46 protein-coding genes and 1 pseudogene are annotated in these 54,352 nt (G+C 45.9%); 27 read left to right on the forward strand and 20 right to left on the reverse strand.

Going from position 1 to position 54,352, the window contains the following annotated elements; genetic code table 11:
• Positions 1-203: 203 nt before the first annotated feature.
• Positions 204-425 carry a hypothetical protein gene (locus tag QUA54_RS01325; protein WP_172184928.1) on the reverse strand — a complete coding sequence of 74 codons (222 nt, stop codon included), beginning with the start codon at positions 423-425 and terminating at the stop codon, positions 204-206.
• On the reverse strand, positions 422-2,191 hold the full coding sequence (locus QUA54_RS01330; RefSeq protein ID WP_172184926.1) for a S8 family peptidase: 1,770 nt from the start codon (positions 2,189-2,191) through the stop codon (positions 422-424). The genes QUA54_RS01325 and QUA54_RS01330 overlap by 4 nt, the downstream gene beginning before the upstream one ends.
• Positions 2,192-2,445: 254 nt before the next feature.
• On the opposite strand from QUA54_RS01330, the gene QUA54_RS01335 reads away from it, so the two are divergent.
• The 5 genes from QUA54_RS01335 (at position 2,446) to QUA54_RS01355 (ending at position 6,132) form a co-directional block, all read left to right on the forward strand.
• Positions 2,446-2,862, forward strand: a complete 417-nt coding sequence (locus QUA54_RS01335) for a hypothetical protein (protein ID WP_333190452.1) — start codon at positions 2,446-2,448, stop codon at positions 2,860-2,862.
• Positions 2,863-3,290: 428 nt separating this feature from the next.
• Positions 3,291-4,997, forward strand: coding sequence for a pentapeptide repeat-containing protein (locus QUA54_RS01340; RefSeq protein ID WP_333412674.1), 1,707 nt, complete (start codon positions 3,291-3,293; stop codon positions 4,995-4,997).
• Positions 4,998-5,004: 7 nt separating this feature from the next.
• Positions 5,005-5,259: a hypothetical protein gene (locus QUA54_RS01345; protein WP_333412676.1), complete on the forward strand. Its 255-nt coding sequence runs from the start codon at positions 5,005-5,007 to the stop codon at positions 5,257-5,259.
• Positions 5,260-5,378: 119 nt separating this feature from the next.
• Complete coding sequence (locus QUA54_RS01350) at positions 5,379-5,591, forward strand: helix-turn-helix transcriptional regulator (RefSeq protein WP_333201518.1); 213 nt, start codon at positions 5,379-5,381, stop codon at positions 5,589-5,591.
• Complete coding sequence (locus tag QUA54_RS01355) at positions 5,581-6,132, forward strand: hypothetical protein (RefSeq protein ID WP_333412678.1); 552 nt, start codon at positions 5,581-5,583, stop codon at positions 6,130-6,132. The genes QUA54_RS01350 and QUA54_RS01355 overlap by 11 nt, the downstream gene beginning before the upstream one ends.
• Here QUA54_RS01355 and QUA54_RS01360 read toward each other — a convergent pair.
• The 6 genes from QUA54_RS01360 to QUA54_RS01385 all read right to left on the reverse strand — a co-directional run bounded on the left by QUA54_RS01360 (position 6,095) and on the right by QUA54_RS01385 (position 14,862).
• The gene (locus QUA54_RS01360) at positions 6,095-7,036 is read right to left on the reverse strand and encodes a DNA methyltransferase (protein WP_333201168.1); all 942 of its coding nucleotides are present in this window, start codon (positions 7,034-7,036) and stop codon (positions 6,095-6,097) included. The genes QUA54_RS01355 and QUA54_RS01360 overlap by 38 nt on opposite strands.
• A gap of 181 nt (positions 7,037-7,217) precedes the next feature.
• Positions 7,218-9,311 carry a HEAT repeat domain-containing protein gene (locus QUA54_RS01365; protein WP_333412680.1) on the reverse strand — a complete coding sequence of 698 codons (2,094 nt, stop codon included), beginning with the start codon at positions 9,309-9,311 and terminating at the stop codon, positions 7,218-7,220.
• A 216-nt stretch (positions 9,312-9,527) separates the two neighbouring features.
• Positions 9,528-9,887, reverse strand: a complete 360-nt coding sequence (nirD, locus tag QUA54_RS01370) for a nitrite reductase small subunit NirD (protein WP_172184911.1) — start codon at positions 9,885-9,887, stop codon at positions 9,528-9,530.
• A 198-nt stretch (positions 9,888-10,085) separates the two neighbouring features.
• Positions 10,086-12,650, reverse strand: coding sequence for a nitrite reductase large subunit NirB (gene nirB, locus QUA54_RS01375; RefSeq protein WP_333412682.1), 2,565 nt, complete (start codon positions 12,648-12,650; stop codon positions 10,086-10,088).
• 363 nt (positions 12,651-13,013) lie between these two features.
• On the reverse strand, positions 13,014-13,802 hold the full coding sequence (locus tag QUA54_RS01380) for an ABC-2 family transporter protein (RefSeq protein WP_333412684.1): 789 nt from the start codon (positions 13,800-13,802) through the stop codon (positions 13,014-13,016).
• Positions 13,803-13,881: 79 nt separating this feature from the next.
• A complete protein-coding gene (locus tag QUA54_RS01385) occupies positions 13,882-14,862 on the reverse strand; it encodes an ATP-binding cassette domain-containing protein (RefSeq protein WP_333190436.1) in 981 nt (326 codons plus the stop codon).
• 205 nt (positions 14,863-15,067) lie between these two features.
• Between QUA54_RS01385 and QUA54_RS01390 the strand changes: the two genes are divergently transcribed.
• Positions 15,068-15,877: a calcium-binding protein gene (locus QUA54_RS01390; protein WP_333412687.1), complete on the forward strand. Its 810-nt coding sequence runs from the start codon at positions 15,068-15,070 to the stop codon at positions 15,875-15,877.
• 95 nt (positions 15,878-15,972) lie between these two features.
• Here the strand turns inward: QUA54_RS01390 and QUA54_RS01395 are convergent, their stop codons facing one another.
• Positions 15,973-16,140: a hypothetical protein gene (locus QUA54_RS01395; RefSeq protein ID WP_333412688.1), complete on the reverse strand. Its 168-nt coding sequence runs from the start codon at positions 16,138-16,140 to the stop codon at positions 15,973-15,975.
• Positions 16,134-16,757 (reverse strand): annotated as a pseudogene (locus QUA54_RS01400) (SDR family NAD(P)-dependent oxidoreductase). Before QUA54_RS01400 ends, QUA54_RS01395 begins: the two are co-directional and overlap by 7 nt.
• 324 nt (positions 16,758-17,081) lie before the next feature.
• Between QUA54_RS01400 and QUA54_RS01405 the strand changes: the two are divergent.
• Positions 17,082-18,008 (forward strand): DMT family transporter, encoded by a 927-nt coding sequence (locus QUA54_RS01405; RefSeq protein WP_333412690.1) that lies wholly within the window; start codon positions 17,082-17,084, stop codon positions 18,006-18,008.
• Between the two features lie 177 nt (positions 18,009-18,185).
• On the forward strand, positions 18,186-19,046 hold the full coding sequence (locus tag QUA54_RS01410) for an Hpt domain-containing protein (RefSeq protein WP_172184899.1): 861 nt from the start codon (positions 18,186-18,188) through the stop codon (positions 19,044-19,046).
• Between the two features lie 124 nt (positions 19,047-19,170).
• Here the strand turns inward: QUA54_RS01410 and QUA54_RS01415 are convergent, their stop codons facing one another.
• Positions 19,171-19,560, reverse strand: a complete 390-nt coding sequence (locus QUA54_RS01415) for a hypothetical protein (protein WP_333412692.1) — start codon at positions 19,558-19,560, stop codon at positions 19,171-19,173.
• 491 nt (positions 19,561-20,051) lie between these two features.
• Here QUA54_RS01415 and QUA54_RS01420 point away from each other — a divergent pair, with 491 nt between their 5' ends.
• From QUA54_RS01420 to QUA54_RS01430, 3 genes are all read left to right on the forward strand, one after another.
• Positions 20,052-22,574 (forward strand): ATP-binding protein, encoded by a 2,523-nt coding sequence (locus tag QUA54_RS01420; protein ID WP_333412694.1) that lies wholly within the window; start codon positions 20,052-20,054, stop codon positions 22,572-22,574.
• Between the two features lie 143 nt (positions 22,575-22,717).
• Positions 22,718-24,181, forward strand: coding sequence for a CIA30 family protein (locus QUA54_RS01425; RefSeq protein ID WP_333412696.1), 1,464 nt, complete (start codon positions 22,718-22,720; stop codon positions 24,179-24,181).
• Between the two features lie 334 nt (positions 24,182-24,515).
• Positions 24,516-25,394, forward strand: coding sequence for a sugar ABC transporter permease (locus tag QUA54_RS01430; protein WP_333412698.1), 879 nt, complete (start codon positions 24,516-24,518; stop codon positions 25,392-25,394).
• Between the two features lie 158 nt (positions 25,395-25,552).
• On the opposite strand, the gene QUA54_RS01435 is transcribed toward QUA54_RS01430, so the two are convergent.
• The 3 genes from QUA54_RS01435 to QUA54_RS01445 form a co-directional block, all read right to left on the reverse strand.
• Entirely contained in the window at positions 25,553-26,254 is a 702-nt protein-coding gene (locus QUA54_RS01435; RefSeq protein WP_333412700.1) for a DUF4079 domain-containing protein, read from the reverse strand.
• A 32-nt stretch (positions 26,255-26,286) separates the two neighbouring features.
• Entirely contained in the window at positions 26,287-28,560 is a 2,274-nt protein-coding gene (locus QUA54_RS01440) for a glycosyltransferase (protein WP_333412702.1), read from the reverse strand.
• A 177-nt stretch (positions 28,561-28,737) separates the two neighbouring features.
• Positions 28,738-29,526 carry a YHS domain-containing (seleno)protein gene (locus tag QUA54_RS01445; RefSeq protein WP_333412704.1) on the reverse strand — a complete coding sequence of 263 codons (789 nt, stop codon included), beginning with the start codon at positions 29,524-29,526 and terminating at the stop codon, positions 28,738-28,740.
• A gap of 285 nt (positions 29,527-29,811) precedes the next feature.
• Here QUA54_RS01445 and QUA54_RS01450 point away from each other — a divergent pair, with 285 nt between their 5' ends.
• From QUA54_RS01450 to QUA54_RS01460, 3 genes are all read left to right on the forward strand, one after another.
• Entirely contained in the window at positions 29,812-30,423 is a 612-nt protein-coding gene (locus QUA54_RS01450; RefSeq protein ID WP_333412705.1) for a cupin, read from the forward strand.
• A gap of 158 nt (positions 30,424-30,581) precedes the next feature.
• Positions 30,582-32,036, forward strand: coding sequence for a HAMP domain-containing sensor histidine kinase (locus tag QUA54_RS01455; protein ID WP_333412707.1), 1,455 nt, complete (start codon positions 30,582-30,584; stop codon positions 32,034-32,036).
• Positions 32,033-32,713: a response regulator transcription factor gene (locus tag QUA54_RS01460; RefSeq protein ID WP_333412709.1), complete on the forward strand. Its 681-nt coding sequence runs from the start codon at positions 32,033-32,035 to the stop codon at positions 32,711-32,713. The genes QUA54_RS01455 and QUA54_RS01460 overlap by 4 nt, the downstream gene beginning before the upstream one ends.
• Before the next feature lie 93 nt (positions 32,714-32,806).
• Here QUA54_RS01460 and QUA54_RS01465 read toward each other — a convergent pair whose 3' ends face one another.
• Both QUA54_RS01465 and QUA54_RS01470 read right to left on the reverse strand, forming a co-directional pair.
• The gene (locus tag QUA54_RS01465; RefSeq protein WP_333412711.1) at positions 32,807-33,232 is read right to left on the reverse strand and encodes a DUF6335 family protein; all 426 of its coding nucleotides are present in this window, start codon (positions 33,230-33,232) and stop codon (positions 32,807-32,809) included.
• A gap of 238 nt (positions 33,233-33,470) precedes the next feature.
• The gene (locus QUA54_RS01470; protein WP_190734170.1) at positions 33,471-33,677 is read right to left on the reverse strand and encodes a hypothetical protein; all 207 of its coding nucleotides are present in this window, start codon (positions 33,675-33,677) and stop codon (positions 33,471-33,473) included.
• Between the two features lie 165 nt (positions 33,678-33,842).
• Between QUA54_RS01470 and QUA54_RS01475 the strand changes: the two genes are divergently transcribed.
• Positions 33,843-34,256 (forward strand): peptide chain release factor 1, encoded by a 414-nt coding sequence (locus QUA54_RS01475; protein WP_333190409.1) that lies wholly within the window; start codon positions 33,843-33,845, stop codon positions 34,254-34,256.
• A 247-nt stretch (positions 34,257-34,503) separates the two neighbouring features.
• Here the strand turns inward: QUA54_RS01475 and QUA54_RS01480 are convergent, their stop codons facing one another.
• The gene (locus QUA54_RS01480) at positions 34,504-36,015 is read right to left on the reverse strand and encodes an FAD-dependent oxidoreductase (RefSeq protein WP_333412713.1); all 1,512 of its coding nucleotides are present in this window, start codon (positions 36,013-36,015) and stop codon (positions 34,504-34,506) included.
• A gap of 101 nt (positions 36,016-36,116) precedes the next feature.
• Between QUA54_RS01480 and QUA54_RS01485 the strand changes: the two genes are divergently transcribed.
• The 4 genes from QUA54_RS01485 (at position 36,117) to QUA54_RS01500 (ending at position 40,352) form a co-directional block, all read left to right on the forward strand.
• Complete coding sequence (locus tag QUA54_RS01485; RefSeq protein ID WP_333412715.1) at positions 36,117-36,962, forward strand: ABC transporter permease; 846 nt, start codon at positions 36,117-36,119, stop codon at positions 36,960-36,962.
• Between the two features lie 110 nt (positions 36,963-37,072).
• On the forward strand, positions 37,073-37,930 hold the full coding sequence (locus QUA54_RS01490) for an ABC transporter permease (protein ID WP_333412717.1): 858 nt from the start codon (positions 37,073-37,075) through the stop codon (positions 37,928-37,930).
• Between the two features lie 51 nt (positions 37,931-37,981).
• The gene (locus QUA54_RS01495) at positions 37,982-39,043 is read left to right on the forward strand and encodes a spermidine/putrescine ABC transporter substrate-binding protein (protein WP_333412719.1); all 1,062 of its coding nucleotides are present in this window, start codon (positions 37,982-37,984) and stop codon (positions 39,041-39,043) included.
• A gap of 220 nt (positions 39,044-39,263) precedes the next feature.
• Entirely contained in the window at positions 39,264-40,352 is a 1,089-nt protein-coding gene (locus QUA54_RS01500) for an ABC transporter ATP-binding protein (RefSeq protein WP_333412806.1), read from the forward strand.
• 114 nt (positions 40,353-40,466) lie between these two features.
• Here QUA54_RS01500 and QUA54_RS01505 read toward each other — a convergent pair whose 3' ends face one another.
• Positions 40,467-44,078: a WD40 domain-containing protein gene (locus QUA54_RS01505; RefSeq protein ID WP_333412721.1), complete on the reverse strand. Its 3,612-nt coding sequence runs from the start codon at positions 44,076-44,078 to the stop codon at positions 40,467-40,469.
• Between the two features lie 126 nt (positions 44,079-44,204).
• Between QUA54_RS01505 and QUA54_RS01510 the strand changes: the two genes are divergently transcribed.
• Positions 44,205-44,534, forward strand: coding sequence for a hypothetical protein (locus QUA54_RS01510; RefSeq protein ID WP_333412723.1), 330 nt, complete (start codon positions 44,205-44,207; stop codon positions 44,532-44,534).
• A 119-nt stretch (positions 44,535-44,653) separates the two neighbouring features.
• Complete coding sequence (locus tag QUA54_RS01515) at positions 44,654-45,238, forward strand: calcium-binding protein (RefSeq protein WP_333201218.1); 585 nt, start codon at positions 44,654-44,656, stop codon at positions 45,236-45,238.
• 254 nt (positions 45,239-45,492) lie between these two features.
• Here QUA54_RS01515 and QUA54_RS01520 read toward each other — a convergent pair whose 3' ends face one another.
• The gene (locus QUA54_RS01520) at positions 45,493-47,676 is read right to left on the reverse strand and encodes a protein phosphatase 2C domain-containing protein (RefSeq protein ID WP_333412724.1); all 2,184 of its coding nucleotides are present in this window, start codon (positions 47,674-47,676) and stop codon (positions 45,493-45,495) included.
• A gap of 334 nt (positions 47,677-48,010) precedes the next feature.
• On the opposite strand from QUA54_RS01520, the gene QUA54_RS01525 reads away from it, so the two are divergent.
• Positions 48,011-48,442, forward strand: coding sequence for an NfeD family protein (locus tag QUA54_RS01525; RefSeq protein ID WP_172184866.1), 432 nt, complete (start codon positions 48,011-48,013; stop codon positions 48,440-48,442).
• A 113-nt stretch (positions 48,443-48,555) separates the two neighbouring features.
• Positions 48,556-49,515 carry an SPFH domain-containing protein gene (locus QUA54_RS01530; protein WP_333412725.1) on the forward strand — a complete coding sequence of 320 codons (960 nt, stop codon included), beginning with the start codon at positions 48,556-48,558 and terminating at the stop codon, positions 49,513-49,515.
• A 68-nt stretch (positions 49,516-49,583) separates the two neighbouring features.
• On the opposite strand, the gene QUA54_RS01535 is transcribed toward QUA54_RS01530, so the two are convergent.
• On the reverse strand, positions 49,584-49,976 hold the full coding sequence (locus QUA54_RS01535; RefSeq protein ID WP_172184862.1) for a Fur family transcriptional regulator: 393 nt from the start codon (positions 49,974-49,976) through the stop codon (positions 49,584-49,586).
• 143 nt (positions 49,977-50,119) lie between these two features.
• On the opposite strand from QUA54_RS01535, the gene purS reads away from it, so the two are divergent.
• From purS to QUA54_RS01555, 4 genes are all read left to right on the forward strand, one after another.
• Positions 50,120-50,404 (forward strand): phosphoribosylformylglycinamidine synthase subunit PurS, encoded by a 285-nt coding sequence (purS, locus tag QUA54_RS01540; RefSeq protein WP_333190389.1) that lies wholly within the window; start codon positions 50,120-50,122, stop codon positions 50,402-50,404.
• A 303-nt stretch (positions 50,405-50,707) separates the two neighbouring features.
• Complete coding sequence (gene purQ, locus QUA54_RS01545; RefSeq protein ID WP_333190388.1) at positions 50,708-51,409, forward strand: phosphoribosylformylglycinamidine synthase subunit PurQ; 702 nt, start codon at positions 50,708-50,710, stop codon at positions 51,407-51,409.
• 290 nt (positions 51,410-51,699) lie between these two features.
• Positions 51,700-53,739 (forward strand): ATP-binding protein, encoded by a 2,040-nt coding sequence (locus QUA54_RS01550; protein WP_333412728.1) that lies wholly within the window; start codon positions 51,700-51,702, stop codon positions 53,737-53,739.
• Positions 53,736-54,352, forward strand: a 617-nt coding sequence (locus QUA54_RS01555) for a WD40 repeat domain-containing protein (protein WP_445301517.1), incomplete at its 3' end; no start/stop codon positions are given. The genes QUA54_RS01550 and QUA54_RS01555, both read left to right, overlap by 4 nt.

Genomic DNA, 54,352 nt, shown 5'->3' on the forward strand with positions numbered 1-54,352 from the left:
TCGTATTGCAGCCAAAACCGCAAAATTTCAATAAATCAAGAATTATCCGCGTTAATCTACGTGCATCTGCGGTCAAAAATCAAATTTGTCCCGAACATCGTGCTAGCCACCGCAAAGTAAATAAAGATGCACCCTGATTAATAAACCCCAGCCAATTTTGGCCGGGGTTTTTTTTAGCTCAAAAGCTGCATTAACCAATTAGGCTAAATCGCCTCAAAAGATTGCACCTCAAGAACCGGGCCGATCATAGCAAAAGTCATCACATCCTTGCGGACTTCACCTTTAACACTGACTTTCAAACCAGCTTTTTTCAACTCAGAGGGAGCATCCTTAAGTTCGTAAGTTTCCCCATCTTCGCCAACCAAAGCCCAAGTACCGGGACCCAATCCTTTGCGTTCAATTACACCTTTGACAGTAATACTCATGCCGATCGCACCTCTGTTTTAATTGCTAAACGCGCCAGTCCGAAACACAGAAAAGCATTGACAATCAAAAATGTTTGTGATACCAAACCTGTGCCCAATCCCCAGACTGCGGGAGACACAAAAGCATTCACCGCTAAACTGCTGGCAAAACCGATCGAAATTGCGATCGCGATCCACTTCCACTGTTGATGTCCCAACAGCAAAGCAATCAAAATCCCAGGAATCAAAACGCTAGCAAAAATGGGATTCAGCATACTGCTGCCATTAATTGCGCCGCCGAGTTCGGGAATAGAACTGCCCATCACCCGCATCGGCCACTGCGGCAAGTCAAATACAAACAAGTTCCGCAGGAAAAAGAACCCAGAACTACCAGCCATCAAGCCGCCGGAAAAGCCCCAAGTCCACTGGAACGGAAAATAATTCCGCATAAAGAAAGCCAGCAGGTAAGAACCGAGCACCATTGCAATTTTAGGCAACAGGGCGACTGCACCGCCGTCAATCCAAAAGCGGGGGTTGAGATAGCCGTTATCGCGCAGCCAGCGGAAGAAATCGCGGAAGTTGATTTGTCCGCGCTGGGCTAGCTGAACTGCTGCGGCTGCGTCTAGGTGTCCTGAACCAAAATGGTTTAACGGATCTTCAGTGACAGTTCGCGAGGACTGCAAGAGTACGCTGCGAATTGCGTCTGGTTCTGTGATGCCGGAGGCCTTGACAAGGGCTGCAACGGCTGCAACGTGGGGAGAAGCCATGCTAGTGCCTTGGTAGCCTTCAAAGACTTCGGCGCCGGTTTCCGGGTCGATCGTACTTTGCAGGATCTTGCCCATTTCAGAACCGCCGGGGGCTGCAATGTCAACCCCTGCGCCGAAATTGGAGTAAGAGGCTTTTTCGTCGTCGGGGCCGAGGGCGGAAACGCCGATGACGTGGGGATAGCGGGCGGGATAGGAAGCGGAACTATCGCCGGAGTTGCCGGCGGCTGCGATGATGACAACGCCTTTAGAGTGGGCGTAGTCGATCGCCTCTTCCATTAACTGACTTTCGCCACCGCCGCCTAAACTCATGTTGATGACATCTGCGCCGTTGTCAGCAGCAAATTTAATTGCTTCGGCGATGTCGGAAACCGTGCCGCCACCGCTGCCGCTTAACACTTTCAGCGGCATTAAAGCTGCTTCGTAGGCGATGCCCGCAACGCCGTAATTGTTGTTAGTTGATTGGGCGACTGTACCGGCGACGTGAGTACCGTGGCCGTTGTCATCGTAGGCTTCGGCGCGATCGTTTACAAAGTCGTAGCCGGGTACAAATTTGGTTTCTTTTAAGTCAGCGACTGGAGTAATACCCGTGTCAATTATCGCTACTGTTGTGCCGCTGCCTTTAGTTTCGTTCCAGGCAGATTCTACATTGATGCTGCGGAGATTCCACTGCTTGGTATACATGGGGTCGTTGGGAATCTCGAAAGCGCTGTAGACGTAGTTCGGTTCAATGTATTCGGTATCTTTAGCCAAATTTGATTTTCTCAGGGCGTTTAGCAAAGTGCGATCGCCCTTAACTACATATACATTGTCGCCCGCTGAGAATTCGCTGTTGAGTTGCGGTGCGACTTGGTACTGTTGGGCGATCGCATTTACTTCTTTCGCAATCTCAGCAGCACCCAAATCTTCGCGGAAATCCAGCACAATCGAGTCGTAAGTGCCTTGAGTAGCAAGTCCTGGGAAATTAGAAATCGCCCAGCCGAGCCCGATTAAAAATAAGCACAGAAGGAAAAACTTTTTCATGGCCGATCGTCCGTTTAGGGAAGGCTTGTTCCCCACAATAACCCAATTTTCACTGCCAGCGCCAGTTTTCCTTGCTGCGACTTGTGGGGATCTCGCACGCGGGCGTTTGGTAGTTTTCGGCGGTGGCTGTTGCTAGATCAAAAATTGCTCTAATTTCTAGTTTAAATTGCAGAGCAAGTTTTAGGAGTTCAATTAATTGTATCATTAGAGAAGATGAGAAACAGAACCTGGACTATTTTCAACAAGGGTATTGCATGGAAAGAGGTTTAATGTGGCTGCCGCTGCTGGCAATGTTTATCGGGCTGGCTTGGGCTGGATGGAACGAGTATCAAAAGCTCGAAGCGTATCGCGTCTGGGCCGAACAATTCGCTAAAGCCAAGTACGATATTTATGCTGTACTCGGTCAAAAAGAAGACAGTTTAACTTGGGGAAAACCTACTCGCAGCGGGCCTGTGAATTTGCAAACTTTTTCTTTAAAAGACGTGCAGTCGCTGCGGTTGTTAGTCAACTCTCAGGCAGTTGATTTAGAGTCGCCGCCGAGTTCGGGAAGTCCAATCGCCCTCGAATTTTTGTTGAAAGATGCTGCTGCGGTGCAGGTTCCTTTTACAGAAATTCCTCTAGCGACTAAATGGGGAAAACACTTGCAGCAAGAATTGCAGCGCTTTAGGTAAAAGCAGTTTCCGGCGGGGCAGCGTATCAGATATGAACTCGGCTAGTTGAAGTTACAAAAGTCTGTAAAACTGGTAGTAGAAATAGAACTTACGCAACAAATCCTTTGAACTGCCATCTACAGGGGTAAAGTGCGCACGGATCACCCGGAGGACGTGAGTTCTGGCAGTAAGTAGTAGAAGTAGTGTCCTCGTGCCTAGCCCGCTAGTGTTCCGTGCGTACCTTACAGTTAAAGTTATTGACCGTAAGCATCCAGGATACAAGCCCCCGGATTCATCCGTGGAGAAAGAAAAAACCTGTATCCGATAAAGGAGCCCCCGAATTTATCTGTGGGGTCAATGCTTTAATCTAAAATTTAAAATCTAAAATCTAAAATCGATTGACCAGCGCGTCCTAAAACAGCTAAATTGCCAGCCCCCAAACCTGCGGAATGCAAACACAAGAATTTTTACAGCGCTATCAACAGGGAGAGCGCAACTTTGGTCACATAGACCTCAGCGGCGCTAGTTTAAGCGGTGTTAACCTGCGAGAAATAGACTTCACTGGTGCTAACTTGACCGGTGCTAATTTGAGCTGGTCTTTTTTGAGCAATGCCAAGTTGATAGGGGCTTGTTTGCGCCGCGCGGATCTCCGCAGTGCGGGGCTGGCTGGGGCGAATCTGAGCGGGGCAAATTTGAGCGGGGCAAATCTTGCTAAAGCGGATTTGCGCCTTGCTTGTTTGGAAGCAGCAGAGCTCAATTGGGCCACGTTGCCTGAAGCGGATTTGGGCGGTGCTAATCTTCAAGGAGTTAAATCAGACCAAATTAATTTGGCTGGGGCTAAACTTGACGGCGCGAAGTTGATGGCGGCGGAATTGATGGAGGCGAATCTCAACCACGCGAGTCTTGTTGGTGCTAATTTAACGGGTGCTAATTTGCGGGAAGCGCATTTGGTGGAAGCGAATTTGCGATCGGCAATTTTGAGGGGTGTAAATTTGATTGAAGCTGACCTCAACGGCGCTCAAATGCGATCGGCAAATCTGACGGGCGCTGACTTGCACCGAGCTGTGCTGGCGGGGGCGGATTTGACTGAGGCGGTGCTGGATAACGCTGATTTGAGTCGAGCTAATCTGGCAGGTTCTTATTTATTGAAAGCGAGTTTTAAGAAGGCGCTTTTGCTGCGAGCTAACCTGCAAGGAGTGTATTTGCTGCGGGCGGATTTGAGCGAAGCTAATTTGCGCAGTGCTGATTTGCGGAAAGCTGATTTGAGTGGCGCTTATTTGATGGATGCGATTTTGAGTGAGGCAGATTTAAGAGAAGCTTGTTTGATTGAGTGCCGTTTGATTCGGACTAATTTGGAGGGGGCGCAGCTTACGGGTTGCTGCATTCAAAATTGGCAAGTTCAAGATGTCGATCTGTCGAGAGTTGACTGCAACTATGTTTTTACTGAGTTTGATTATACTGCGAAAGTTGCGGCAAATCGCTTGCCAGTCAATCGCGATTTTGAGTCCGGGGAATTGGGGAGGCAGCATCAAGAGGACAGTTCTATTGTGAAGGTGTTTTTTGATGAATCTCCTAATTGGGAGGCTTTGGTTTTTACGCTGCGTCGGGTGGAGTTGGAAAGCCGCGAACTCAAATTGAACGTTCAATTTTTTGAGTCTGCTGGAGAACAAAATTTACTGCGGCTGAGCGCGAACCGTTTGGTGAACGGCAAGATTTTGGGCGATCGCATTTTGGAGCTTTATCCAGATATGTTGGAAAAGGTTTTAGCCAAGGGCGCTGAAATTTTGAGTTTGCTCGATTTGGCTGTTGCTAGTAACAGTGCGCAGCCGGAGCCGGGCCAAAAGGAAGTATTGCTCAGAAGACAGGAAATCTACCAGCGAATGGTGCGCCAAATTTCGTTTATTTTGATGTCTCAGACACCGGATAAATTCTCTGAAAGCGTGCAGAGGCTGTTGGATTATTTGAAGCAGCAAGGTATCCCGACAGAGCAGATTCAAAAGAAAGTCATCAGTCAGGCGATCGTGCAGCGGGCGAAGCAAGACCCGGTGTTTCGGGAACAGTTGCTCGCGTGGGAAAAAACGGCGTCCGATCGCGTTCGTTGTTCGATGATGGGGGAAGCGGTGCGGTATGCCATCACCCTTTTGATCGATTATTAACAGTTAATTGTTAACACTTGAAGCCGGCGACCTGCTAAAGCCGACACTTGCTCTTCTGCGTCGGAAACTGCAAGCGATCGTGCAGCGGGCGAAGCAAGACCCGGCTTTTCGGGAACAGTTGCTCACGTGGGAGAAAACGGCTTCGGATTGCGATCTTTGTTCGGTAATGGGGGAAGCGGTGCGGTTTGCGATCGGGCTTTTGTGGCGAATAGACATAGAAGTGAAAAGCCAGTCTAGGGAGGGCCGGATGCCTGCCTCGTAAGAATTGTTGGATTGGGCAGGTCGCAAATATAAAGGCTGCCTGTCACGAATGCTACTTATAGTCTGTCGCTACTTATAGTCTGTCGGATTATAGTTGTCATTGCTTAATCTTGCCTATCTATGGATATTACGGAGCACTTTGGTAAAAAAGTTAGACATTTCAGAAAGCTCAGAAATCTTTCCCAAGATCGGCTTGCAGAACTATCTGAATTACATCGCACCTATATTGGTTCAGTTGAACGAGGTGAAAGGAATATAACGCTGCTTAATGCAAGCAAAATAGCCAAGGCATTATCCGTCAGTCTAGCTGAACTGGTAACTGATGATGACTGAAAGAAGACTCGAGCAAATTTTAGCAGGATACCAAAAGTCATTTACCGAAAAAATTTATGCAGAAGAGAATGAAGAACACGATATTTTAATGGATGTGTTTGGTATTTCTCCAATAATAAAAAAAGAAAATAGGCAATATTGGGGACGTGAGTTAGGTATGTGTTGGCAAAGGTTAGTTACTGAAACGTGTAAAACATATTGCAGTAGCTTTAAGCCAGGATTGAAAGTTGAAAGCGATGAGCCGTGCGATCTGATTGTTGATGGGTACGCAATAGATACAAAATATCGTATTGGCTCAGGAGACTCGGGAACACTGAAGAAGTTAAAAAAGAATGGCCCACTACTTCGTACTTATAATTACGAACCCCTACTTTTAATACTTAGACAAGATAGTTTGCCCGCAGCTATTAGAGCGTGCCAAGAAGGGACTTGGAAAATTCACACAGGGGAGGATTCGTTTAAGTTTATACAAACAATAAGCGGGTTTGATTTAAAGTCATTTCTTATTGGAAAAGTGGGAGAATTCCCTGTATACCGCTGAAACTATCAAGGCGCTTGTTTATAATCTCTATGTAGTCAGGTACTATTTCAATACCAACATACCTAATGCCAAATTCTTGCGCCGCCAGCAATGTGGTTCCCGATCCTGCGAAAGGATCGATTAGAAGAGAATTTTCTAAACGCGGTACAAATATTTCGACAAGCTTTCTCATTAGAGCAATTGGTTTAACTGTGCAATGGACGTTAAACTCCTCGTTTTTCTCACGATGTATACCTTCTAAAATATTTGACTGAAAACCACCGAACTGATCTTTAGTATAAAATAGACCAGTACCATACTCCTGTAGAGTTTCCAAGTAATTATTGACCAGTGGTTTTTGAAGTACGCAGATTGCTTCCCATTCGTTCCTCAGGCAACTGTGCCAACCATCCCATTTTTCATAATTTTCATATCCTTTTTTCTCCAACTGTTGTTTGATATTGACACCTTTAGGGATACCACTCGATCTTTTATAAACAAGAATATCTCTCGCATAGAAACCAGCACTTTCAAGTGCTACTTGCACGTGAGCAACAGTTCGTGTACTGTTGAAAACTAAAACTGTCGCACCCGGTTTGCAGATACGAAAAAGCTGCTCACCCCAATCAAAGCACCACTTCTCATACTCCAGAATGTTGTTACGATTCCTTTGATACCATTTTTTGTTTCTGACTCCACCAGCTAAACCACTGCCATAAGGAATGTTTTTAACAAGGGTTTTATTTCCCTTGCCATTGACTCTTTCAATACGCCTTTGAATTTCTGAGTCATCCCATTTATGACCAATAAATTCATAATTGTAAGGTGGGTCAGTAATACATGCAGAAACATAATTTTCTGGCAATGCCTTCATCACTTCACGACAGTCGCCAATCAAAACTTCATTTGAGGGAGTTTTTTTCATTAGTCAGGCAGTTAATCAATATGATACTTATAGTATTCTTTTTGGAGCGGTCAACTAGAATGAAGCACTTCTGTCTGAAAAGACTCAGGCAGTTCTTCTAATTTTTATAAAATGACTGGCTGTGTCATGGTTTCTTCTCATCACAATTAATTTTCGGAAATGTCTAAAGGATTGTTTATGTTTACCAATCTTGGCTGCGCAGGTGGCGACCCGCTAAGGACCGCACTTGCTCGTCGGTGTCGGAGACTGCAAGCGATCGCAACAACGGTACAACTCCCGGATTTTCGGGATAATGTTCAATAATCGCTTCGAGTGCTGTAAACCTGGGATTGTAAGGAAAAGAACCGTTTTGATTGTCAACATCGCTCAAAGCTCGATCGCGCAAAAACTCAAACATTCCCGGCTCGTCTTTCCATCCCCGCATTAACTCTACCAGGGCGATCGCCCGCACCTGCGAATCTTCATCCTCTTGAGCTCTAATTTTCAGCCACTCGAAAGTTTGAGACTGATTTGTCGATCCCCGGGCTAACTTTTGCAAAGCGATTTGCCTGACAGCGGGACTCTCATCTCCCTGTGCTTTAGCCTCCAGCATCCTCCAAGTTTCAGCACCCGAAAGCCAGTTGCGAGCGACTTCCTGTACCGCAGCTTGCCGCATCAGCGCTTCCCCAGAATCAAGCTGAATTTTCAACCACGGCAAGGTTTCCGGCTCGTCTAGCCATCGCCGCGCTATTTCCCGCACCAGCACACTCAGCAAATGAGAATCTTGCTCCGACTCGACCAGGCTTTTGAGGAAAGGCAGCGTCTCGCCCCGGTGAGACCAGCGTCTTGCTATCTCTTCCACGGCAGTTTCTCGGACGTTCAGGTGTCTGTCTGACTCGGCGAGATTTTGCAACCAGGCAAAGACTTCGAGACTTGCTGACGGCAGTGCGGCGACAGCTTCCACTACTACTTGCCGCACAGTCCAATAATCGTCAGAGTCAGCAATTTTTTGCAGCAGGGGCAGGGTTTCTGGGTGGTCGGGCCAACCTGCGGCTATTTGTTGCAGGGCTATTTCGCGCAGTTCGCTGTCGCGATCGCTCAATGCTATATTTTTCAAAAAAGTTAGAGTTTCGGGGTTCAAGGGCCAGCCAGAGGCAATTGCTTGCACTGCTGACCGCCGGACGCTGGAACTCTCGTCGGACTCGGCGAGATTTTTGAGCAGCGGGTAAATGTCTGGTTCGCCGGGCCAGTGCGAGGCTAATTCTTCTAAGGCTGCTGTCCGCACTTCTTTGCTGCTGTCGGATTCGGCTAGGGTTTTCAGCAGCAGGCAAACGTCTGCCGCGGCGGGCCAGCCCGCTGCCAACTCCCGCACCGCTACTGTTCGCAGGATAGAACTTCCTGTCTGGGCAAGGTTTTGGAGCAGGGACGCCGTGCCTAAAACGCTGTGCCAACGTCTGGCTATTTCTTGCCACGCTGCGACTCGCACTCCCAAATTTTCGTCGTATTCGGCGGCGGTTCTCAGCAACATTAAGGTATCTGTGCGATCGGGCCAATTAGAGGCCAACTGTTCGAGTGCTGCGGTGCGGACTGCGGGACTTTGATCGAACTGAGCCAAGGTAGTCAGCAGCGGCAAGGTATCGCTGGTGTCTGCCCAACCACAAGCCATTTCTCGCACACAGGTCGATCGCACTGCCCAGCTTCGATCGGATTGGGCGAGGTTTTTGAGCATCAGGTAAATTTCTGGCTGGTCTGGCCAACCGCGGGCTATTGCTTTGACTGCTGTGGCCCGGACTTCGCCGCAGTCGCTGGAGTGAGCGAGTATTTTCAGCCAAGGCAGAGTTTGCGGGTCGTTTTTCCAAGTTTGGGCGATCGCGGCGATCGATCGATCGCGAATTTGATAAGTTTCCTGCCATTCTTGAGCGCTTTGATAAAGAATCAGGAAACCCGTGCCGTATTGCGATAACTTTTTTAAGGCCTTTAACAGTTTTTTTTCTGTTGTTTTTTTAACGCCATTTTTAACTTTTAACAGGCATTGCGCTGCTAAAAACAAATTAATAAATTTTTCTTCTTGACCGTTTTGAGCTGTCAAATATTCTATAATTTCGCTGGCTGTTTCTTTGTCGAGCTTGGCTGCAATTTCTCTCAGAACTTCGTGCAAAGATTCGTCCCGCCAGTGCTGGCAGAAAACTTGTGTGTTGAGTTCGCTCCAAGTCAGTAGACCGATTTTGAGTTGCGCGTGGATTAACTCTGCCACTGTCTGGGGATTATTTTCGGAAACAAGTTTTTTTAAGAACATACCGATATCCTGCCCATCGAGTTTGTTTGCATTAAAAATCCGAAACCAGATCCAGTATTAGTTTAGAGTTTCTTAAGCTTTCCTGGAGTAGGTCGCCGATCGACTCCATTTTATACCAAAACTACTTACTCGGTCGCATCCTAATGCAAAATCCGCCCCTACCCACAGGAATGTTAGGTATTGGCGGATGGCGATCGAAAAATTGAGCAGCGCAATCTAGCTAACAGCTACTTGGACGCGATCTGCTGCCACCCGAACCGTAAAAGTGGGAATTTTTACCGTTTCATCGTCCAAACACTGACCCGTAGCCAAGCTAAAATTCTGCTTGTAAATCGGAGAAGCAACTTTCAAAGTGCCGCTGCGATCGCCCACAAGTCCCCGCGACAACACAAAAGCTTTGCTAAACGGGTCGTAATTGCTAAGCGCATAAACTTCATCCCCGTTTCCCACTCGGAAAACTGCCACTTGTTCCCCTGCAACTAAAGCGCAAACTCCCGTATTCGGGGCGATCGCATCCAGAGAACACACATCTACCCAAGTAGTCACAGTATCCGAAACTTGTAATGATTGAACCATCTTCTTTTCCTATTAATTTACTTTAATCTCGTTCCTTGGCTAGGCCTCGGAACGTAGGGTTCGAGGTCTAGCCTCCGGGAATTCATTCCCAGGCACAGGCTGAAAGACCAAATCTTGCTCCCTCCCCTTAGCAAGGGGAGGGCTGGGGAGGGGTTATCTTGCCCCCTCCCCTGATTCAAGGGCAGGGCTGGGGAGGGGTTATTCCGAAACTCCAGCCAGAGCCTTTTCATATTCGTAAGCAGGCCGCGTTTGTCCCCGTTCCGCAACACGAACAATACTCGGATCTGGCAAATCGGAATTCACAAAATGCTGGAACCGCTGCACCTTTTGCGGGTCTTCAATCGTCGTTTTCCACTCGCATTGATAAGTATTCACTAAATGTTCCATCTGCCCTTCCAGCTCAGCACAAATGCCCAGAGAATCCTCAACAATCACCTGTTTTAAGTATTCAATTCCGCCCTCAAGCTTGTTGAACCAAGTAGCAGTGCGTTCCAATCTGTCTGCCGTGCGGATGTAGAAAACCAAGAATCTATCGATATACTTAATCAAAGTTTCCTTATCGATATCCGTCGCCAGCAAAACCGCGTGCTGCGGCTTAATTCCCCCGTTGCCGCACACGTACAAATTCCAACCATTCTCAGTAGCAATTATCCCAAAATCCTTGCTTTGAGCTTCCGCGCATTCGCGAGTGCAGCCAGAGACAGCAGATTTGAGCTTGTGGGGCGATCGCAAACCGCGATACCGCAATTCAACTTCGATCGCCAAACTCGTTGAATCCTGCACGCCAAAGCGGCACCAAGTGCTACCAACACAAGATTTTACAGTACGCAGAGCCTTACCGTAAGCGTGTCCCGACTCAAATCCCGCATCAATCAACCGACGCCAAATATGGGGCAATTGATCCACCCGAGCTCCAAACAAATCAATTCGTTGTCCGCCAGTAATTTTAGTATAAAGCCCAAACTCCTTAGCAACTTCTCCCAAAACAATCAACTTATCCGGCGTGATTTCTCCCCCCGGTATTCGGGGCACCACCGAATAAGTACCGTCTCGCTGAATGTTTGCCAAAAAGTAATCGTTCGTATCTTGCAAACCAACGTGAGGCTTCTCTAAAATATGGTCATTCCAAGTAGAAGCCAACATCGAACCAACAGCAGGCTTGCAAATTTCGCAACCCTTACCTTTGCCGTGTCTTTCAATCAATTCCTCAAAGGTTTTAATCTCTTGAGAACGCACCAAATGGTACAATTCTTGACGGGAATATTCAAAATGTTCGCAGAGATGATTTTTGACGGCGAACCCAGCTTTTTTCATCTCCGACTTGAAGATATCCGTCACCAAAGGCACGCAGCCGCCGCAGCCCGTACCAGCTTGAGTGCATTTTTTGACGCTGGCAACATCGGTTAAATTGCGATCGCGAATCGCTTCACAAATCTGCCCTTTACTGACATTATTGCAAGAACAAATTTGAGCCGAATCTGGCAAACTGTCCACACCCAAGCCCGTAGATGCTCCGCCCGATCGCGGTGGCATTAACAAATCTTCAGGATGTGGCGGCAGAGCAATTTCATTTTGCATGAATTGCAGCAAAGTGCCGTAAGCTGAGGCATCTCCTACGAGAATTCCGCCTAAAATCCGGCTGCCGTCTTGATTTAAAACTAATTTTTTGTAAATGCCTTGGAAAGTGTCAGCAACAACAATTTCTTTAGCATCTGCGGACTTAGCAAAAGCATCTCCAAAACTAGCAACATCCACTCCCAAAAGTTTGAGTTTAGTGGACATATCTGCACCTGTAAAATTGCTTGTGGGACGGGCATCTTGCCCGTCATCCGCTGCACGGCTCAAAATATCTGCCGCTACGCCAGCCATTGTATACCCAGGCGCAACTAAGCCGTAGATGCGATTTTGATAAAGCGCGCATTCTCCGATCGCATAAATGTCAGGATCGGAGGTTTGGCAGCTATCATTTATGACTATGCCACCGCGTTCTCCTACTTCTATACCGCAACTTCTGGCAATTTCGTCGCGGGGGCGAATGCCAGCCGAAAAGACAATCATATCTGTTGCTAATTCCGAACCGTCAGCAAATAGCATTTTAGTAACTCTGCCATCTTCGCTAACAATTTCTGTTGTAGATTTGCTAGTGTGAACCGAAACCCCCAACTCTTCTATTTTGCTGCGGAGAATCGCACCGCCAACCTCGTCAACTTGCACGGGCATCAGCCGTGATGCAAACTCAACAACGTGAGTTTTTAAGCCCATATTTTGGAGCGCGTTTGCACATTCTAGACCTAACAAACCGCCGCCAATTACTACACCAGTTTGGCAATTTTTAGCGTGCTTTGACATCGCCTCCAGGTCGTCAATTGTCCGGTAAACAAAAGTCCCTGTAGCGTCTTTGCCTTTAATGGGCGGTACAAATGGATAGGAACCGGTCGCGAGAACAATTTTGTCGTAGGGAACTTCTAAACCATTTGCTGAAGAGACTGTTTTCTGTTCCCGATTGATGGCTACTGCTTTGTCGCCGATGTGAAGCTTGATGTCATTTGTGTGATAAAATCCAGGTGCAACTAGAGATAAATCTCCCGCTGTTTTGCCAGAGAAAAATCCGCTGAGGTTTACGCGATCGTAAGCAACGCGCGGTTCTTCACAGAAAGTAATTAAATTCCAGTGTTTGGCAGCATCTGAGTTGACCATTAACTCTAGGAACTTGTGACCTACCATGCCATTGCCGATTACAATGAGGTTTTTTTTGGCTGTCATTAGAATCTCTTTTATCCCGTTTATCAGTCGTTGGGTTTATTAATATAAGACTTTATGGTAAAATTTTGTACTTAGAGATACAAAAAATGGATGTTTATGCAATTGTCGAATACTATCGATTGCATTTTTGCATGATCTCTGCGATCGGCTTAAGTAGGTGCGCCAGTCGATTTTAGATTTTAGATTTTAGATTTTAAATTTTAGATTTACTCCACAGTTAAGTAGGGTACGTCAGTCGATTTTAGATTTTAGATTTTAGATTTACTCCGCAGTTAAGTAGGGTGCATCAAGTAAGTGTTTTTGACAAAACGATTAACATCTTACTGTGACGCACATTACAGTTTTCTAATTTTTAATTATTATTTAAGCTCCCATGCCCGAATACTGCTTCAAACCCTGCCGCCAAAGCCAGCGATTCCACACAAAAAACACCGCACCCCAACCCAGCATCATCAACAAACCGCGGCCCACATCTACGGGTAATCCGATCAAGATGGAAGCGGGAAAATGAATCAAATAAGGAAACGGCGTCCACAAAACTACTTCGCGCACGGGTGCGGGAAACACTTCTAGCGGCGCGATAACTCCCGATAAAAACAGATACATCAACTGCCAAAATTGTTCGATCGCGCTTGCCCTTTCCAGCCAAAAAGCAAACAGCGCAAAGGTATACTGTATCAGGAACCGCAAGCAAAAAGCCAAGACGACAACCAACAAAAACAGCAAAAACCTGCCCAAACTCGGCAGCCAAAAAGCCTGCGGATAAAGTGCAAAAAACAGCAGCACCAATCCGAATACAAAGGGCAGCCTCGCAAACCTTTCGGAAACGTGAGATACAAAGTGGTGCCATACGGGATCGAGAGGCTGCAACAATCTATTAGATAGCCTGCCTTGCACTACTTCCTTTTCAAACTCCCAAATTACCCAAACTACATTTATTTGCCTGACAATGAAAGTGGCTAAAAAATAACGGGCAAAGTCGATCGCCTTCAGCCCAAATTGACCATTTTCGGCCGCCTGCATCCAGACACCCATCAAGATAAATGGCAAAGCTCCCGACAGCGCCCACAACAACAATTCTGCCCGGTATTCGAGCATATAAGCGTAGTAGGTAACTAGCAAAGTTTTAGAAATTTTGATGAATCGTTTCATGTCAATCTTAGTTTTTTAATGGGTCAACATTAAGGTGCGCAATGCGCACCCTAAAAATAGAACTTATGCGTGAATTATGCTACACTTTTCCCGTGCGAAAAACTCGACCTATTACCTCTTCAATTGGCGGATCGGTAACAGTCAAATCTATCACGTCCAAGTCCGCCAAAATCTTCGCCACGCTCACCGTCAGCTCTTCCCTTTTGACCAAAAAACGTACTGAGTTTCCCTCAATTGATTCTACCTCCCCGTAACCAAAAGCGCTATCTTTTGCCAGCGGATGGGCTAATTCTACCTGAACTTCTCGATAAGGTGCAAACCTGTCGAGCAATCCGTCCAAACTGCCATCATAAACTAATTGCCCTTCATGGATCAATAAAACGCGCTTGCACAAAGCAGTAATGTCAGCCATGTAGTGGCTCGTCAACAGCACCGTTGCTTGATAGCGATCGTTATATTCTCGCAGAAATTGCCTGACGCTAAACTGTGCGTTTATATCCAAACCTAAAGTCGGTTCATCTAAAAATAATACCTCCGGCTGGTGCAGCAGCGCCGCCATCAATTCAGCTTTCATGCGTTCGCCTAAAGAAAGCTTGCGCACCGCCTGATTTAACTTGCCTTCTAGCGACAGCATCTCTGTCAATTCTCCGACTCTCCGCCGATAATCTTTATCGGGGATGCCGTAGACAGCGGCATTGATTCGCAGAGAGTCAAGCACTGGTAAATCCCAAATTAACTGCTGTTTCTGTCCCATCACTAACGTGATTCTTTGCAGAAAATCTGCTTCGCGACGGAAAGGAGTACGATCGCACACTCTCACAGTACCAACAGACGGATAAATCAAACCAGTCAGCATTTTCAGCGTAGTAGTTTTGCCCGCACCGTTAGCGCCGAGAAACCCCACCACTTCCCCAGGTTCAATACTGAAAGAAACGCCCTCAACTGCTTTGACATTGCGGTAAGTGCGGTTAAAAAAGTGCCGCACTGTTCCTTTAAGTCCCGGTTCTTTAATCGCTACCGGATAAACTTTGCTCAAGTCTTCAACTAAGATAATTGGCATCGGCTCAAATTTTAACTTTTATTTTAATCTAGGATACTTCCATCAGGCTTGTGCCAAGATGAATCCATAGAGCTGTCTAGTAGGGTGCGCCAGCGATTGCTCGATCGCTCAGATAAAGTAACTGTGTTCTGGCACACCGTACTAAGCTGTAGAATATTGCAAAATATCCACGATCGCATCGCACAAACTTTACAACTATACAACTATGGTACTCACCCCAGATAATTCAGACATCTCTCGTTTGGTAGGAGACAATTCTTCTGAAAATATTACACTGGCACCAGGGCAACTTGCTAGTTTTCCTGGGGGAGTTTGGATGCTGGGCGGTAATGATACTGTCAGGGGATCGTCAGATGCAGAACGGATTTTCGGCAACGATGGTAAAGACAGTCTGTTAGGTGGTGTCGGCAGTGATTCTATTTACGGTGGCAAAGATGATGACGATGTGTTAGGAGAAACTGGCGAGGATTTCTTGACAGGAGATAGAAATAGCGATTTCCTTGATGGCGGTGCGGGAAATGATTTGCTGCGCGGTGGACAAGGTGTTGATTTGTTAGTTGGCGGTGAAGGCAGCGATACTTTAATTGGCGACAGAGAGGTGGATATTTACCAAGGTGGTGGGGGGAGCGATGTCTTTGTTGTTCGAGTCGATCAAGCGGGAAGCAGAGTAGCTGGAATAGAAGTTCCTGACGCAGTAATTGTGGATTTTGATAAATCTAGCGATTCGATTGGAATTAGCGTCGCATTTACGAGCAGCAATATCTCTTTAGAAGAGGTAAGTTATAGCTTGAACGATCCGAGACTGCTGCTGATAGATCCTGCAAATATATCGGGAGGAACGAGTTTGTTAGCCAAGGGCGGTATCTCGCAGCGAAGTCTCGATCCCGATGGCAATGGCCGCGTAGAAGCTACTAATATTAGATTCGGTTTTACTAATGCTTTGTTGGGGACTGTGTTGAACGTGACCCCAGCCGATTTAAACGGCCGTTTTATTAATGCTAATTCTTTGCTCTGAAGCAGCTAATTGATTAATTATCTCTTAAGAACGGGCAAGATGTCCGTTCCACAAAAAAAACTCAGTTTTTGTGGAACAGGCATCTTGCCTGTTCTTCAGTTGCCCTTTTCCATTGCCCACTGCATCAAACAGGGGAACAACCGATAAGCTTCCGATGCCAAAAAAGCAGGGCCGACGGTAACTTCTGCACGCTGATTTTTCACAGCATCCCAGATAGCTTGAGCAATATCTTCCGGCTGATTTGCCCAGTCAGATTTTAGCATTTGGCTGATTTTTTGGCGGCGCAATTCGACTGCGGGCTCGTCTCGATGCGAAATTGAGCTCTTTCTAAAAAATCGCTGTTAATCAAGCCCGGATGCACGGCGCAAACGTGAATGCCTTGAGGCGCTAATTCCAATCGCCAAGTTTCTGTTAAACCCGTTACTGCATATTTGCTGGCGAAATAAGCAGTCATTTGAGGCAAAGGCATTTTGCCGCCAATGGAACCAACATTGACTATTGTCCCAGTTTTTCGTTCCATAAAATGTGGCAAAATTTATTGAATTGTGTTAAGGCAGACCCAAAAATTGGTATTGATTAATTGCTGCCAGTCTTCGGAGGTAGTTTGCTCGATCGCCCCAGCGAAACAAATGCCGGCATTGTTCACCAAAACATCAATGCTGCCGCAGGAATCTAGGGCTTTTTGGACGATCGCGCGCACTTGTTGAATGTCGCCAACATCCCCCCCAATAGCAACAGCGGAAGTGCCTTGTCGCTGCACTTGACCCGCTGCTACTGCCAATCTCTCTGGCTGCCGGGCCACCATCACCACATCGTAACCTTTACTTGCAAATAAAATTGCTGTTGCTTTGCCGCTTCCTTGAGAAACGCCTGCAATCAAAACTGTAGGATCTATAGATAGTTATAAATTTTAAGTGGGAAAATCTTTTCCTGGGTTCTTGAAAATCTAACAGAAGTAAGGGGCTTTTTAGCTCACTTTATATAGATAGTTTTTCTTAATTAAACCAATTTTTAATAATTCGCGATCGGGCTTTTTTAACGAACCGCTTTTGTCGCGTTAGCGAAGCGGCGCGTAAGTGCTATTGTCGCGAAGGAAGAGAGAAGAGGAGAGGAAAACAAGAGAATAGAAATTATTCACAATTTGTGCGAAAATTGCTGTGTAAATTTTCCCAATGCCCAATGCCCAATGCCCAATCCCTAAAAAATGAATCTTCCGAAACAAACGCCGAATTGGTCGATCGCCCTAGTGTTAATTATCGGCGTTTTAGCCGTCTCAACTTCCTCAATCTTAATTCGGCTGGCGAATATTTCAGCAGGTGCGGGCGGCTTCGGTTTCAGTCTGGTACTCGCCGCCTCTCGCCTGAGTTTATCTGCTTTAATTCTGCTTCCGGCTTGGCCGAAAATTCAGTGGAACGCCCTGCAAACGGGAGCTCGGCGCTATGCTGCTGCTGCGGGTTTGTGTCTCGCCCTGCATTTTGCCCTTTGGATAACCTCACTTTCTTATACTTCGATCGCCGCCTCGACTGCCCTCGTCACCACTAATCCTGTCTGGGTAGCGCTGTTGTCGCGCTTCTGGTTCGGGGAAAAACTCAGCAAAATGTCGATCGTTGGCATTACTATAGCGCTTGCTGGGGGAATGGCGATCGCCCTTGGAAGCGCGGGCGCAGCCAATGCCGGCAGCAGCCAACTGCTGGGCGATTTCCTTGCTCTGGCTGGTTCCTGGGCCGTCAGCTTGTATTTGCTGCTGGGCCGGGAAGCTCAGCGGCGGGGACTGGGAATTGGTGGTTATATCGCGATCGCCTATACTGTTGCTGCGATCGTCCTGCTGCCTCTCCCCCTCGCCTTCGGCACCAGTTATACTAATTATTCGCACATTGTATATTTTTATATTTTGCTAACGGCCGCTTTGCCTCAATTAGTCGGCCACACCATTTTGAACTGGGCCGTAGTGCAAATTTCCCCAACTCTGGTAACTCTTGCCATTTTGTTTGAACCGGTTGGGGCGAGTTGTTTGGGTTATTTGCTCTTTGGGGAAGTGCCGGGGCCGACGGTACTCGCAGGTGCTGCGGTGCTGCTGTTGGGGGTAGCAACCGCTACCGTCGGAGCAAAAAAAATCACAGTCAACAGTTAAGAGTTAACATTTTTCAACATTGCCAGTACAGTGGCCGTGAGTCAGAATAAAACTGATTAGGCCTTAAAAACAAAAATAACTCATCATTTAAATATCGCTTCCAAACTATCAAATGTCTGAGTAATGACTAATAACTAATGACTAATGATACTCGGGGGTCTTTCGGAGAATAAAATTATGCTGCCAGAACAACTACAGCGCATCATCGGCTACTTTCTCGATGAAGCCACAGAATACATCCAAATCATCGAACAAGGCTTGCAGGGCCTGCAAAACACCGTGGCAGCTCCCCCCCAAAGGATACACCACCTGATCCGAGCCTCGCAGTCGATTAAAGAGGGAGCCGCTATGCTGGGATTTAGCAGCATTCAGCGAATTGCCCATCGCTTGGAGGATTATTTAAAACTGCTCCGAGAATGTCCGATCGCCGTTGATAGCAGGCTGCAATCGCTGTTAATCGAAGTTTTTGATATTTTAGCAGCGCTCGTGTCCAAGGTTTCCAAGGGTTTTGGGATCGACCACGAAGACGCAAACCAAATGCTCTCCCTCGCGGAACCGGTTTTTGACGAACTCGACGCTTACCTGAGAGTGCTCATTCCCACTCGTGTGACTGTCAGAGCTAGTACGGACGAACACATTCACGTTTTCTCCGGTTACTGCACTTCACTGGGCGAATTTTCCTCGGCTATTGCCTCGCGCGTCGGTTTGCTCGGAGGCATTATTACCCGCCACGAGCAGGCAGACTTGGGCATACGCCTTTATATTGACATTTACCTGCCGCTTAACAGCAGGATCGAAAACATCCGCCAAGCTGTCGAACTCTCAGGCGCTATTATCGGGACTGTTCAGACGCAGCGCGACTTTTCGCTGCTGGCGAATCGAGATTATCCGGTTTACCAAAGGGCAATCGAACCTCCCGCAATTTGCACCGGATGCCGCTATTATTACGGCAGAAGCGACGGTGGCTACCTGCTCAACTGCACCATCCATCCCCGCGGCCCGGAAACAGAAGATTGTCGCGATCGCGAACCGGAATAAGTAGTAGAAAATCTGGACTGTGAGCCCAGATTTGGAACCAGGGAAAACTTTCTTCTCAAACCAATATTCTCCCTGACATCTTTCACACTACCCCCGGCCAAATTCTTTTTGAGTTTCTAGATAACTAAATCCTTCTCTCCCAAATAAGTAAATCCTTTTTCCTTCTGAAAGCTCCCCTAACAACTGATACCGCTAGTCGAATTAATTGCATCAGGCTTGCAGGATGAGCGATCGCCCAGATATTAATAGCCAGACAAGTAATTGCCATAACTAGCAAGATATATGTCGGAAGCATTACTACCCCGATGGCGAACCAGGTAAAAACGTGAAGTATCATTACTGTAGCCCAAAGGCTTGCCACAATCACAGACGCCCAAACTTGCATTCGAGGTCGCTTTAGCCCTGTGAAAATCGCTGTCTGCAAAGTAGTCAGCAAGTTTGCCGGAACTAAAAAGGCACAGATAGCTATGCAGTAGGTATGAGAAAACTCAGTAACTGTATTGAAGTCGAGCATTAGTCTAATTGTCGGGCCTGTTGGATATACTTAAAGAGCTTAACGTGACTTGACTTTTAGATCGTGTCACCCTTACTTTAACTTAATATTTTCCTCAGTAGGCCGCTCTGGAGACTCATTTCTCTGCCCCTTTTCCTGCAGGTAAATTTTTACGACAAATATTAAATTTGTGAAAAATCATTAAAACTTCTTGAACAATGGCAAGAATTGCTGCGATAATTAACATCGGGGATCGATAGTATAGAAGAGCCAACTCCGTAAAATATCGTAAAATATATAGAATACCCGCACCGATCGAACAGCAATACAACGGCAGGCTGATTTTCGACTCCATCATTTTCGACTCGCTGATTCTCGGATGATTGCTAGCGTCACTCCAGGTTTCGAGCCGTTATGCGATCGAACAATATGAGATTATGGAAAAGCCAATTTGCTCTCAAATCTCTAATCAATAGAACCCTCTCAAAATTTTACAGCGGAAAATAAAGAAAATGGATCGACAAATCACAATTCCCGCACTCGAAGAAGTTGACTTGACAAATTGCGACAGAGAACCCATTCACCTATCGGGACACATTCAGCCGCACGGCGTGCTGCTTGTTGTACGAGAACCTCAACTAGAAATACTGCAAGCCAGCGAAAATACGCAAGATTTGTTAGGAGTAGATGCAGAAAGTGCGATCGGTCGAAATTTGAGCTTATTCTTCAATCGAGTTCAACTAAAAAAACTCAAGCTTTGTTTGTGTAATGAAAACTTAAAAACCGTTAATCCCATTAAACTCTCTGTCATAAACAAAGGTAAATATTTAGAATTTGACTGCATCCTCCACCGAGTAGAAGAAGTATTGATGGTCGAGTTGGAATTAGCCACCAGCCCAGAAAATCTTTCTGTTTTTAGTTTTTATCATTCAGTGAGAGCCACTATCAGCAAAATTCAAAGCGCCCCAAATCTCAAGGAATTATCTCAAATAACTGTAGAAGAAGTCAGGAAAATATCAGGTTTTGATAGAGTGATGGTCTATCAATTTGACCACGAAGGCAACGGCGCTGTAATCGCTGAAGACAAATCAGAAATGCTGAGTCCTTTCTTGGGATTAAACTACCCAAGTTCAGATATTCCCAAACAAGCCAGACAACTGTATTCGTTAAATTGGCTGAGGTTGATACCAGATATTAATTATCAACCAGTCCCCCTTGTTACAGGAAACAATGCTGTTACAAATCAGCCCCAAAACCTCAGTTTCAGCGTGTTGAGAAGCGTTTCACCCATTCACATAGAATACCTGCAAAATATGGGCGTTGTAGCTTCGATGTCAATCTCGTTAATCAAAGACAAAAAACTGTGGGGATTGATTGCTTGCCACCACTATACACCAAGATACCTCAACTATGAATTGCGCGCAGCCTGCGAATTTATCGGGCAAGTAATGTCCTTAGAACTGCAATCAAAAGAAGGAAACGAAGACTACGACTACAAATTACACTTAAAATCTATTCAAACCAAGATTTTTGAAGACATATCCACCTCCGAAAACTTGTCAGAAGTGTTAGTTAAATGTCAGCCTAATTTGCTGGAAGCAGTCAACGCCCAGGGAGCAGCAATAATATTTGGAGACAATTGCTATTCAGTCGGGAAAACACCTCAGAAAGAATCGCTCAAATACTTAACTAAATGGGTGCAAGAGCATTTAAATAAAGAAATATTTTATACAGACTCGCTGACCAAATGCTATCCAGAAGCTGAGGAATTTAAAGACACGGCTAGCGGGTGTTTAGCCATAGCAATATCACCGACTCAGAAAATATATGTTTTGTGGTTTCGCCCGGAAGTAATTAAGACAGTAAATTGGGCTGGCAACCCCAATAAACCAGTTCAAATAGAGGAAAATGGCAGCCAGAGACTATCTCCTCGGAAATCGTTTGAGCTGTGGAAAGAAAATGTAAGGTACAAATCGTTGCCTTGGAAAAAATGCGAAATAGACGCTGCATTGCAACTGAAAAAAGCAATGATTAATATAGTGCTGCGCCAAGTAGCCAAACTCGAAAAATTAAATATAGCACTAGAAGAATCAGTAGCCAGAGAACGCGAAAAAACTGCTCATCTAAAAACAGCGATGTCCGAGCTTAAGCGGGCGCAAACTCAATTGGTGCAAAGCGAAAGAATGTCAAGTTTGGGACAGTTGGTGTCGGCGGTAGCTTATGAAGTCACTAACCCGATTAACTTCATATACGGAAATCTTAGCTATGCCAACGAATACAGTCAAAAAATGATCAATTTATTGGAGCTTTACAACCAACAATATCCGTCGCCTTCGCTAGAAATTCAAGCCCAAATAGAAGCTGTTGAATTAGAGTTTATAGTTGAAGACTTACCGAAGTTGCTGGGTTCAATGAAAGTAGGAGCTAACCGCATCCGCGAGATAGTTCAGTCGCTGCGAAACTTCTCTCGAATTGACGAAGCAGAGATTAAACCCGTTGACATTCACGACGGATTGGACAGCGCTTTGCTGATTTTGAGCAACCGACTCAAACCGAAGCCCGATCGACCCTCAATTCATCTCATCAAAGAATACGGCTGTCTGCCTTTGGTTGAGTGTTACGCAGTTCAGATCAACCAAGTATTTATGAATGTACTGGCAAATGCAATTGATGCTCTCGAAGATGCTTTTGTCAACAAGAATTTATCGCCGCACTACGGGGGCGAACAAGAGTCCGTCAAGTGGGGACAAATTCGGATCGTGACTGAAGTTTGTCCGGGAGAAAAAGCGGTAGCAGTTCGGATCGAGGACAACGGTTGGGGCATGACCCAAACAGTTCGCCAGAAAATATTTGAGCCGTTTTTTACCACAAAACCGGTGGGCAAAGGTGCGGGGATAGGTTTGACGATTAGCCACGAAATTGCGGTGGAACAACACGGCGGCAAATTGACTTGCATTTCAGCCCCCGGAGAGGGAACGGAGTTGATTATTGAGATTCCCTTGAACCAAACTCATCCCAAACCCATTGTCAAGTGAAAAAAAGTCCGCGCTAGCGAAGCTATCTTCCCGCAGGGGTTCCCAAAGGGTAGGCTAAGGAATCAACCAAATTCAAAAATCGAAAATGCGATTAAAATACAAAAGCAGCTAAGTAGATTTGAGCCAATTCTGAGGAAGAGAGTATGACTGAAAAAAAAACCGCCCAATGGGATGCCGGCAGATTTGTCAAAACCTTGGCTTATTTTGGCGTCATTCCCTTCATTGGCAGCATTAGCTGGCTGCAACAACTCTTTGGAAGCAGCAGCAACACTAAAAAAGACCCACCCAAACTGATACTGGTAGCCGGTGCCACCGGCGGCGTCGGGAAGCGAGTTGTCAAGCGGCTGCAACAGCGGGGATATAAAGTACGCTGCCTCGTCAGAGATGCTAAAAGAGCAACAGAAATTCTCGGCAAAAATGTCGAGTTAGTCGAAGGAGATATCACTCTCTCAGAAACTCTAACACCGCTAGTAACCGAGGGCGTAGAAGCAGTTATCTGCTGCACCGGCACGAAAGTTCAACCGATAGAAGGAGACACCCCAACCAGGGAAAAATACTATCAAGGTATCAAATTTTATATGCCGGAAGTTGTAGATGTTCCCGAAATAGTCGAATACAAAGGCATCAATAATTTAGTACAAGCTGTTCGCCGCCAGCTAATTAAAGCAGGCGACAAAACAATTTTTGACTTCACAAAACCCAGCCAAGATTTAAAAGAAACTTGGGGTTCCCTCGACGACATCGTGATGGGCGGCACTAGCGAAAGTTCGATCGTACTTACAGACAATACAGCTATCTTCACAGGCAATGTTTCTACTGCCAACTCGGGCGGCTTTGCTTCCGTGCGTACCCGCAACTTCGATCCTCCGCTTAACCTCGCAGGATTTAGCGGCCTCCAACTGCGCGTCAAAGGGGACGGCAAGCGCTACAAATTGATTGTTCGCAGCGAAGCTAAATGGGATGGAATTGGCTATTGCTATTCGTTTGATACTGTTTACAATATCTGGATTACTGTCACCGTTCCCTTTGATGAGTTAATTCCAGTATTCCGCGCCAAAACTGTTAAGGATGGCTCTAAATTTGATGCCAGCACTATTTTTTCTTTTCAGTTAATGTTGAGCAAACTTGAATATGACGGCGCGCTCAACCCGAAATTTACACCTGGTATTTTTCAACTGGAGTTAGAAGCTATTAAAGCTGATGGGGGACAGACTTTGCCGCGATTTGTGATGGTGAGTTCGGCAGGAGTTACCCGCCCTGGCCGCCCCGGAATTAACTTGGAAGAAGAACCGCCGGCAGTCAGGATGAATGATATGTTGGGGGGGATTTTGACTTGGAAGTTGAAAGGGGAAGATTGCGTGCGATCGAGCGGCATACCTTATACTGTTGTCAGACCTTGCGCTTTGACTGAAGAACCGGGAGGCAAACATTTAATATTTGAGCAAGGAGACAATATTAGGGGCAAAGTCAGTCGGGAAGATATTGCAGAATTGTGCGTGCAGGCTTTGGAACAACCTCAAGCTTGCAATGTTACTTTTGAGGTGAAAGAGGGGGAAAATGCCGGTTCTCCCGGAGATTGGCAGGGTTTGTTTTCTGGAGTTAAATAACATATAGCACTTCTTAGTAAAATGAGGTACGCTTGGTGATTTATAACTGGTTTCCAGGTATAGCCTGGGAATCAATGTCCAGAGGCTCTGCCTCACTGGTTAGTAGGAAAATTGGAGGCAGAGCCTCCGGATATGCGTTACCAGGCAGAGCCTGTTAACGAGTAAATAGCCCCCTACAAATGCGAGTTTTATAACTGTTTCCCAGGCTATGCCTGGGAATTAATGTCCAGAGGCTCTGCCTCGCTTGTTAGTAGGAAAATTGGAGGCAGAGCCTCCGGATATGCGTTACCAGGCAGAGCCTGTTAACGAGTAAAATTACCAATTATCAATTACTATGTCTGTCACTTTTTCCCGACGCTATTTGACGCCTTATTTGTTTTTACTGCCGGCTTTATTTATTTTGAGTTTGACTGTTTTGTGGCCGGCGGTGCAAGCTTTTTATTTGAGTTTTACCAACTACGAATATGATTTAACTCAAATGCCACAGTGGGTGGGTTTAAAGAATTTTTACAGGTTGTGGGGCGATCGCACATTTTGGCAAACTTTGACGAATACGCTGCTGTATCTCACCTGCGTTGTGCCTGTATTGGTTGTTCTACCCTTGGGAATGGCGATTTTGTGCAACCAAAAACTTAAGGGAATGAACTGGTTTCGAGCAGCATACTACACGCCGGCGGTGATTTCAATGGTTGTCGCCGGGATTGCTTGGAAGTGGCTGTTTGCTGAGACTGGACTGCTAAATCAGTTGGGGGAATTGTTTGGTTTACCTCCTGTTTCTTGGCTGGCTAATCCGAAGTTAGCAATCTTTAGCGTGATGGCAGTTACTATCTGGAAAGGATTGGGCTATTACATGGTGATTTATTTGGCAGGGCTGCAAGCTATTCCGGCAGAACTTTATGAGGCGGCTGCTATTGATGGTTCTGATGGTTTGGGAAAGCACTGGGATATTACTGTGCCGCTGATGAAGCCTTATTTAGTTTTAGTTGCGGTAATTTCGGCGATTTCTGCTACTAAGGTTTTTGAAGAAGTTTATATTATGACTCAGGGCGGCCCTCGCAATAGTTCTAAGACTGTTGTTTATTATCTTTATGAACGGGCTTTTAATGATTTGGAAATTGGCTATGCTTGTACGATCGGGCTGGTTTTGTTTTTGCTAATTTTAGGTTTGTCGATTTTGCAAGTTAGCCTTCAGGGTTTGGCTCGCAATGATTAAGATTTATGACTGATTATGACGGACGCAATCGGGGCATCATAAACTCGGTTTCTCGTTCTCATTCCTCTGATTACCAGGACTTTGTTACCTTCAGAAACCGGGTTTATTGGTCTAATTTATACTAATTTTAGACTTGAGTCTCGAAGTAATGCGATCGCTCACGGCTTTGGGCAGGTCTTATTGGCGAAATCACAGCTATAAATATAGGGTTTCTGCCAGTTCAGAGGAATTTGTAATAAATCCCTGGTTCCGGTCATTCCCTGTCCCAGAAAGAGCAGCACAGCGATCGAGTTCAAGATCACATGGATAGTGCGCCAGCGATTTGAGCGGTCTTTGTAAATGTCTTGAATGATCGCAAGGGAGAAAACCATAATTAGCGCAGCGGTGATGCCAATGTAGTAGTGAGACCAATACCATTCATTGGTTAGCCGATAAACGCCATCTTGAGTGCCAAGAATCACCAAGCCAGTACCTGTTAGGGTGGCAAATATGCCGCGCCATAAAGCGGGTGTAGCTCGATATAGCATGACCAAAGAGGCGACAGTTGCAACAAACATCAGCACGATGAAAATGACCTGAAACGAGTTTTTGCTCCAAACATCCTTGCTCAAAATATGCTCAAAAATCGGGTAGGCTAGACCCAACAAGGTCACTCCTACCACAGAACCTGACAGAATTCGACCTGCTTTGACGTGTTCTGAACCGACTACAGGTGGAATTTTGCTCTTGGTGTCGATCGCAATTTGCTTCCGACGCTGCATAGTTTGCCACGCCATATTGAGAACAACACCAAGTATAGGAAAAACAATCGCTACAGCTAAAATAGGATGCAGCAAAGCCATAAAATCTTTAAATTCCATACAACACCTTTTTGTTCTTAAAGTTGATAAAACTAAACTTTTGAGACCTTCAGGAAATCGATCGCCCGATCGCGATCGAACAAAATCCGAGGCTTCAACAAAATCCCAAATAGCAGGAACAGAGACTTTAACTCACCAGGAGCGCAAGGACGTTTCCATTGACCTGGACGGCAAAACAACATCTCCACCAGACACCGATGTTGAACAAGATCCAATTTGTCAAAGTGGATCTGTACAGAGGGAAATTCACCACTCAAGTCAATCTGAGCGATTTGCCCTTGTAAGCTCAAATTATCTTCCAGAATTTTTAGTGTCACCGGGAGTGTTTCTCCTGTAATAATAACAGGCAATTGGGCTTGAGTCATCTCTAAATGAACCCCCACTTCAGAAATGAAAGTAGTCACGCCCCAAAAGATTTGTCCATCGATCGCCAGCCGTACCAATCGACGCAAATCAAACCATTCATACCGATCTGATTTAGGAGCGTCTAACAAAATTAACAGCGTGATGCTCATAATTAAAAGGTTGTAGGCGCTCCAAATCCAGCCAATCCCCAACCCTTTGAAATGCTGGATGATTTCAGGCTCTGATGCGTGCATCTGAACTTGAATCAAACAGGTTCCCAGAACGTGCCACAGGCTGATCGCATTCGGAATAAATAATAGCACCAACGGTAGCGCTAACTTCCAGTTGAAGGAAAATCGATCGCTCACAGTGCCTTTGGCTGTGACGTTAAATCCTTTGGAGAAGGGAGACAGCATCACCTGAACGATGGTCAGAACCAGCGGAAACGCTAGTAACAGTGAATAAATATCAGACAGTAATGCCGATCGCGATCGGTGATTCAACCAAGAAAAAACCGTTAACTGTACTAAATAATAGGGCAGAAAAAAGTACAACATTTCTTGAACACTGGCTCGGATGGGAATCACGCCCAAGAAGGAATAAGCTAAAGGCATCAACAGAAAACCCACGCGGGGAATGGAGGTAAACCAATGCAGAAGTCCTTCAAAATGAGCCAGTCGCTGAATCGGTTTAAGTCCGCGAATAGTCAGAGGATTGGAATCAATAAAAAACGCCTGTAAAGTTCCTCGCGCCCAGCGCAGGCGTTGAGTTGCATAAGCTGCAATATTTTCCGCCGCCAAGCCAGCGCTGAGTTTTTCATTGAGATATACCAAGCGATAGCCTTTAGCAGAGAGTTTAATGCCGGTGAAATAATCCTCACTAAGAGATTCGGTGACAAATCCTCCGGCGTGTTCTAAGGCGCTGCGTCTCACCACAAAGGAAGTTCCAGAACAAACTACACTGCCGGCACCATCTTTGATCGGTTCAATTTGGCGATAAAAAACCTCTTCTTCAGGTGTGATAATATTATCTAAGCCTAGATTACGGGCGATCGGGTCAGCATTGTAATAACTTTGAGGCGTTTGAACCAGGGCCACTGTGGGATCTTGGCAGAAACCAAGGGTGCGAATCAGAAAGTTTTTGGTAGGGATAAAGTCGGCATCAAATACAACAATGAACTCTCCTTGAGTATAAGCTAAGGCATGATTCAAATTCCCTGCTTTCGCATGAAAATTATTAGGTCTAGTGATGTATTCACACCCTAATTCCTCTGCAAGTTGCCGGATTTCTTCACGCCGGGTGTCATCGAGCAGATATATCTTTTTATTGGCATAGTCGAGGGCTTGACAACCAATTACCGTGCGTTTGAGAATATAAACAGGCTCATTATAAGTGGGAATCAAAATGTCAACCGATGGCGTGAATCGACCCTCAACCACATCGATTGCCAACCGATTCGCTTCTGAACGGCGATCCTTTACCCGCAACATCAAAAATAACTGAAGGATATTGGTAAGCAAGAGGAAAATTTCTAGAACAAACAACCCAATGCTAAAGACTCCATCTAATGGATCGGATACATTTAAGGTTGTGAGCGATCGCCACAGCAGATAACGAGTCACCAAAATCAACAAAATTCCCACAACTACCGTCCGCGACCAGGTTCGGGGTATGGGCGAAACCCGCATAATTAGCAGGGAAATCGCCAGCAGAGCGACCGTAGGTGTTAGCAAATACTCCCCCATTACCATCGGCACTTGCAGCCACATCGGAGGATGATTCTGCATTGCTTGGAGTTGAGCAAATAGACGATCGAGAGTGCCGTTACCGGAAAACCAAGCAGCGACCAGTCCACCCGCTAAAATAACCGAACCTAACATGACGAGGGTGGCGATCGGTATTCGGTTTCTGGGGATACTATCTCGACGATGAAAGCCCAAATAATTAAGCCATGAAGTCATAATTTTGTTTCAGCAAATTATATGAATTGGCGCCACAGGCAAGATGCCTGTGCCACCAGACATCAAATTGGTTGTGGGGTGTCCCGCCCGCCCTAAGCAGCCACAGGCAAGATGCCTGTGCCACCAGACATCAAATTGGTTGTGGGGTGTCCCGCCCGCCCTAAGTTCTATTTGAGCTTAGCGGAACAGTTCTTTGTTATTCAGAATAGCCGGCCAATTTTTGTTTGCTGAAGCAATGTGACCGGGGATATCCCCCATCCACTGTGCTTGTACTTTCTTGTCGTAGTTGAGATAAAGCTTCCCATTAACGATTTTCCAAGCGTCAGGCTGAGTGACAACAAGATTTCCTTCACTGGTAGCCTGGGCGCAATATCCACCGTATTGAGGAGCATACTTTTCAGGATTTTGAGCAAACATATCACGGTTTGCTGCACTAGCAAACATCCAAGTTGTTCCACCCCAATTATGTTTAAATTGGCTAACTCCCATAACTAATTTGCTTTGGGTGAAATAGGCTACGACATCCTGACCATCAAGAGCCACACCTTTTTCAGTGTAAAACTGAGGATGAACGGTTGCTGTGCTGCTTTTACCAGCGCAAGGATTGGCTTTACCAGCGCAAGGATTGGCTTTACCAGCACAAGGATTTTCTTTACTAGCACAAGGATTGGCTTTACCAGCGCAAGGATTGGCTTTACCAGCACAAGGATTGGCTTTACCCGCGCAAGGATTGGCTTTACCCGCGCAAGGATTGGCTTTACCCGCGCAAGGATTGGCTTTACCAGCACAAGGATTGGATTCTGCAATCTTGAATGAAACGGTTGTAGAGTTTAAGCTTGTGGCAGCCTTGAAGTTGGCGTAGCTAACATTAGCTGTTGCCAAACCGAGAATGGTGGCAATGGCGATCGTGGTAATGTATTTTACTTTCATGTGTCTAATTCCCAGATAAATTGTTAATAGTTCCATCCCAGATATTTGCTTGAGACTTCTTGCTCTCTGGCAATTTTTCTGGCTTTTTGTTGTCCTCAAGACTTGAGGTTGTTTACATTAACACTCAATAAAATGAGTGCTAGATGAGGAAGAGATGGATGGGAGATAAAACTCTGAATACTTTATACGCCACTTTCTTCAGCAAAAATTCATCTGGGAATTAGGAACGCATCATCTAGTTGCCAGGAATGTCTTATAGAGTGGAGATTAACCCTGATTATCTTTTAGTAGTGCAGTAATTTAACCGCGAGTTGAGAAATTATGACAGGACAAGACTGGTTAGTGACTGATGATGGACAGTGCAATATTTTTGAGGCTACAAGTCAAATTGAAGATTTGACCCATCCCTACCGACTTTACCGCTTTTTAACTGACTTGGAAGATGTATTAGACCAAATTAGTGATGATTATTTACGACTCCAGGCAATTTGTCCCCTTGTCCGCAGGTTGTTAGATAGTTCTTCCTGGTTTCAAATTGCTCTCCTTGAGCCTGACTCTGAGACAGGCTGGGCCGTACAAACACTTTATGATGAACCATTTTTTCCTCTGACGGTGCAGTTGGTGGCTTGGGCACCGGGTGCTGTTTCTCCGATTCACAATCATGCCAGTTGGGGATTGGTGGCGCTACTTGATGGACAGGAGAAAAATACTTTTTGGCAGCGATCGCCAACTCGCAAGTTTCCCGATAAAATCACAACAGTGGGCGATATTTTGCTTGCCCCTGGTGACGTTTTGTGCTTAATGCCAGATGCGATTCATCATGTGGAAGCATTGGGAGATAAACCAACCATTAGTTTTAATCTTTATGGTGTAACAGATTACGATCGACGGTTTGAGTTTAACCAGATTAAAGGCACTGCGGAAAACTTTTAAGATAGCAGTCCGATCGAAGCAAATATCAACAAATCTCAAATATAACGGGCGATTATCGCGGCTGCACCAACTTTCGTCTGTTCCACGCGATACTAACTTTATGTAGTTAAATTTTGACTCATTTTAATGCTTAATTCTTCTCACTACCTGACGATAAAATGAAGCTAATTTGCCAAGTCATAGCCGCTATCAACCCTCTCACGGGCAAGCGAATTTCCACCTCTTCGCTTCAGTTTCGCCTGACGCTGGAATTGCTGGTACTCTCGATTTTAGGACTTAGCAGTGTGGCATTTTGGGCCGGCTGGCAAAGGTCGCAAAATCTAGTGGGTGCCCATAAACAAACCCTGGAATACATTGGAATACGCTTTCCAGAACAAGTTGAGCTTTATAGTGAAATGGGTTCACTAGAAATTGGCTTAACCCGAAGTGTGCATAAAGCTTCCACAGGAGGAATCATGGTGTGGGTGAAGCGAAATGATGGGATGCTTTTGGTGAATTCACCTGATATGGATTTGCAATCTTCTAAGATTACGAAGATGATCTCGTTGACGGAAGTACCTGCACAGCCGACTTTTGTTCAGATGGGCGATCGCTATTTGGTGATCTGTAGCAGAACTCTGAGGATCAAAAATGAGTTACTGGGTACGGTATATTTCTCTCAAGATATCACTGATGAGCAACGTCAATTAAATGATGGGATTCGCAGTCTAATTTTTGTCAGTATTGTGGTAATCTTAGTGTTAATGTTGGCGATCGCCAGTCGCATTCGTCATGCTCTCCATCCTTTGGAACATATGAGTCAGGTAGCTAGCACTTTGTCGGCTGATAATTTGCAGGCGGCCAAACTCCAACTGCATCAGGCTCCTGATGAGATTTTAGGACTAGCACAAACCTTTAATGAGATGTTGTTTCGCTTATCTGGTTCTTGGGAGCAGCAACGCCAATTTGTCGGTAATGTTTCCCACGAATTACGCACTCCTCTAACCGTTGTAGTTGGTTATTTACAAAGTTTGCTGCGACGCAGCACTAACTTAAGTGACTATCAGCAACAAGCACTGGAAACAGCGGTTGGGGAAACTGAACGCACGATTCGGATGTTAGAAGATTTGCTCGATTTGGCACGAGCAGATAGTGGCAACTTGCACTTTCGTTTGAATCCGGTGATCCTGAATACTCTGGTGGCTGAGGTGGCCGAAATGAGTCAAAAAGTTAGCAATCGGAAAATTATTTTGGTGTCAACTGATGAGGATGTTGTAGCCTGTGCGGATCAGGATCGTTTACAACAAGTGTTAATTAACTTAGTCGATAATGCAATCAAGTATTCTGCTCCCGAACAACCAGTTGAGTTAGTCTTAGAAAAGAGGGAACAGCAGGTGATGATTCATGTGGGCGATCGCGGAATTGGTATTTCTCTCCCCCATCAAAACCGGATTTTTGAACGATTTTACCGGGTAGATGAGTCAATGACGCGCTCTAGAGACGGTACAGGGTTGGGATTGGCGATCGCCAAAAGCCTGATCGAAGGCATGGAAGGACGTATTACGCTCCGATCTAAACCGGGAGAAGGTAGTATTTTTACTATCACCTTACCTGTCTGGAATCCGCAGCTATGAGCGATCGCATTCTCCTTGTTGAAGATGACCCTAAACTGGCAAAGTTCATCGAATCTGAACTTAGTCTGGAAGGATATCACGTCACTGTCGCCCCAAATGGATTGGATGGATTAACGATCGCTCGTGATGCTCAACCGGATTTATTAATTTTAGATTGGATGCTTCCCGGCATCTCTGGATTAGACATCTGTTTAAGGTTGCGATCGACTGGTGTTCAAGTACCAATAATTATGTTGACAGCAAAAGATGAAGTACCCGATCGCGTGACGGGATTAAATGCTGGAGCCGATGATTATGTTACTAAGCCTTTCAGTATGGAAGAACTCCTCGCGAGAGTCAAAGCCCGTCTGCGCCGAACTCAACAAAATGACGCCGATAACTTACAATTTGAAGACCTAATTTTGAACGGTTTAACCCGTGAAGTTTATCGAGGCAATCAACTGATTGAGCTCACTGCCAAAGAGTTTGATTTGTTAGAATTTATGCTGCGAAATCACCGTCAAGTGATTAGCCGCGATCGAATTTTAGAAAAAGTCTGGGGTTACGATTTTATGGGCGAGTCAAACATTATTGAAGTGTATATTCGCGCGTTACGGATTAAGTTAGAAGCAAGTAACTCAAAACGCCTGCTGCATACGGTTAGGGGAGTTGGATACGTGTTGCGAGAGCAAAAGTGAGGAGGGGCGGATTTACAAATACTTGGGATATGAAGTATGGATACTGGTGAACCCGCTCCTATTATACTACCTATTTTTTTGTACCAAATAGACCTAGAAATCCGGTCGTTCTTGATAATCTTCCGCAGAACTCGGGTCTAATTCCCACCGACTTTCATCTCGATGTTCAAGCATATTTGTTGTGTGCAAAATAGCCCCATCGGGCATTTCTATCCCCGCAGCGGCTCCGAGTTCGTCAACCATATCCATGTCGGGAGTAGGCGCGGTTCCGCCCACCGATTGCTCGCCAGTGGCACTTTCTTGTTCCGCAGCCGGATCGCCATCCTCGCCGCCGATTTGGGAACTGCTGGAAGAGTATTCCGAACTGCTGTCCTGCAGGGTTGTTATGTCGTCTTGGCTCAATCCCGGTTGATCGTCGATGACGCCGGTACCGTAAGATTCGGTAATTTCTTGAGGCAATTCGCCCAAATTATCGCGTTCTGTTGTTTTTTTTTCGTTGCCTTTTTTTTGCTGTGCCACGATACTTGCTCCTGTTTGTTTTTGAACTCAATTAAATTAAAAATGTCCTAATTTGGCTTTAACTGAATTGTTTTTAGTAATTGCCGATGGCTATAATTAAGTGGTATCCTAATTGCTATTTAAGCTTTTAGCTTCTATCTCAGGAAATATATTTATTCCGCTCAGCTATTTCATTGGGAATACAAAAAGCGATCGCCCTTTGGAAACGGGCGATCGCTTTTTAATGGGGAGGCTAATTCTATTCGGGAAAATCAGGAATTACCCATTTGGGGGGTTCCATCCGTTTCCTTCTCACCGCTTCCTCTGCTATTTCTAGCATTTTATCCAGAGAAGTATTTTCAATAAAGTTGGACGTTGCTTCTGCGTATTCCCGCTTCGGGCACTTGTCGCCCAGAACGCAGCCATTGACGCAAGCTACAGCACAATCGACAGTGTTCTCCACCATAACTTTTTTCCTTTCACACTTCCAACAACTAATAGGCAGGTACTCTGGGTGAATTTGTCAAGAGACTGCTCTATATCTTTATTTTACTTCACAAATTGTCATCAAAGGTCGATCGCCAGCGCAAAACTGTTATAAAATCAAAGCAACCTACCTAATCTGCCGATCGTGAGTAATTTTCTGCGGCGCTTAAAACTTTTACCTTGGCGAGAAATGCTGCAAATTGCCGCTCTCGTCAACTCAATCGTGATTGGACTGGAACTATTTTTAGCCTGGGGTTTCACGCAATCGCGGCCAATCCGCAACGGGGTGACGCTTCTCTACGGTTCCTCCCTCGGGATATTGATACCTTTTGCAGCAGCAGTGGGAATGGGAGCTTTAGCAGTGTACTTTTTAGAGTATTGGCAACAACAATTTTTGCTCAACCGAATTAGTTTGTGGGTTTTAGTTTTGTGCCTGCTCTTGGGTTTGGTTTTAAAATCATTCCTACCCATACCTGCTTCTTTAGCAAGTTTATCAGAAACTGCACTAATAGGAATTGCGGTGGGAGTTTTTTGGAAGGGCCGGCCTTATTGGCGATAGTCATGCCATTTTAGATTTTAGATTTTAGATTTTAGATTGGCTATGACTGATGAAGATTCGGATTTCGAGCTTGTCTACAGTTGCATTTTTTTGTAAAAATAGTATTATTAGTCATTGGTCATTGGTTATTAGTCTATATGTAGGGTGCGCATTGCGCACCTTACCGCTTAAAGCAAGAAATTCCTTCTTCCTTCTTCCTTCCATCCGTTAAATCCGTTACAGAATCCGTTGCCGAACTTCTTCCTTCTTATGGCAGCCAAAAATCGGGAATGAATGTTTTAGTCAAACTGCGAGTAAACTGATTAATCTTTCTCCCGATTTGAATGTGCGGTTCGTCAGCTTCCACGGGAATAATTGTTGCTTTGTTTCCGATTCCGAAACGCGAAATTACCAAATTTGCCGCCTCCAAACCAGTAACATAAGCCTTTTCCTGCGACCAAGAACCGTGACGGGTCACAACCCAATCGCCGCTCATGAATACATTATCATAACTTGTTACCGCAGGCAACAAATACTGATAGCTGCCAGGGGCAAAATGCGTCACCGCCCGCGACAGCCGAATCGCGCTGCTGTCAATTACTTTTGCCTCCCGAAAAGCCGGAATGCAAGTCGCTAAATCCCGCTGAACTAGGGAAACAATTTCCTCATCTTTCAGGGGAATTAATTGATTTGCGTGATAAAAGTCAGCTTCGACAACTGTTCCCGGTTCGGCTCGAAATTCGTCGTGCAAAGCATTCAAATCAAAAAACGTCCAACCTGTAGTTGAACTAAATCCAAAACAGGCATTAGAAGGCAGGGGAATGTCAATTTTTCGGTCAAACCAAAGGCGAACAGCTAACACGTCAACTGCACCCAAATTCATCGCGTCCCGAAACTCTTGGCGGCTTTGCAAAGCTGGGCTGCTGCTGATAATTTTTTGCATCCCCGTGACGCCAACTGCAAAAATAACTGCATCTGCCTCGAAGGTTTTGTCGCCGCAAACAACGCCAGTTGCTTGATTGTTGCTGTCAACAATCAAATCAGTAACTCGTTGGTTTGTCAATACTTTTGCGCCGAGTTTTTCCAGGCGTTCGACCCAGGGGCGAAATATTTTTTCTCCGACTGTTCCGCGACACCAAACTACATCAAAATCCGGTTGGTGGGCTAAGATGAAATAATAAAGCATTCCCAAAGCTGCGGCAGCAGAACACTGTTCTCCTGGTGCAAATAAACCTACTAATAACATCGGTTCAAAAGCATCGCGGTACAGTCTTGCAGAAACGCCAAACTGTTTGAACAGTTCGCGGGCTGTGACGCGATCGTACCTCCGCCAAGCTTCGTCGGAATTGTCGAAATCTAGGACGGCGTAGAGTAAGGGTAAGGCTGAAAGCCGATCGACTAATGGCAACCTTTTAAATCGGGTGTAAAGAAAGGTTCCTAACGGTGTGGGAAGGATCGGTTCGTCCTGAAAAATCGGCGATTCTACTTCCAATCCGGCGGGTGAATACTGACAAGAACGAGTCCAAGGCGTGAAGGGATCTAGTCCTAATTCCTTGACTAAGGAAAAGATATTTTTGTAGGGATACCAGAAGCCATGAATCCCAGCTTCTACGGAACGCCCGCCGGCGGTTTTCCACCCTGCAACTAAGCCTCCCGGATAAGGGCCAGCTTCTAACAGGGTGACATCATAGCCTTGCTGGGTTAGGTGATAGGTAGCGCCTAAACCGGCCCATCCTGCACCGACGACGACTATTTTTGGGGTTGACGATTCTGCTGACATTGCGTACCTCTTGATAATTTATTAATGATGACATAATTCATAAAATGCGGATTTGATATAAAATGTGTTGAATTATGTGCTAAATTTCGCTTGAGTGAATAATGAGTGTCAAAAACCGCCAGCAGACTAACTTGTTGCTGCTATTATTTCCCGCCACCGTATGGCTGATGGTTTTCTTTATTTTGCCCGTGCTAATTGTACTGTTGTACAGTTTCTTAGAACGCGGTACTTACGGCGGTGTTACTTGGATATTTACTCTCAGCAACTACCAGCGTTTGTTCAGCGGACTGTTCTTAGGAGTAATTGGGCGATCGCTCTGGCTGGCTTTTTTGACAACTGCCGCTTGCTTGTTAGTTGGCTATCCCCTAGCATTCTTTATCGCCACCCGTTCTCCCCGCTGGCGAAATGCTTTGCTTTTGCTGGTAATTATTCCATTTTGGACTAATTTTTTAGTGAGAACCTACGCCTGGATCATACTCCTGCGCAGCGAAGGAGTAGTTAACACAGCCTTGCAAAGCCTGCAAATTATTAGCGAACCGTTAAACTTGCTTTTTACGCCTTTCGCTGTGGCGATCGGTCTTATTTACGGCTATTTACCTTTCATGGTTCTGCCTTTATATTCTAGCATAGAACGCTTCAATTTTTCATTGGTAGAAGCCGCTCACGATTTAGGGGCAAACGATATCCGCACTTTATGGCGCGTATTTTTACCATTAACAAGCCGCGGTATTGTTGCAGGATCTATTTTAGTTTTTGTTCCCGCCGTCGGCGCTTTCATCACACCGGATATATTGGGGGGATCTAAAACAGTTATGGTGGGAAATTTGATTCAAAATCAGTTTATGAAAGCCCGCGACTGGCCTTTTGGATCGGCGCTTTCTATGCTGTTGACGGTAATCATATTGATTCCTGTGTTAATTTACTTCCGCGTGTCTGATGAAACTTAATAAGGTAAGGTATACACAAATCTTTGCACCCTGCGTTTAGGTTAAGATGCGCTAATGACTAATGACTACTGACTAATGACTACTGACTAATGACTAATGACTAATGACTAATGACTAAAACAAAACTAGACTTGCTCGTGCGGGCGATCGGCAAAAAGTGGCTTTTGGTACAAGCTGCACTAGCATTTGCCTTTCTTTACTTGCCCATTCTCATCTTAATTATTTACTCCTTTAACGCCTCCAGATTCAATGCCGTTTGGCGCGGGTTTACCCTCGATTGGTACCGCAGTTTGTTTGGCAATACAGGCGGGACGATTGCTACGAGTAGTAGCGCCGGAATCTTGACAGCCCTTAACAACAGCTTGCTAATTGCAGCTATTTCGACTGTGTTAGCCACAATTTTTGGTACAATGATCGCGCTAGCACTCGAACGCTTTCATTTCCCAGGACGCAAAGCAGTAGAGGCTTTACTGTTTTTGCCGATTATCATGCCCGAAATTACGATCGGCATTTCGCTGCTAGTTTTCTTTACCCTAGTATTTCGGATCGTAGAAAATCTCACGGGACTTCGCCTCAATCTCGGCTTACCTACCGTAATTATCGGTCACGTTGTTTTTAATATTTCCTTTGTGACTATTACCGTCAGGGCGCGTTTGGCGGAACTCGATCCTCAATTAGAACAAGCAGCTTTTGACTTAGGCGCTAACGAATGGCGGGCTTTTTGGCGCATCACTCTACCCCTAATTTGGCCCGCTATTTTCAGCGCGGCACTCCTGGCTTTTACTCTGTCGCTGGACGATTTTGTCGTGACATTCTTTACCACCGGCGTCGGTTCGATGACGCTGCCGCTATTTGTTTACGGCATGATAAAATTTGCAGTGACGCCAGCGATTAATGCCATTTCAACTTTGATGTTGTTGGCTTCCTTATTGCTGGTTTTATCATCGTTAAAAGTTCAAAAAAGTTAAAAATTTTGCTTTCTGTGTCATAATTATTGTCGTCTGCAACTAACACAACCTATGAAACGCCTGCTGACTTTCTTAATTTTGTTTGTGATGAGTGCAACGGTGGCTTTCGGCTGTAGCCCCACAGGTGGCAACCAGCAGCAAGTGCTCAGCATTTACAATTATGCAAGTTATATCGCCCCAGAAGCGATCGCCCAATTCGAGAAAGAGAACAATGTTAAAATTCAATACGACACTTTCGAGAACAGCGACGCACTCTATGCCAAACTCAAACAGGGAAACCCCGGTTACGACTTAATATTTCCCGCCGATTACATGGTGAAAATCATGATCGCAGAAAATATAATTGAACCGTTAAATTTAAACAGTATTCCCAACCAAAAAAACCTAGAACCTAAATTTATCAATCAAGCTTTTGACCCGGGGAATAAATATTCTCTGCCCTACCAGTGGGGAACGATGGGAATTGGCTACAACGTGAAAACCACCAAGGGCGATATCAACAGTTGGGCGGCGATGTTCGACCCGAAATATACCGGAAAAGTGGCGTGGCAAGACGATGCCAGATACACATTTGCAGGAGTTTTAATGTATTTAGGATTTGATCCAAATACAACCAATCCCGAAGAGATTAACAAAGCCCGCGATTTGCTGATTAAGAGTAAAAATGTCATTGCAGCTTTTGTCCCCGACAACGGTCAAAATTTGCTCGATCAAGGAGAAGTAAATCTGACGATGGAATGGAGCGGCGATATTTTTCAGGTGATGACAGAAAATCCCAATCTCCGCTACGCTATTCCCAAAGAAGGAACAATTATCTTTTCTGACAACATGGCAATTCCCAAAGGTGCGCCCCAAAAAGAGTTAGCCGAGAAATTTATTAACTTTATTTTGCAGCCAGAAGTAGGGGCCCAAATTTCCAATTTTACCCACTTCGGCTCACCCAACAAAACAGCCATCGATCGAGGTTTAATTGACCCGAACGATTTGAAAAATCCTCAAATTTACCCGCCGGCTGAGGTGTTTGGCAAAATGAAATTATTGCAAGATGTCGGCAAAGCAACTGCATTGTACGATCGAGCTTGGACGGAAGTTAAAGCAGGGGCCGGAAAGTAGATATAAAACAGGTTTCTGCCGGGGCTGGTTTACTTCAATTTTTAGTTTGTATTGGAGTTGCAGCATCGTCAAGAACGGGCAAGATGCCCGTTCCACAATAAAATTAAGTTTTGTGGAACGGGCATCTTGCCCGTTCCTAAACAAGTAATGGAGAATGGTGCAAGATATCAGTTTAACCGGACTCGAACTCAGATTTTTATCACTCATACATACTAACACAATGCACGCTGTCGAAGTTTTAGAAGTTTCCAAAGTATTTAAAAGTGTCCGCAGTCAAGATTTCTTAGCTGTCGATAACATCAACCTGCAAATTTACGATCGAGAATTCTTTTCTTTACTCGGCCCTTCCGGCTGCGGCAAAACTACTACTTTGCGAATGATCGCGGGTTTTGAAATTCCCACAGCGGGCGAAATTTACATTCACGGTCAACCGATGCAAAATCGCCCGCCATTTCACCGCCCAGTAAATACGGTATTTCAAAACTATGCTTTATTTCCGCACATGACAGTAGCACAAAATGCCGCTTTTGGGTTGGAAATGGAGAATTTGCCTCAGAAAACAATTCGCGATCGCGTTGTTGAAGCCTTAGCATTAGTACAGTTAACCGATGTAGAAAAACGCTATCCCCGCCAACTCTCAGGGGGACAGCAGCAGCGAGTAGCCCTAGCAAGAGCATTAGTCAAACAGCCGTCTGTTTTGCTGTTGGATGAACCCCTAGGAGCGCTGGATTTAAAATTGCGTAAAGAGATGCAGTTAGAATTAAAAAAAATGCAGCGAAAATTGGGAATTACGTTTATTTATGTGACTCACGACCAAGAAGAAGCGCTAACAATGTCAGACAGAATTGCAGTAATGGAGGGAGGAAAACTGCAACAAGTCGGGACACCTGTTGATATTTATGAATATCCTAAAACGCGGTTTGTTGCTGATTTTATTGGCGACAGCAATTTTTTAAGCGGGCAAGTAGTAGAAAACCAAAACGCTCAAATAATAGTGTTGGTTGACCAGCAGTTGCCCGTGTTAGTTGCAACAGCAGAAGATATTCCCCCTGGGAAAGTTGTCACCCTGGTGTTGCGACCAGAAAAAGCTGCTATTTTCCCGGCTAATTGTGATGTTGAAAATAGCTGGCCGGGAATAGTAGAAGAGGCTATTTATATTGGCACTGACACGCGCTATACGGTGCGGTTGACTGCTAAAAGTTCGATCGCCCTTCGCCGACAAAACTTGCACAGAGATGACTTGCAGCGACACCAAGTCGGCGATAGCGTTCGAGTTGCCGTGCCGCCGGAAAGTATCTGTATTTTATAGCAGCAGGAAGAAGGCAGACACGACACGGATTTTCACACGAATGCACGTATTATAGTGGCACTCAGGATTCATGAGTATAGCACTTACACATCAATAGCAAAGAAAACGGGTTTTTCAGTAGGTAAACTGATCTATTTCTACTGCTCCAAGTGCTTTTAGGGTTGATTTTTGAGCATCAGTTAGACCCGTAACACCTATAATATTCATACCTTCGTAAAGCCTGGGCGATCGCATTTTTTTTACACATTCTCCTGTCTCCATTTCCCACAGCTTAATAGTTCCATCGGCACTGCCACTGGCTATGGTTTTACCATCGAGAGAAATTGCGATCGCCCATATCTGAGACGAATCATTCTGTAAGATTTTAACACATTCCCCGGAGCACACATCCCACAACCGGATCGTTTTATCGTGACTGCCACTGACCAAAATTCGCCCATCTGGACTAAACCGGACGCACCATACCAAAGCCTTGTGTCCCTCTAAGGTTTTCAGACATTCTCCCGACTCAATATCCCACAGTTTTATCGTTTTGTCGTCACTGCTGGTTGCTAAAATCTTTCCATCCGGACTGAAAGCAACTGAAAACAGCAAACTGGTATGACCTGAAATGGTTTTGAAACATTCCCCAGAGCAAACATCCCACAATCTCACCAGCCTATCATCGCTGCCACTGGCTAAAATTGTGCCATCTGGACTGAAAGCAATTGACCAAGCACGACAACAATCTGACAAAATTTGGTAACATTCACCAGTCCGAACATTCCATAATCGGAGATTGTGAAAATTATCGCTACTTGCTAATGTGCGACCATCTGGACTGAAACTAACAGAAAATACAAAGTTGTTGGCAATGCTTTTACCTTCCTGCATTACCCGCAGCAATTGACCCGTAGCGACATCCCACAAACGGATAATGCCACGACTACTGCTGCTAGCAAGCACTTGACCATCTGGACTGAAGGCAACACACCAAACCCAATTTGTATGTCCTGGCAGTGTTTTGCTGCATTTACCAGATTGCAGGTCCCATAATTTGAGCGTTGTGTCATCGCTACCGCTGGCTAAAAACTGCCCATCTGGACTAAAAACAAGCGATTTAATCCCAGCGCTGTAGCCATACAAAGTTCTTAATGATTCTCCTGTTTGCGTATTCCAGAGGGTAACGGTGCAATCTAAGCTACCACTTGCCAGAGTATGACCTTGCGGGTGAAATGCGATCGACCATATCCAACCGCAGTGTTTCTGCATAACTTGGCAACACCGTCCAGTCGCAACATCCCAGAGTCGCACCGTGCAATCATAGCTGGCACTGGCGATCGCACAACCATCTGGACTAAATGCGACTCCTACGACAGGATCGGTATGTGCCCGCAAAATCTTTAAACATTGTCTCGTAGAAATATCCCACAAACGAACCGTACAGTCCCAACTGCCGCTAACCAAGGTTTGACCGTCTGGACTAAAAGCGATCGATCGAATGATGTGTGTATGCCCTTCCAATGTGTTAATAATTTCCCCTGTTTCAAGCTGCCATAATTGTATAGTTTTGTCGTAACTACAACTCACCACAAGCTTACCATCTGGACTAAAAATCACCGTCGTTACAAAATTTGCGTGTCCCAGAAGCGTATTTAAACATTCACCAGTTGCCACATCCCACAACTTAATTGTGCAGTCCCAACTCCCAGTAGCTAAGGTTCGACCATCGGGACTAAATGCAACGGAACCTACCCATCCGGTATGCTCTGTTAATATTTGAATACACTCACCCGTAGCCAAATCCCATAACTTGACGATGTGGTCAAAAGATGCACTTGCTAAAGTTTGATTATTGGGACTAAAAGCGACACCAGCAATCCAACTGGTGTGTCCTTCACAGGTGAGAAAATCTCGATAATCTTGGGTGCGACAGACTCGAATTTTACTATCGAGGTTGCCAACTGCCAAAAAATTACCATCTGGGCTAAAGGCAACAGATATAGCTCCATTTGAATTACTGGTAAGGACGGATTTAGACAGATCGGAATTAGCAAAGTTAACTCCATGCAAGTTTGTACCAATGAGATAAGCTTGCCAAATGCTCAAGTTCGAGAAATCATAGCCGCTTAATTCTATTTTCTGTTGAAGTAACAGATTAATCAGATTTCCACCACCATATCCAACTGAATTAGGAAAATGCGCTCGCAGACAAAACAAAACTTGATTTAGTTGATATTCAAAATCTTTTTTAGATCGTAACTCCCCCATTATTCGTTCAGCCAGCGGTGCTAATATCAATCGAATTTGACTTTCCCGAATGTAATCTTTTGCTTCTGCTTTGATTAGCGCATGGGTGACGAATAAATCGAGCTTTTTCGACTTAATTTCCCGCTCAAATCCTTCGATTAACTGTTCGGTAACATACTCCATTACCACAGGTTGTAAGCTGAATTTTCCGGCATTCTTCTCGATTAGCGATCGCCTGCTCAGAGATGACAAAGCATCCAGCAGTTTAGATTGTGAGGGGATGGAAACAAAATCGGCCCGTAAGTCGGTTATAGAAATCCATTCTCGATCGATCGCCAGCCAATACATCACCTGCTTTTCCAAGTCGGACAACCGCCGAAATTGTCCGTTGAGCAGAATATTGATATCTCCAAACGCGATCGCTCCATGCTCCAAAAAGTTGGTAATATTGCCATCAAATAAATCTAGAACAGTTGTCGAGACAATTTTGAGTACCAGTGGATTGCCGCAATAATGTTGAGTTAAATTTATCCAATCGGTTGCTGTTTCGGAAAAACAGCTATTGGCTTGTAAAATTTCTTGCACTTCCAAGGAACTTAACCCGATTAAGGGTAAGGTTCGCACAGGTGAGGTTTCGCCTTCCAACAACATCAAAGCTGTGGGTTTTTCCCGACTTGTCAAGACAAGACAACTAGAATGGCATTCGCTTCCCACTCGTCTGAGAACTTCCTCGTAGCCCTCATAGCCTTCTCGGTATTGCCCTGCTTCGGATATTGCCCCATCGGCACCCCCTAGAATCGCATCAAAATTATCCAGGATCAAAAGACAGCGTGAGGAGCGTAAATACCCCATCATTTGAGAGATTTGAGCCTCAAGCGATGTCGGGATTGCTATTTCTTGTTGGTTAGATAGAATTTGAATCAGCGTTGATAATACGTCCTCAAGCGGTGGTGCATTGCGCAAGGAATACCAGATGAGAAAGTCAAATTCATTTTGAAGTGCGATCGCTACTTTTGCAGCCAATGAGGTTTTGCCAATTCCACCCATTCCTACCAAGCCAACCAAACGACAGGAGTCGGTAACAATCCATTGTTGCAGTCGCACTAATTCCTGATTTCGACCGTAGAATGTGGAGACATCAACCATTTCTCCCCAGTGGCGGTGCGTTGCAATTTCTTGTTGTTGAACTTGCAGTTGCAGCGGTGGTATTTTTTCTATCTCTGTGTTCACTAATTCGACGGGTGTCTGACGCGATCGCCGTCCTATGACTGCTTGAAGATTGCTTTTAGTAACCTTTTCTCCAAGTTCAGCACTGAGTAGTTGCCATAACTTGTAACCCACATCCTTAATATAACTAGCGTCATAGCCAGCGCGATCTGCAATATCTAAATAAGATAGCCCTTCCCAAGATTCGCGAAATACAATCTCTTGGATGTTGCTGAGGGAAGTTGGGGCGATCGCTGTATCTAAAATTCTCAGCGCTTCTTCCACAGTCATAACTTTACAGCACCTCTAAATTAGTCTCCTGAGATCTTGCGGTTATTCGCGTGAGAAGGGTTAAGAGGGCCCATCACACAAGAAAAATTAACCTCTTGTGGGTTAGGCGTCTCCCCGGCTTAGTCTATGGATGCAAAATCTGAGTCTTCTTACTTTAACAAGACTTTTGGAGATTTTTCCGAAAATAGCACTCTCAACAGTTACAGCAGATTTCAGTGCAGAGATAGAGGACACGGCAGTGCCGTTTCCCTACAGCGATCGATTTCCGGGGTAAGTAACCCGGATTTAGTATTAGGCACCAATACCAAAGAAACCGGGTTTTTTATCCTTACTGCGGTTTGCAGCGAAGGATTTTGGTCCATCAACCCGGTTTGCGATCGCTCGTGCGAAAGTCGTATGACTTTTTCAGACTATTTTTTCCTGACTTTTTACGACTTTTTCTTGTCGTCGAACTGATACCGATTGTTTAACTTGGGTTTATAGCAAAACAAAGTCTTGCAATTTCAACAACAAGACTCGCTCAATTCCCAATCACCTATTTGGGTGATTGTCTTTAAACAACAGGAGAAAGTAACATGGCAACCATCACAGGTACCGAAGGCAATGACAACCGGTTCGGCACATTTGAGAATGACATAATGAGAGGCTTTGGAGGAAACGACACTCTTACAGGTGGCTTTGGTGATGACCTACTGTTGGGTGGGTCGGATAATGACCAACTGTTTGGTGAGAATGGTAATGACACACTCGATGGTAGCTCAGGTCAAGACCAACTGTTTGGTCTTGGTGGTAATGACCAACTGTTTGGTCGCGCAGGTAATGATGTACTGATTGGCATTGGACCTTTTTTTGAGAATGAATTTGACAGCCTGACCGGTGGCGGTGGGGCAGATATATTTGTCATTGGTCTGGCCCAGGGCCCCTTTGGCTACAGCGGACCTGACCATGCTATAATTCGCGATTTTTTCTCGTCAGACGGTGACAGAATTGCGGTCCAAGGTAGCGTCTCAGATTACCGATTTGTGTCTAACCAAAATGTTTCTGGTAATGCAGCAAACGATACGCAAATATTCAAAGGCAATGACCTATTTGCCATTGTTAACGACAGATTGGTGTCGAGCTCTAACTTGTTTACCAATACAGGCAATAACCTCTTCTAGGCTGGCGATCGCAAATCAATTAAAACCTTACTGATTGGATCGCAATCCTATTTGAGAGGTGCATTACTCGCAGGCTAACTGGAATTTCTCCCTATGGGGGAAGTTCCGATTAAAAAGAGTCAAAAATTATCGATCGAAGATGTCGATCTACCGAGTCGGAGTTGAGAGCCTCCGCGCTTTTAGCCCGAGGGTGAAAACAAGAGAAAGACTTTTGTAGTTATGCACATCCAACAAGTTCCCAAACTCGCAAACTTTTAAGGTGGGGGAATTTCCGGCGAGGGGGAAGGCGCGGGAATCTCCGCAGGAGTTGGTTCTGGCGACGGCGCGGGAATCTCCGCAGGAGTTGGTTCTGGCGACGGCGAGGGACTCTCAGCACCGGGCGAGGGACTCTCACTCTCGGCACCGGGCGAGGGACTCTCAGCACCGGAGGAGGGAATATCGGCACCGGGGGAGGGAATATCCGCAGGAGTTGGGGCGGTAGTTTCCGGCGGTGGCGGCAGTTGTTCGGGATCGGGGTTCTGGTTTTGGAGGCTGCGCACCCACAAACCTAAACCCGCGAAGACTAGCATCAGCACCAACAGTCCCAACATTGGCCCCAAACGCTTGGGCTTCTGTTTTTGAACTGGTTCCGGGGCGGGGGCAGTTTCGGGGTACAGCAACTGTTTGGAGGATTCAGAAAGCTGAGATTCTGGCATCCTCCCGGTTTTCTGGAGGGATGCAGATCCTGACATCGGCAGCGACACCGAAGCTGCTGACACCGGCGCTGACACTGGCGCTGACGCCACCGCCGGATCCAACAGTACCAATCTCTCCGGCGACATCCGACAGTGAGTCGCTACCACGGAGGAGTTGTCGTAACCGTTTTTCTCGTTGGCGAGACGAATCCAAGACTGAACCGCGGCTTCCAAAGACATTTTGCCCTCAAGCACCTCTGGGCCGTAATTCTCCCAAGATTTCTCTACCCAGTCGTTGTCGCTCAAACCGTCGGAACACAGCAGCAGTAAGCCTTCCTCTTCGACAATAAATCGCTGAATCGTCGGGCGCAGGAAATCGCCGTCCCGCGTGCCCAAAGCTTGAGTCAGGGCTCCTGCATCCGATCGCAGTTGAGTTTCCCAGTATAAACTGTGTCCTAGCTGTACTTCCCTTGAGGCTACGTCGTCGTCCACAGTCAGCCGCTGACAGTAATTTTTGCCAATCCAATAAGCGCGGCTGTCTCCAACATTGACTAAATAAAGTTCGTGGCTGTTATTCGAGGGCAAATCCTCGGAAATTTTCACTTTTTGAGGCAACTGGAGGGCCATCACCAAAGTCGTTCCCATCCGCTGCCGCAACTCTTTTCCCTGCTCGTTATTTTGAGCGGAAATTACATTATTCACAACTCTCACTATTTCTTCGAGTTGCTTGATGACCATTGTTGGCGTCATCAACTCTTCTTGTTGAGTGATTTCTGAGAGCAAATTTTGGATTAAAGCTTTCAGGGACTGGACGGCTAATTGACTGGCAACTTCTCCTCCTTCGTGGCCTCCAACCCCGTCGCAAACCATTGTCAAGTAAGGAATTAGTTTGTCGCCGCCTGAAGTTTTGCTAGATTGAAAATCAGCAGCAGTCGGATAGCAACTGTCTTCATTTTGAGAGCGCTGCGGCCCGGTATCGGTCATGCCGACTACTTCTAAGTGCAGAGGCAATTTAGCGGCTTGTTCTAATAGTAAATCGTTTAGTTCCAGGGCGATCGCGTCGAAATTCATGCTGCTGCGGCGCATAAACTGACAAATCTCTCCGAGTTTCGGCTGCACCTCGGGTTGCGCTGATTCCACCAAACCCGACCACACATCTCCCAAATCCCGCAGCGTCGGCACAAAATTGCCGGGGTGCAGTTCCCGCAGGCGTACCCGCCAACCTTCCACCCGCAAATTTTCCGGTACTAGCAAACTCGAAGCGACTCCCTGTTCCGACAGCGGTATCCACAGTTGGAGCATTTGCCACAGCCAGTAAACTTGGCGCGCGGCGCTTGTCCCAGACCAAGATTCTAAAATAGAAGGATACAGGCGACCAAAATTATTGATGGGCACATTTTCCAACAACAGCACCTCTGCCGCTTCCGGTGCTTCCCCCAGCGAACAAAAACCGTATACTTCCGGCGTATGCAGCCGTTGGGGATACAAATGCAGGTAAGGCATAATCGTATCCGGCAGTTGTTCCGGGACGCTGGGAGGCAGAGCTGGACGGCTGTCGAGCCAGATTTGGGGTGCAATGACAAAGTATCGATCGGCTATTACCTTACCCGCCGGCACTTCCTCGGCTGCTTGCCCTACCGCCCACACGTAGCGATAAATTAAATCGGTTTCGCAAGCTGCACAGTGCTGGCGGCCAAAGGTATTGCGGGGCTCGGCACAGCTAAGATTCGGGCAATAAATGGGTTCGGAGAAACTGCTGATCATATCGAAATAGTTTGTGTAAAAAGATTCTGAAGATATATGATTCGCCAGCCCAAATTCATGAGCTTGAGAATAAACTGATTTTAGCCCCTATCAATTTCTTAACTGCCTTTGGGCCCCTAGAAATTGTAGTTTCTGCCAGTCTGCACCGACTAAAATTGTAATTTAAGTTACTAAACTCTGACTTCGAGTAGGATGGAGGCCTCAACCTGGTAAGGCTGCGCGACAAATCGCTCTGAGGGCCCGCAAGTGGCAAACCCTTGCACAGTCAGTTGTTTGCAATTGTTAAATCTTAAATTTCCAATCTAAGATCTAAATAGTATCACCTATTCTTTTTATGATCTGGACTCCCACGCTCCTTTGGCTGCTAGCTGGGTCTTTGCTCTGTTTGGCAGAGCTATTTCTCCCGACTGCTTTTGTCGCTTTTATGATGGGACTGAGCGCCTTCGCTGTAGCTGGATGCTCTCTAGTTCTACCTTACGTTAATTTACAAATATTCCTGTGGATGGTATTTTCGACAGTTTTTGTGCTGCTGTCCCGGCGGTTGATACCAAAAGGCAAGGCAAGGGCGATCGCAGATTCTCAGGAAGCAAAAACTTTAACAGAAATTCCCCCCGGAGAAGCCGGCCGAGTCATTTATGAAGGGAATTCTTGGCAAGCTCGCTGCGAAGACACCAAGGCCACCATTCCCCCCAACCAAAACGTAATTGTCGTGGGACGAAAAGGCACTACTCTGATAGTTTTGCCAGAACATTTATTGCATTCTTAAACAAAATGCGTAATTAATCACAGGCAATTAGTAGTTAGTCATTAGTCATTAGTCATTAGTCATTAGTCCACAAACATTTAAAAGTCAACAGTCAACATTTATAGGAGGCGACCGTGGAACAATTTTTTTTACTTGTATTTTTAGCACTAGGCGGGTCAGCCCTCGCAGGTTCCGTCAAGATTATAAATCAGGGGAATGAAGCGCTGGTGGAAACTTTAGGTAAATACAGCGGCAAAAAACTGGAACCCGGTTTGAATTTTGTCAAGCCGTTTCTCGATCGCGTCGTTTACGAGCAAACAATTCGGGAAAAAGTCTTAGATATTCCCCCGCAAGCTTGTATTACCCGGGATAACGTTTCTATCACAGTTGATGCTGTGGTTTACTGGCGGATTGTAGACTTGGAAAAAGCTTGTTACAAAGTAGAAAATCTCCAGTCAGCAATGGTAAATATGGTGCTGACTCAAATTCGCGCCGAAATGGGTCAACTGGATCTCGAACAAACCTTTACTGCTCGTTCTCAAATTAATGAAATATTGCTCAGAGATTTAGATATTGTTACCGATCCTTGGGGAGTGAAAGTAACGCGGGTAGAACTGCGCGATATTATCCCTTCTAAAACTGTACAGGAATCAATGGAATTGCAGATGGCAGCCGATCGGCGGAAGCGGGCGGCAATTCTGACATCCGAGGGCGAACGCGAGTCAGCAGTTAACAGCGCCAAAGGTAAAGCTGAAGCGCAAGTTCTGGATGCAGAAGCGCGCCAAAAAGCGACTATTTTGGAGGCGGAAGCTCAACAAAAGGCGATCGTCCTGAAAGCTCAAGCAGAACGCCAAAGTCAGGTTTTGAAAGCTCAAGCTACTTCGGAGGCTTTGCAAATAATCGGCAAAACTCTGCAAAATGACCCCAATGCCGGCGAAGCTTTACAATTTTTGTTAGCTCAAAACTATCTGGATATGGGTCAAAAAATTGGCACCAGCGACAGCAGCAAGGTGATGTTTATGGACCCGCGCAGCATTCCCGCTACGATGGAGGGATTGCGATCGATTGTTGGGGAAGGTAATAAGGCTGATTAGCCAGTTGGCAGTTGGCAGTTGACTGTTAACTGCTGACTGTTGTGATTACCTATTACCTATTACCAAATTTAAGATTCTTGAGCCAAAGTACACCGATCGCACAATCCGAAAAACTCCAAAGTGTGATAATAAATCTTGAAAGAATGAGATTGTTGCAGTTGGCTTTCTAAGTGGTGAACCGGGCATTCGTCGATCGTAATGGAGGCGCCGCATTCGAGACAAGTTAGGTGGTGTTGATCTTGGTGGGCGGCACCGTAGAGAGACTCGCCACTAGCGAGGGTTCTGACGTGAACGAACCCCTCTCGCTTTAAACCGTCGAGGGAGCGGTAAACGGTTGCTAAGCCCATGCTTTGGTCGCTGTTACGCAGTTCTAAGTAGATATCTTGCGCTGAGAGCGATCGATTCAGGACTTTGAGCAAGTTTAAAATACGCTCCTGACTGCGGGTGTGGTTGGTTCTCATAATTTTTTTCTCGAATCTGCTGGAATCAAATTTGTCCCTATTTCTAGGCTATCTCACTTGGGGGAGTTAAATGGCGATCGGCGCGCTGCTCGGTTGTAGAATAAAATGGCGCTAACTTTCACATCACCTACCGCAACATTCCCGTGACTCAGAAATATCTTGCCCAAATCTATGTTACCCTCCGCCCTTCGGTTTTAGACCCCGCCGGCACTGCCGTACAGTCTGGTTTGCAACACATGGGATACGACAATGTTGAGCGCGTGCGTATCGGGAAATACGTTGAATTGACGCTGACTGCTGCTGGTGAGTCGGAGGCCCGCGAACAACTCGATCGCGTTTGCGACCAACTTTTGGCGAATCCAGTTATTGAAAATTATCGCTTTGATTTGACTGAAATTCCTGTTGCTGTGGAGACAGCGGCGACATAAATGCGATCGCCCCTAGGGTGTTTTTAAACCCGGAGATCCCCCCTAACCCCCCTTAATAAGGGGGGGACAAGAGGGTTCTTAAAGTCTTTGTTAAAAAGCGGGGACAAGAGCATTCAAAGTCTTCGTTAAAAACACGAAAACTCTGAGCACTCAAAGTCCCCCTTCTTAAGGGGGATTTAGGGGGATCTAGACTTTGATACAAGCGATAGAAACATAAGATTTTAGTCTTAAGTTGACCCCTCTTCCTTCTTCCTTCTTCCCTCTTCCCTCTTCCCTCTTCCTTCTTCCTTCTTCCTTCAGCTTATGAAATTTGGAGTTATTGTTTTTCCGGGTTCAAATTGCGATCGCGATGTGGTGTGGGTGACTCAAGGGTTACTCCACCAACCGACGCGGATGATTTGGCACGAAGATACCGATATTTCGGATATTGATGTCATTGTAATTCCCGGTGGTTTCAGTTACGGAGATTATTTGCGGTGCGGCGCGATCGCCCGTTTTTCTCCGGCGATGCGGGCTACTGCGGAACACGCGAAACAAGGAAAGCTTGTATTGGGCATCTGCAACGGTTTTCAGGTGTTGACTGAAGCTGGTTTGTTGCCCGGTGCTCTGGTGCGGAATGCGGGATTGAATTTTATTTGCGATCGCGCTTCTTTGAAAGTTGTACGGGGTAATACTCGTTGGACTGCGGCTTATACTACGGGTGAAATCATCGATTTGCCGATCGCCCACGGCGAAGGCAACTATTATGCTGATGCGGATACATTAGCAGAGTTAGAAGACCACCAGCAAGTGCTGTTTCGCTACTGCACAGAGGCGGGAAAAATTAGCGATGCTGGCAATCCCAACGGTTCGTTAAATAATATTGCCGGTATTTGCAATCGCCAAGGCAATGTATTAGGAATGATGCCGCATCCAGAACGGGCATCCGATCCGATGTTGGGCGAAACTGATGGGGTGAAATTGTTTCAAAGCTTGCTGATGGCAACTGTTGCTGCTGTTTTGTAGTTGATATTTACCTCGGATTTTATGAACAGGCAAGATGCCTGTTCCACAGTAGATTAAATTTGTTGTGGGGTGGGCATCTTGCCCGCCCAAAATGAACAGGCAAGATGCCTGTTCCACAGTAGATTAAATTTGTTGTGGGGTGGGCATCTTGCCCGCCCAAAATGAACAGGCAAGATGCCTGTTCCACAATACATCAAGTTTGTTGTGGGGTGGGCATCTTGCCCGCCCAAAAAAATACAATTTAGATTCGGGACAGCTTACCAACTTTTGAAAAGAAGAATATTTATTTTATGCCACTAATGGACTTAGCTAATTTTAAAACTAGGGTAATTGGATGCAGTGCGGTGATGGCTGTCGGGCAACTTATTTCAAATGCGCTAGCCAATCCGGCAACTCAAGCAGCAGCGGGTATGATGGGCGGCCCGATCGCAGTTGGGGGAGTTTCGATTTTGGCGGCGATTGCTACTGGTATAGCGGGGAATATCGCGGCTAATGACCTCGGAAATCGGATGACGGAACGGTTGAGCAAAAATCCGAGGATTCTCGACAATCACGATTTGATTAAGGCCGCGGGTGAGGCGATCGGCTATATTTTGAGAGAGGTTGCGAAGTCCGATCGCCTAATTGCGATCGCCGAAACCAAAAATTTGCCTTATCCAGAAACAGCACTCAGTCAATTAGCCGAGAAAACTCCTGAATACTGGCTGGATATTAACACGAATACAGCCGAATTGTCAAGGGGTTTAAATATTTCCGAAGACCAATTAACCAAGATTTTTTCTGCGGATGCCGAGGAGTTCGATCGAGTTACCGGATTGACAACGGCAGATTGGACAACTTTCGTCAACGAATTCGCGGCCAGCGAGGGGAAATCCTTCGATGCGGAAATTGTGGAATTTGTCGCGGACAAGCTGTACGCAACATTCCCGAAAGCGTACCGCGAAGTGCTGAAACTGGATGCGGCGAATGGAGGAGAAAAGTTTGCCGCGATGCTGTTGAACCTGCACCAAATTGCTTTGGCGGAACTCAAAAAATTGGGGCTGAAAAATGGGGAAATTCTGGACAAATTGGAGGCGGTGGCGACTGGGCAGCAGATTTGTCAAGTGATGGGGAAATTGGAAGCCATAGAAATTGGCATCCGCGACGATTTGGCGCAACTTAAAACATCACTGGAACGATTTATCGATACTTCCGCGCCCAGATTGCCGCCTCCCTACGAGTGCGAAACGATTATTGCAGACCGGACTCAAGACTTTACCGGTCGCCAATTTGTGTTTGCAGCAATTGCCGATTTTTTGCAGAACAATCGCAAAGGCTACTTTGTTTTAGAAGCAGATCCGGGTGTCGGGAAAAGTTCAATTATGGCCAAGTTAGTGCTGCTGCTGAAGCGGCGCTGCGTTGCCCATTTTAATTCGCAATCTCAAGGCATTGTCCGCACCGAACAATTTCTGGAAAATGCCTGCACTCAGTTAATTCGAGGCTATCAACTAAATTATCCGCAACTGCCGGAAAATGCGACCAGAGATGGCAACTTTCTGAGTCGGTTGTTGGGGGAAGTCAGCACTAAATTGGGCGGCAAAAAGTTGATTGTGGTGGTGGATGCCCTGGATGAAGTGGATTCTAGTTTGCAGGGGCGCGGCAGCAATGTCCTGTATTTGCCAGATGCTTTGCCGGATAATGTTTATTTTATTGTCTCGAAGCGACCGGAATCTCTGCCTTTGCCAAATCATCAGGTTTTTGATTTGATGCAGTACAGTGCAGAAAGTTTGGCGGATGTCAAGCTTTATATTGACAAACGCACCAGCAACAGCGCGTCAATTCAGAGTTGGATTAACCGTCAAAATTTGCAGCGAGAACAGTTTGTGGCGGCGGTGGCGGAAAAAAGTCAGAATAATTTTATGTACCTGCGCTACGTGCTGAATGATATCGATAGCGGCAAGTACAGCGATGTGAATTTGCAAGATTTGCCGAGGGAGTTGGAAGGATATTATGACAAGCATTGGATGCAAATGATGGGGCGGGAAGACGATCCGCTGCTGGAGATGAGGGTTAAGATTATCTATGTGCTCTCGAAAGCGCGGGAAGCTGTTTCTCGCGGCTGGATTGCGAAATCGGTAGGGGAAACGGATTTTAAAGTGCAGCAGGTGTTGAAGAAATGGGAGTCGTTTTTGCGGCAGCAGCAAGTTGATGGCGAAATTCGCTACAGCATCTATCACAACAGTTTTCGCGACTTTTTGGCAAAAAATGAAACGGTGCAATCTGCGGGGGTTGACGTTGAAAAGCTCAACCGCCAAGGTATGGATAACAGGTTAAAAGGAGCGCCGCTATGAGCGATTTGGGTGTGTGGTTGTCGCAGCAAAGTCGATCGGAACGAGAATATTTTTTGAAGTATCAACCCAGGGATTTTGTGGAAACTTCGGGAGAGTTCGATCGTTATTATCGTTGGGTGACGGATTTTGGTTTTATTGAGGCGAAGTTGGAATTGTTGGGGGTACAAGCGTTAATTGAGGATTACGATTTGGCGAGAAATTCTGATGTGTTGCTCGCCCAGGAGCAAAGGCAAACGCTGAAATTGATTCAAGGGGCAATTCGCAAGTCGGCGCACGTTTTGGATGAGGATAAAACTCAACTTGTAGAGCATTTGTGGGGGAGGTTGTGGGATTTTGAAGCGCCTGATATTCAGGGGTTGCTGGAACAAGGAAGGCAATCGAAAGATAGTCTTTGGCTGCGGCCTTTGAAGGCTAATTTAGAGCGGGCAAATGAAGGGGCGCTGCGGACGCTTGTCGGTCATACTCAGTCGGTATATGCAGTGGCGATCGCACCAGACGGTAAAACCGCGATTTCTGCTTCATCGGATAAAACCCTGAAAATCTGGGACACCGAGACAGGTACCGAAGTTAGAACCCTCACCGGTCATACTAGCGGGGTATATGCAGTGGCGAT

The organism is Microcoleus sp. MOSTC5 (assembly GCF_036701825.1).
Taxonomy (GTDB): domain Bacteria; phylum Cyanobacteriota; class Cyanobacteriia; order Cyanobacteriales; family Microcoleaceae; genus Microcoleus; species Microcoleus asticus.

Coding starts and splice junctions, on each gene's coding strand:
- QUA54_RS01325 (WP_172184928.1), bottom strand. CDS start 425: ATGAGTATTACTGTCAAAGGTGTAATTGAACGCAAAGGATTGGGTCCC.
- QUA54_RS01330 (WP_172184926.1), bottom strand. CDS start 2,191: ATGAAAAAGTTTTTCCTTCTGTGCTTATTTTTAATCGGGCTCGGCTGG.
- QUA54_RS01335 (WP_333190452.1), top strand. CDS start 2,446: ATGGAAAGAGGTTTAATGTGGCTGCCGCTGCTGGCAATGTTTATCGGG.
- QUA54_RS01340 (WP_333412674.1), top strand. CDS start 3,291: ATGCAAACACAAGAATTTTTACAGCGCTATCAACAGGGAGAGCGCAAC.
- QUA54_RS01350 (WP_333201518.1), top strand. CDS start 5,379: ATGGATATTACGGAGCACTTTGGTAAAAAAGTTAGACATTTCAGAAAG.
- QUA54_RS01355 (WP_333412678.1), top strand. CDS start 5,581: ATGATGACTGAAAGAAGACTCGAGCAAATTTTAGCAGGATACCAAAAG.
- QUA54_RS01360 (WP_333201168.1), bottom strand. CDS start 7,036: ATGAAAAAAACTCCCTCAAATGAAGTTTTGATTGGCGACTGTCGTGAA.
- QUA54_RS01365 (WP_333412680.1), bottom strand. CDS start 9,311: ATGTTCTTAAAAAAACTTGTTTCCGAAAATAATCCCCAGACAGTGGCA.
- nirD (WP_172184911.1), bottom strand. CDS start 9,887: ATGGTTCAATCATTACAAGTTTCGGATACTGTGACTACTTGGGTAGAT.
- nirB (WP_333412682.1), bottom strand. CDS start 12,650: ATGACAGCCAAAAAAAACCTCATTGTAATCGGCAATGGCATGGTAGGT.
- QUA54_RS01380 (WP_333412684.1), bottom strand. CDS start 13,802: ATGAAACGATTCATCAAAATTTCTAAAACTTTGCTAGTTACCTACTAC.
- QUA54_RS01385 (WP_333190436.1), bottom strand. CDS start 14,862: ATGCCAATTATCTTAGTTGAAGACTTGAGCAAAGTTTATCCGGTAGCG.
- QUA54_RS01390 (WP_333412687.1), top strand. CDS start 15,068: ATGGTACTCACCCCAGATAATTCAGACATCTCTCGTTTGGTAGGAGAC.
- QUA54_RS01395 (WP_333412688.1), bottom strand. CDS start 16,140: ATGCTAAAATCTGACTGGGCAAATCAGCCGGAAGATATTGCTCAAGCT.
- QUA54_RS01405 (WP_333412690.1), top strand. CDS start 17,082: ATGAATCTTCCGAAACAAACGCCGAATTGGTCGATCGCCCTAGTGTTA.
- QUA54_RS01410 (WP_172184899.1), top strand. CDS start 18,186: ATGCTGCCAGAACAACTACAGCGCATCATCGGCTACTTTCTCGATGAA.
- QUA54_RS01415 (WP_333412692.1), bottom strand. CDS start 19,560: ATGCTCGACTTCAATACAGTTACTGAGTTTTCTCATACCTACTGCATA.
- QUA54_RS01420 (WP_333412694.1), top strand. CDS start 20,052: ATGGATCGACAAATCACAATTCCCGCACTCGAAGAAGTTGACTTGACA.
- QUA54_RS01425 (WP_333412696.1), top strand. CDS start 22,718: ATGACTGAAAAAAAAACCGCCCAATGGGATGCCGGCAGATTTGTCAAA.
- QUA54_RS01430 (WP_333412698.1), top strand. CDS start 24,516: ATGTCTGTCACTTTTTCCCGACGCTATTTGACGCCTTATTTGTTTTTA.
- QUA54_RS01435 (WP_333412700.1), bottom strand. CDS start 26,254: ATGGAATTTAAAGATTTTATGGCTTTGCTGCATCCTATTTTAGCTGTA.
- QUA54_RS01440 (WP_333412702.1), bottom strand. CDS start 28,560: ATGACTTCATGGCTTAATTATTTGGGCTTTCATCGTCGAGATAGTATC.
- QUA54_RS01445 (WP_333412704.1), bottom strand. CDS start 29,526: ATGGAACTATTAACAATTTATCTGGGAATTAGACACATGAAAGTAAAA.
- QUA54_RS01450 (WP_333412705.1), top strand. CDS start 29,812: ATGACAGGACAAGACTGGTTAGTGACTGATGATGGACAGTGCAATATT.
- QUA54_RS01455 (WP_333412707.1), top strand. CDS start 30,582: ATGAAGCTAATTTGCCAAGTCATAGCCGCTATCAACCCTCTCACGGGC.
- QUA54_RS01460 (WP_333412709.1), top strand. CDS start 32,033: ATGAGCGATCGCATTCTCCTTGTTGAAGATGACCCTAAACTGGCAAAG.
- QUA54_RS01470 (WP_190734170.1), bottom strand. CDS start 33,677: ATGGTGGAGAACACTGTCGATTGTGCTGTAGCTTGCGTCAATGGCTGC.
- QUA54_RS01480 (WP_333412713.1), bottom strand. CDS start 36,015: ATGTCAGCAGAATCGTCAACCCCAAAAATAGTCGTCGTCGGTGCAGGA.
- QUA54_RS01485 (WP_333412715.1), top strand. CDS start 36,117: ATGAGTGTCAAAAACCGCCAGCAGACTAACTTGTTGCTGCTATTATTT.
- QUA54_RS01490 (WP_333412717.1), top strand. CDS start 37,073: ATGACTAAAACAAAACTAGACTTGCTCGTGCGGGCGATCGGCAAAAAG.
- QUA54_RS01495 (WP_333412719.1), top strand. CDS start 37,982: ATGAAACGCCTGCTGACTTTCTTAATTTTGTTTGTGATGAGTGCAACG.
- QUA54_RS01500 (WP_333412806.1), top strand. CDS start 39,264: ATGCACGCTGTCGAAGTTTTAGAAGTTTCCAAAGTATTTAAAAGTGTC.
- QUA54_RS01505 (WP_333412721.1), bottom strand. CDS start 44,078: ATGACTGTGGAAGAAGCGCTGAGAATTTTAGATACAGCGATCGCCCCA.
- QUA54_RS01510 (WP_333412723.1), top strand. CDS start 44,205: ATGGATGCAAAATCTGAGTCTTCTTACTTTAACAAGACTTTTGGAGAT.
- QUA54_RS01515 (WP_333201218.1), top strand. CDS start 44,654: ATGGCAACCATCACAGGTACCGAAGGCAATGACAACCGGTTCGGCACA.
- QUA54_RS01520 (WP_333412724.1), bottom strand. CDS start 47,676: ATGATCAGCAGTTTCTCCGAACCCATTTATTGCCCGAATCTTAGCTGT.
- QUA54_RS01525 (WP_172184866.1), top strand. CDS start 48,011: ATGATCTGGACTCCCACGCTCCTTTGGCTGCTAGCTGGGTCTTTGCTC.
- QUA54_RS01535 (WP_172184862.1), bottom strand. CDS start 49,976: ATGAGAACCAACCACACCCGCAGTCAGGAGCGTATTTTAAACTTGCTC.
- purQ (WP_333190388.1), top strand. CDS start 50,708: ATGAAATTTGGAGTTATTGTTTTTCCGGGTTCAAATTGCGATCGCGAT.
- QUA54_RS01550 (WP_333412728.1), top strand. CDS start 51,700: ATGCCACTAATGGACTTAGCTAATTTTAAAACTAGGGTAATTGGATGC.